General features: G+C 70.8%; 51 protein-coding genes and 1 pseudogene (2 of these 52 cut by a window edge). 14 read left to right on the forward strand and 38 right to left on the reverse strand.

Going from position 1 to position 56685, the window contains the following annotated elements; translation table 11 throughout:
• On the reverse strand, positions 1-275 hold the start of the coding sequence (locus tag ACO07H_RS13235) for a DNA topoisomerase IB (RefSeq protein WP_422014835.1). Its footprint begins 802 nt before the window's first position; only the first 275 of its 1077 coding nucleotides appear in the window; its start codon is at positions 273-275; its stop codon lies beyond the left edge, outside the window.
• A gap of 139 nt (positions 276-414) precedes the next feature.
• On the opposite strand from ACO07H_RS13235, the gene ACO07H_RS13240 reads away from it, so the two are divergent.
• From ACO07H_RS13240 to ACO07H_RS13255, 4 genes and pseudogenes are all read left to right on the forward strand, one after another.
• Positions 415-1362, forward strand: a complete 948-nt coding sequence (locus ACO07H_RS13240; protein ID WP_422014837.1) for a Ku protein — start codon at positions 415-417, stop codon at positions 1360-1362.
• Between the two features lie 9 nt (positions 1363-1371).
• Positions 1372-1824, forward strand: a pseudogene (locus tag ACO07H_RS13245) (DNA polymerase ligase N-terminal domain-containing protein); the annotation flags it as partial.
• A gap of 191 nt (positions 1825-2015) precedes the next feature.
• Complete coding sequence (gene ligD / locus ACO07H_RS13250) at positions 2016-4514, forward strand: DNA ligase D (protein ID WP_422014839.1); 2499 nt, start codon at positions 2016-2018, stop codon at positions 4512-4514.
• A 113-nt stretch (positions 4515-4627) separates the two neighbouring features.
• Positions 4628-6322 carry a T6SS phospholipase effector Tle1-like catalytic domain-containing protein gene (locus ACO07H_RS13255; RefSeq protein ID WP_422014841.1) on the forward strand — a complete coding sequence of 565 codons (1695 nt, stop codon included), beginning with the start codon at positions 4628-4630 and terminating at the stop codon, positions 6320-6322.
• On the opposite strand, the gene xth is transcribed toward ACO07H_RS13255, so the two are convergent.
• Entirely contained in the window at positions 6319-7089 is a 771-nt protein-coding gene (gene xth / locus ACO07H_RS13260; RefSeq protein WP_422014843.1) for an exodeoxyribonuclease III, read from the reverse strand. The genes ACO07H_RS13255 and xth overlap by 4 nt on opposite strands.
• Positions 7090-7326: 237 nt before the next feature.
• Between xth and ACO07H_RS13265 the strand changes: the two genes are divergently transcribed.
• A complete protein-coding gene (locus tag ACO07H_RS13265) occupies positions 7327-7734 on the forward strand; it encodes a response regulator (protein ID WP_422014845.1) in 408 nt (135 codons plus the stop codon).
• A 392-nt stretch (positions 7735-8126) separates the two neighbouring features.
• On the opposite strand, the gene groL is transcribed toward ACO07H_RS13265, so the two are convergent.
• From groL to ACO07H_RS13305, 8 genes are all read right to left on the reverse strand, one after another.
• Positions 8127-9743 carry a chaperonin GroEL gene (gene groL / locus ACO07H_RS13270; protein ID WP_422014847.1) on the reverse strand — a complete coding sequence of 539 codons (1617 nt, stop codon included), beginning with the start codon at positions 9741-9743 and terminating at the stop codon, positions 8127-8129.
• 48 nt (positions 9744-9791) lie between these two features.
• Complete coding sequence (locus tag ACO07H_RS13275; protein WP_422014849.1) at positions 9792-10112, reverse strand: co-chaperone GroES; 321 nt, start codon at positions 10110-10112, stop codon at positions 9792-9794.
• 148 nt (positions 10113-10260) lie between these two features.
• The gene (locus ACO07H_RS13280) at positions 10261-10896 is read right to left on the reverse strand and encodes a diguanylate cyclase (RefSeq protein WP_422014851.1); all 636 of its coding nucleotides are present in this window, start codon (positions 10894-10896) and stop codon (positions 10261-10263) included.
• A gap of 198 nt (positions 10897-11094) precedes the next feature.
• A complete protein-coding gene (locus ACO07H_RS13285; protein WP_422014853.1) occupies positions 11095-11631 on the reverse strand; it encodes an Hsp20/alpha crystallin family protein in 537 nt (178 codons plus the stop codon).
• A 16-nt stretch (positions 11632-11647) separates the two neighbouring features.
• Positions 11648-12049 carry an Hsp20/alpha crystallin family protein gene (locus ACO07H_RS13290; RefSeq protein WP_422014855.1) on the reverse strand — a complete coding sequence of 134 codons (402 nt, stop codon included), beginning with the start codon at positions 12047-12049 and terminating at the stop codon, positions 11648-11650.
• 23 nt (positions 12050-12072) lie between these two features.
• Positions 12073-12525, reverse strand: coding sequence for an Hsp20/alpha crystallin family protein (locus ACO07H_RS13295; RefSeq protein ID WP_422014857.1), 453 nt, complete (start codon positions 12523-12525; stop codon positions 12073-12075).
• Between the two features lie 169 nt (positions 12526-12694).
• Entirely contained in the window at positions 12695-14119 is a 1425-nt protein-coding gene (locus tag ACO07H_RS13300; RefSeq protein ID WP_422018638.1) for a dihydrolipoyl dehydrogenase, read from the reverse strand.
• Positions 14113-15012 (reverse strand): helix-turn-helix domain-containing protein, encoded by a 900-nt coding sequence (locus tag ACO07H_RS13305; RefSeq protein WP_422014859.1) that lies wholly within the window; start codon positions 15010-15012, stop codon positions 14113-14115. Before ACO07H_RS13305 ends, ACO07H_RS13300 begins: the two co-directional genes overlap by 7 nt.
• 199 nt (positions 15013-15211) lie before the next feature.
• Here ACO07H_RS13305 and ACO07H_RS13310 point away from each other — a divergent pair, with 199 nt between their 5' ends.
• Together ACO07H_RS13310 and ACO07H_RS13315 are read left to right on the forward strand one after the other, a co-directional pair.
• The gene (locus ACO07H_RS13310; RefSeq protein ID WP_422014861.1) at positions 15212-15784 is read left to right on the forward strand and encodes a hypothetical protein; all 573 of its coding nucleotides are present in this window, start codon (positions 15212-15214) and stop codon (positions 15782-15784) included.
• 94 nt (positions 15785-15878) lie between these two features.
• Positions 15879-17138, forward strand: a complete 1260-nt coding sequence (locus ACO07H_RS13315) for an acetate/propionate family kinase (protein WP_422014862.1) — start codon at positions 15879-15881, stop codon at positions 17136-17138.
• Here the strand turns inward: ACO07H_RS13315 and ACO07H_RS13320 are convergent.
• The 22 genes from ACO07H_RS13320 to ACO07H_RS13425 form a co-directional block, all read right to left on the reverse strand.
• Positions 17106-18638: a mercuric reductase gene (locus tag ACO07H_RS13320; RefSeq protein ID WP_422014864.1), complete on the reverse strand. Its 1533-nt coding sequence runs from the start codon at positions 18636-18638 to the stop codon at positions 17106-17108. The two genes, ACO07H_RS13315 and ACO07H_RS13320, sit on opposite strands and share 33 nt — an antisense overlap.
• A 16-nt stretch (positions 18639-18654) precedes the next feature.
• The gene (locus ACO07H_RS13325; RefSeq protein ID WP_422014866.1) at positions 18655-19983 is read right to left on the reverse strand and encodes a glucoamylase family protein; all 1329 of its coding nucleotides are present in this window, start codon (positions 19981-19983) and stop codon (positions 18655-18657) included.
• Entirely contained in the window at positions 19970-21403 is a 1434-nt protein-coding gene (gene zwf / locus ACO07H_RS13330) for a glucose-6-phosphate dehydrogenase (protein WP_422014868.1), read from the reverse strand. Before zwf ends, ACO07H_RS13325 begins: the two co-directional genes overlap by 14 nt.
• Before the next feature lie 93 nt (positions 21404-21496).
• Positions 21497-22330: a ChbG/HpnK family deacetylase gene (locus ACO07H_RS13335; RefSeq protein WP_422014870.1), complete on the reverse strand. Its 834-nt coding sequence runs from the start codon at positions 22328-22330 to the stop codon at positions 21497-21499.
• Positions 22330-23829, reverse strand: a complete 1500-nt coding sequence (locus tag ACO07H_RS13340) for an ArnT family glycosyltransferase (RefSeq protein WP_422014872.1) — start codon at positions 23827-23829, stop codon at positions 22330-22332. The genes ACO07H_RS13335 and ACO07H_RS13340 overlap by 1 nt, the downstream gene beginning before the upstream one ends.
• Positions 23829-24830 (reverse strand): glycosyltransferase family 2 protein, encoded by a 1002-nt coding sequence (locus ACO07H_RS13345; RefSeq protein WP_422014874.1) that lies wholly within the window; start codon positions 24828-24830, stop codon positions 23829-23831. Before ACO07H_RS13345 ends, ACO07H_RS13340 begins: the two co-directional genes overlap by 1 nt.
• On the reverse strand, positions 24827-25192 hold the full coding sequence (locus ACO07H_RS13350; RefSeq protein WP_422014876.1) for a GtrA family protein: 366 nt from the start codon (positions 25190-25192) through the stop codon (positions 24827-24829). Before ACO07H_RS13350 ends, ACO07H_RS13345 begins: the two co-directional genes overlap by 4 nt.
• Positions 25193-25274: 82 nt before the next feature.
• Positions 25275-26513 (reverse strand): sensor histidine kinase, encoded by a 1239-nt coding sequence (locus tag ACO07H_RS13355; protein WP_422014878.1) that lies wholly within the window; start codon positions 26511-26513, stop codon positions 25275-25277.
• A complete protein-coding gene (locus ACO07H_RS13360; RefSeq protein WP_422014880.1) occupies positions 26503-27204 on the reverse strand; it encodes a response regulator transcription factor in 702 nt (233 codons plus the stop codon). The genes ACO07H_RS13355 and ACO07H_RS13360 overlap by 11 nt, the downstream gene beginning before the upstream one ends.
• 85 nt (positions 27205-27289) lie before the next feature.
• Complete coding sequence (locus tag ACO07H_RS13365) at positions 27290-27976, reverse strand: PRC-barrel domain-containing protein (RefSeq protein ID WP_422014882.1); 687 nt, start codon at positions 27974-27976, stop codon at positions 27290-27292.
• Positions 27977-28132: 156 nt separating this feature from the next.
• Complete coding sequence (locus tag ACO07H_RS13370) at positions 28133-29011, reverse strand: DUF6920 family protein (protein ID WP_422014884.1); 879 nt, start codon at positions 29009-29011, stop codon at positions 28133-28135.
• Positions 29012-29040: 29 nt separating this feature from the next.
• The gene (locus ACO07H_RS13375; RefSeq protein WP_422014886.1) at positions 29041-30138 is read right to left on the reverse strand and encodes an Acg family FMN-binding oxidoreductase; all 1098 of its coding nucleotides are present in this window, start codon (positions 30136-30138) and stop codon (positions 29041-29043) included.
• Positions 30139-30304: 166 nt separating this feature from the next.
• Positions 30305-30475, reverse strand: coding sequence for a cation transporting ATPase C-terminal domain-containing protein (locus ACO07H_RS13380; protein WP_422014888.1), 171 nt, complete (start codon positions 30473-30475; stop codon positions 30305-30307).
• 37 nt (positions 30476-30512) lie between these two features.
• The gene (locus ACO07H_RS13385) at positions 30513-30971 is read right to left on the reverse strand and encodes a hypothetical protein (protein ID WP_422014890.1); all 459 of its coding nucleotides are present in this window, start codon (positions 30969-30971) and stop codon (positions 30513-30515) included.
• Positions 30968-31075 carry a cation-transporting P-type ATPase gene (locus ACO07H_RS13390; protein ID WP_422014892.1) on the reverse strand — a complete coding sequence of 36 codons (108 nt, stop codon included), beginning with the start codon at positions 31073-31075 and terminating at the stop codon, positions 30968-30970. The genes ACO07H_RS13385 and ACO07H_RS13390 overlap by 4 nt, the downstream gene beginning before the upstream one ends.
• On the reverse strand, positions 31072-31380 hold the full coding sequence (locus tag ACO07H_RS13395; protein WP_422014894.1) for a chaperone modulator CbpM: 309 nt from the start codon (positions 31378-31380) through the stop codon (positions 31072-31074). The genes ACO07H_RS13390 and ACO07H_RS13395 overlap by 4 nt, the downstream gene beginning before the upstream one ends.
• Positions 31373-32359, reverse strand: a complete 987-nt coding sequence (locus ACO07H_RS13400) for a DnaJ C-terminal domain-containing protein (protein WP_422014896.1) — start codon at positions 32357-32359, stop codon at positions 31373-31375. Before ACO07H_RS13400 ends, ACO07H_RS13395 begins: the two co-directional genes overlap by 8 nt.
• Before the next feature lie 44 nt (positions 32360-32403).
• Positions 32404-35184: a magnesium-translocating P-type ATPase gene (gene mgtA, locus ACO07H_RS13405; RefSeq protein ID WP_422014898.1), complete on the reverse strand. Its 2781-nt coding sequence runs from the start codon at positions 35182-35184 to the stop codon at positions 32404-32406.
• Between the two features lie 6 nt (positions 35185-35190).
• Positions 35191-35853 carry an ABC transporter ATP-binding protein gene (locus ACO07H_RS13410; RefSeq protein WP_422018639.1) on the reverse strand — a complete coding sequence of 221 codons (663 nt, stop codon included), beginning with the start codon at positions 35851-35853 and terminating at the stop codon, positions 35191-35193.
• Positions 35854-35869: 16 nt separating this feature from the next.
• A complete protein-coding gene (locus tag ACO07H_RS13415) occupies positions 35870-37126 on the reverse strand; it encodes an ABC transporter permease (RefSeq protein WP_422014900.1) in 1257 nt (418 codons plus the stop codon).
• A gap of 4 nt (positions 37127-37130) precedes the next feature.
• A complete protein-coding gene (locus tag ACO07H_RS13420) occupies positions 37131-38336 on the reverse strand; it encodes an efflux RND transporter periplasmic adaptor subunit (RefSeq protein WP_422014902.1) in 1206 nt (401 codons plus the stop codon).
• A 125-nt stretch (positions 38337-38461) separates the two neighbouring features.
• Positions 38462-38881, reverse strand: a complete 420-nt coding sequence (locus tag ACO07H_RS13425) for a hypothetical protein (protein WP_422014904.1) — start codon at positions 38879-38881, stop codon at positions 38462-38464.
• A gap of 328 nt (positions 38882-39209) precedes the next feature.
• On the opposite strand from ACO07H_RS13425, the gene ACO07H_RS13430 reads away from it, so the two are divergent.
• Together ACO07H_RS13430 and ACO07H_RS13435 are read left to right on the forward strand one after the other, a co-directional pair.
• Positions 39210-39863 (forward strand): BON domain-containing protein, encoded by a 654-nt coding sequence (locus ACO07H_RS13430; RefSeq protein WP_422014906.1) that lies wholly within the window; start codon positions 39210-39212, stop codon positions 39861-39863.
• Between the two features lie 127 nt (positions 39864-39990).
• Positions 39991-40644, forward strand: coding sequence for a BON domain-containing protein (locus tag ACO07H_RS13435; RefSeq protein ID WP_422014908.1), 654 nt, complete (start codon positions 39991-39993; stop codon positions 40642-40644).
• A 107-nt stretch (positions 40645-40751) separates the two neighbouring features.
• On the opposite strand, the gene ACO07H_RS13440 is transcribed toward ACO07H_RS13435, so the two are convergent.
• On the reverse strand, positions 40752-41741 hold the full coding sequence (locus ACO07H_RS13440; RefSeq protein WP_422014910.1) for a sensor histidine kinase: 990 nt from the start codon (positions 41739-41741) through the stop codon (positions 40752-40754).
• Positions 41742-41974: 233 nt separating this feature from the next.
• On the opposite strand from ACO07H_RS13440, the gene ACO07H_RS13445 reads away from it, so the two are divergent.
• On the forward strand, positions 41975-44170 hold the full coding sequence (locus tag ACO07H_RS13445) for a putative bifunctional diguanylate cyclase/phosphodiesterase (protein ID WP_422014912.1): 2196 nt from the start codon (positions 41975-41977) through the stop codon (positions 44168-44170).
• Between the two features lie 33 nt (positions 44171-44203).
• Here ACO07H_RS13445 and ACO07H_RS13450 read toward each other — a convergent pair whose 3' ends face one another.
• From ACO07H_RS13450 to ACO07H_RS13460, 3 genes are read right to left on the reverse strand one after another with little or no spacing between them, the layout of a single operon-like run.
• A complete protein-coding gene (locus tag ACO07H_RS13450) occupies positions 44204-48766 on the reverse strand; it encodes a PAS domain S-box protein (RefSeq protein WP_422014914.1) in 4563 nt (1520 codons plus the stop codon).
• The gene (locus ACO07H_RS13455) at positions 48763-49773 is read right to left on the reverse strand and encodes a diguanylate cyclase (protein ID WP_422014915.1); all 1011 of its coding nucleotides are present in this window, start codon (positions 49771-49773) and stop codon (positions 48763-48765) included. The genes ACO07H_RS13450 and ACO07H_RS13455 overlap by 4 nt, the downstream gene beginning before the upstream one ends.
• Positions 49770-51710: a response regulator gene (locus tag ACO07H_RS13460; RefSeq protein WP_422014917.1), complete on the reverse strand. Its 1941-nt coding sequence runs from the start codon at positions 51708-51710 to the stop codon at positions 49770-49772. Before ACO07H_RS13460 ends, ACO07H_RS13455 begins: the two co-directional genes overlap by 4 nt.
• Positions 51711-52079: 369 nt before the next feature.
• Between ACO07H_RS13460 and ACO07H_RS13465 the strand changes: the two genes are divergently transcribed.
• The 3 genes from ACO07H_RS13465 to ACO07H_RS13475 all read left to right on the forward strand — a co-directional run bounded on the left by ACO07H_RS13465 (position 52080) and on the right by ACO07H_RS13475 (position 54648).
• On the forward strand, positions 52080-53351 hold the full coding sequence (locus ACO07H_RS13465) for an NRAMP family divalent metal transporter (protein WP_422014919.1): 1272 nt from the start codon (positions 52080-52082) through the stop codon (positions 53349-53351).
• 2 nt (positions 53352-53353) lie between these two features.
• Complete coding sequence (locus ACO07H_RS13470; protein WP_422014921.1) at positions 53354-54064, forward strand: GGDEF domain-containing protein; 711 nt, start codon at positions 53354-53356, stop codon at positions 54062-54064.
• Positions 54065-54171: 107 nt separating this feature from the next.
• Positions 54172-54648 carry a hypothetical protein gene (locus tag ACO07H_RS13475; protein ID WP_422014923.1) on the forward strand — a complete coding sequence of 159 codons (477 nt, stop codon included), beginning with the start codon at positions 54172-54174 and terminating at the stop codon, positions 54646-54648.
• 28 nt (positions 54649-54676) lie between these two features.
• Here the strand turns inward: ACO07H_RS13475 and ACO07H_RS13480 are convergent, their stop codons facing one another.
• Positions 54677-55408 carry a response regulator gene (locus ACO07H_RS13480; protein WP_422014925.1) on the reverse strand — a complete coding sequence of 244 codons (732 nt, stop codon included), beginning with the start codon at positions 55406-55408 and terminating at the stop codon, positions 54677-54679.
• A gap of 62 nt (positions 55409-55470) precedes the next feature.
• On the reverse strand, positions 55471-55794 hold the full coding sequence (bamE, locus tag ACO07H_RS13485; protein ID WP_422014927.1) for an outer membrane protein assembly factor BamE domain-containing protein: 324 nt from the start codon (positions 55792-55794) through the stop codon (positions 55471-55473).
• A 163-nt stretch (positions 55795-55957) separates the two neighbouring features.
• Between bamE and ACO07H_RS13490 the strand changes: the two genes are divergently transcribed.
• Positions 55958-56685, forward strand: the 5' end (the start) of a protein-coding gene (locus ACO07H_RS13490) for an ATP-binding protein (RefSeq protein ID WP_422014929.1). 1387 nt of this gene lie beyond the right edge of the window; only the first 728 of its 2115 coding nucleotides appear in the window; its start codon is at positions 55958-55960; its stop codon lies beyond the right edge, outside the window.

Here is a 56685-nt window from a genome sequence, read left to right on the forward strand (position 1 = left end):
TAGCGGTACTGCTTGCGGCCGCGTGCATCGCGGCCGGTTGCCTGGATGTGGCCGTGCGCATCGGGGCAGATCCACACGTCGGTCCAGGCCGGCGGGATGGCCAGTGCGCTCACGCGCTGCAGCTGGCCGGCATCGCGCACGCGCTTGCCCGCAGCATCCTGCACGGCGCGCCCGGCGGTGTAATGCCAGCCCGGCGCGCTGTCGTTCACCCAGCGCAGCCCGGCATCCGCCGCCTGCGCGGCGGCGTCGTTTTGTTCGATGCGTTCCTTGCCCATGGGGTGAATTGAACGACAGGGCGAAGGCCCGCGGCAGGCCTGAACGCGCGCTTGTGGCCGCGTCCTACAGGCCGATGCGGCGTCCTTCCGCGACCCGACCAGAGCACTGGCGTAGCTTTGCCACACACCAGGAGTTCCCATGGCCGCTTCCGCCCGTTCCATCGCATCGCTGACCCTGAGCTTCGGCCTCGTCAACGTGCCCGTGCGCCTGTATTCGGCTACCGAACCGGGCGCCGACATCCACTTCAACCTGCTGGCCAAGGACGGTTCGCGCCTGAAGCAGCAGTACGTCAGCGAGAGGACCAGGAAGGTCGTCGAGCGCAAAGACATGGTCAAGGGCTTCGAGGTGGAGGACAACCACTTCGTGCTGTTCGGCGCCGAGGAACTGAAGGCGCTGGAGGAGGGCAGCAGCCACACGATAGAGATCGTTAGCTTCGTGCCGCTGGCGTCCATCGACCCGCTGTACTACGACAAGAGCTACCTGCTGGCGCCCGACAAGCGCGGCGAGAAGCCGTACGCGCTGCTGGCCGAGGCGCTGCGCAAGTCCGGCCGCTGCGCGCTGGCCAAGTGGGCGTGGAAGGCCAAGCAGTACGTGGTGCAGATCCGCGCCAACGACGACGGCCTGGTGCTGCAGCAGCTGCGCTACGCGGCGGAGGTGCGCTCGCTGTCGGAGCTGGGCATCCCCAAGGCCCCGGTGTCCAAGCCGGAGCTGCAGCTTGCGCTGCAACTGGTGGACCAGATCGCGGCCGACAGCTTCGAGCCCGACCAGTTCCACGACGAGGAGAAGGCACGCGTGCTCGCAGCCATCGAGCAGAAGGTCAAGGGCAAGAAGGTCGTCGCGTCCTCGCGCGGCGACGAGCCAGGCCCTGTGGGCGGTGGACAGGTCATCGACCTGATGGACGCGCTGAAGGCGAGCCTGGGGAACAAGCAGCCGGCCAAGCCGTCGTCCAGGGCGGCCTCCAAGGCCACCTCGGCGAAGGTGACGCCCATCCGCCCGGGTCCAGCATCGTCGCGCAAGCCAGCTGCCAAGCGCGCCAGCGCCGCGCAGGCGGCCACGCCCAAGCCGCGCGCGCGGGCACAGCGCTGAACGCAAGGCATGGGCAAGTCCGCCAAGACGAAGCCGGCCGCGACGCGCGAGGCGCCGCTGGCGCGCTACAACGCCAAGCGCGACTTCAGCGCCACCACCGAGCCCGCGGGCGAAGTGGTCCGCGGCCGGGGCAAGGCGCTGGCCTTCGTCATCCAGAAGCACTGGGCCTCGCGGCTGCACTACGACTTCCGTCTGGAACTGGACGGCGTCATGCTGAGCTGGGCCGTGCCCAAGGGGCCCAGCCTGGACCCGGCCGTCAAGCGCATGGCCGTGCGCGTGGAAGACCACCCGGTCAGCTACAACCGGTTCGAGGGTGACATCCCCAAGGGCCACTACGGCGCCGGCCAGGTCATCGTCTGGGACCGCGGCAGCTGGACGCCCGTGGGCGACCCGCGCGACGGTCTGGCCCAGGGCAAGCTCATCTTCCAGCTGCACGGCGAGAAGCTGGCCGGCCTGTGGGAACTGGTGTGCATCGCCAAGCCCGGCGAGGCCAAGGCGCACTGGCTGTTGCTGAAGAAGCGCGGTGACGCCTGGGCGCGGTCCAGCCGCGACTACGACGTGCTGACCGCGCTGCCCGACAGCGCCGTCGACCAGCCACTGGGGCTGGCCGAGGACCGCGAACCGCAGGCCGCGACGACCGGCCCGGATCTGTCGTGGCGCCGCTGGCGCGCTACAACGCCAAGCGCGACTTCAGCGCCACCACCGAGCCCGCGGGCGAAGTGGTCCGCGGCCGGGGCAAGGCGCTGGCCTTCGTCATCCAGAAGCACTGGGCCTCGCGGCTGCACTACGACTTCCGTCTGGAACTGGACGGCGTCATGCTGAGCTGGGCCGTGCCCAAGGGGCCCAGCCTGGACCCGGCCGTCAAGCGCATGGCCGTGCGCGTGGAAGACCACCCGGTCAGCTACAACCGGTTCGAGGGTGACATCCCCAAGGGCCACTACGGCGCCGGCCAGGTCATCGTCTGGGACCGCGGCAGCTGGACGCCCGTGGGCGACCCGCGCGACGGTCTGGCCCAGGGCAAGCTCATCTTCCAGCTGCACGGCGAGAAGCTGGCCGGCCTGTGGGAACTGGTGTGCATCGCCAAGCCCGGCGAGGCCAAGGCGCACTGGCTGTTGCTGAAGAAGCGCGGTGACGCCTGGGCGCGGTCCAGCCGCGACTACGACGTGCTGACCGCGCTGCCCGACAGCGCCGTCGACCAGCCACTGGGGCTGGCCGAGGACCGCGAACCGCAGGCCGCGACGACCGGCCCGGATCTGTCGAAGGCTGTGCGGGCCGCGCTGCCCAAGACGCTGGCACCGCAGCTCGCCACGCTGGCCGCCGAGCCGCCAGCCGATGGCGACTGGGTCGTGGAGACCAAGTTCGACGGCTACCGCCTGCTGGTGCGCCTGGCCCGCGGCAAGGCGCAGCTGTTCACGCGCAACGGCCATGACTGGACCGCCAGGCTGCAGCCGCTGGCCGACGAGCTCGCGCAACTGGGCATCGCCCGCGCCTGGCTGGACGGCGAGATCGTCGTCATGAACGAGCGCGGCGTGCCGGACTTCAGCCGGCTGCAGGACGCCATCGACGGCGCGCGCAACCCCGACATCGTGCTCTACCTGTTCGACCTGCCGTTCCTGGGCGACCGCGACCTGCGCGCCGTGCCGCTGCGCAGCCGCCGCGCGGTGCTGCAGACGCTGCTGGCGGGCCACGCGCAGCCGCATGTGCGCTTCAGCGAGGCGCTGCCCGCGCCGCCATCCGAGGTGCTGGAGGCCGCCTGCCGCATCGGCCTGGAGGGCGTCATCCTCAAGCGCGCCGACGCGCCCTACGTCAGCCGTCGCAGCGACACCTGGCTGAAGCTCAAGTGCCAGCGCCGCCAGGAGTTCGTCGTCGTCGGCTTCACGGACCGAGCGAACGCGGACGACGAGGTCGGCGCGCTGCTGCTGGGCTACCACGGCGACGACGGCAAGCTGCGGCATGCCGGCTCGGTCGGCACCGGCTGGTCCAGGCGCCAGGGCCGCGAGCTGCATGCAAGGCTGGTGGCGCTGCAGACGAAGAAGCCAGCTGTCGACCCCATCGCTGCCACCTCGGGCCGCAGCGCCATCCGCTCGCGCGGCCGCGAGCGCTGGGTGAAGCCGCAACTCGTCGTCGAGGTCGCGTTCGCCGAATGGACGCCGGACGGGCGTGTGCGGCACGCGAGCTTCCAGGGCGTGCGCACCGACAAGGCCGCCAGGTCCATCGGCCGCGAGAAGGTCCGGGCTCCCGCGCCTGCGGCGAAGAAGGCAACGAGGACCAAAGCCGCGCCCGACATGCCGATCTCCAACCCGGACCGCGTCATCGACGCCGCCAGCGGCGTGAAGAAGATCGAGCTGGTGCGCTACTACGAGAGCGTGGCCGAGTGGATGCTGCCGCACCTGCGCCAACGGCCCGTGTCGCTGGTGCGCGCGCCGCAGGGTGTCGAGGGGCCACTGTTCTTCCAGCGCCATGCCGAGACCGCCATCCGCGGTGTGAAGGAACTGGACCCGGCGTTGTCGCCCGGCCACGCGGCGCTGCTGGTCGTCGACAGTGCGGAGGCCCTGCTGGCCGCCGCGCAGATGAACGTCGTCGAGTTCCACACCTGGAACGCCACCGCCAGGCACATCGGCAAGCCCGACCGCGTCATTTTCGACCTGGACCCGGGCGAGGGCGTCGGCTGGCGCGACATGCAGCAGGCTGCGCTGCTGGTGCGCACGGCGCTGGAAGAACTGGGCCTGCGCAGCTGGCTCAAGACCAGCGGCGGCAAGGGGCTGCACGTCGTCGTGCCGCTGGCCGCGCGACGCGACGATGCCGACGTGAAAGACTTCGCGCATGCGGTCAGCGCGCACATGGCCCGCGTGCTGCCGCAGTTGTTCGTGGCCAAGAGCGGCCCGGCCAACCGCGTCGGCAGGATCTTCATCGACTACCTGCGCAACGGCCACGGCCAGACCACGGTGGCGGCGTTCTCGGCCCGTGCGCGGCCCGGTCTGGGCGTGTCGATGCCGGTGTCGTGGGATCAGCTGAGCGAGCTGAAGAGCGGCGCGCAGTGGACGGTGCGGACGGCGCGGGAAGCCCTGTCGTTCCAGTCCGACGACCCGTGGGCCGGCTACTGGACATCGCGCCAGACGATCAGACACTGGCCACCGCCCGCGCACGCCTGACGCTGAGCGGGCGGATCGGGCCGGTCAGGTGACGGCCGTTGTCCCTCGTTCTACGGATGGCCGGGGTGCAGGCTTGGTGCAAGACTGCCGCCTCTTGTCACGAGGCTCACGGCATGTCCACACCGCGTCAACTGGTGCTCCTGTGCGATGGCACCAACAACAACCTGAGCGGGCGCCATTCCGACACCCATGTGGTGCTGCTGGCCGAGCTGATGCGGCTCTTCCCCGACCCGGACCGGCTCATCTACTACGACCCGGGCGTGGGCAATCCGGGCCAGCTGCCAGGGACGACGATCGTCGACAAGGTCCGCCGGGCGATGGACCGCATCGATGGCCTGGCCTTCGGCCGCGGCCTGTACGACAACGTTGCCGAGGGCTATCGCTTCCTGATGGCGAACTGGCGGCCGGGCGACCAGATCTTCCTGTTCGGCTTCTCGCGCGGCGCGTTCACGGCACGCTCCATCGGCGGCCTGGTCAATGCCTTCGGCATCATCGACGGCCACCAGGAAACGCTGGTCTCCAGCCTGGTGTCGACCTACTTCTCCAAGGCCTCCGCCGAGCGTGACGACATCACCGCGCAGGCCTCACGCCTCTTCGGCCAGGGTGGCACGCCCGCGGACTGGCCGCAGGTGCATTTCGTCGGTGTCTGGGACACGGTGGCCAGCGTGGGCCTGCCGCCGTTCGGCCTGAAGATCACCGCCAGGCCGACGCTGGCCGGCAAGCACTTCAGGCATGTGCGGCAAGCCCTGGCCCTGGACGAGCAGCGCGCCCAGTTCCTGCCGCGCGCCTATGCGCAGGACGACGGCGCCTTCCCCATGGCCAATGAGCGCGTTGGCGACATCCGGCAGTGCTGGTTCCGCGGGTCGCACTGCGACGTGGGCGGCGGCAACGTCTACCCGTACAGCGAGTTGTCGCGTGCGCCGTTCGCCTGGCTGGTGTCCGAGGCCATCCAGTGCGGCTTGCGGCTGCCCGCGCCCGCGGGGCAGGCGCCGCTCGTCAACGAGGCGGACGTGTTCCACGTCATGCCGCAGCTCGATCCGCCGACGCTGCAACGCATGGCGGCGCGCATCAACAGCGAAACCCATGTCACGCCGCTGTGGGCGCTGACGGGGCTGAAGGTGCGTGACACGGCGCATGCGCTGATCGACGGCGAGCCGCCTGTGCCCGTGACGATGCACGCGCATCCGACGGTGGCGCTGTGGACGCACGCCTTCCCCGCGGCGACGGCCTGGTCCGAGCGTCGCGGCTCGGGCGCCTGGGCCAAGCTGCTGCTGGCGCTGCTGCTGATGGCGGCGCTGGCGTTGTTGGCGGGATGGGCGCTGCTGGTGCACCAGGGACTGGTGCCGTCGCTGGAGCGCACGCGCGAGATTCTCGCTGCCGACCTGGCCTTCCAACGCTGGCAGTTGAGCCTGGCGTCCATGGGCGACTGGGCGGCGCAGGCCGGCGGCTTCGCCCGCCCGGGCCACGCGCTGCTGCTGGACACCGCGCTGATCGCGGCCTACGCCTGGGTGCTGTCTTTCTGGGTCTGCCGCGCGTTCGCCCGGCATGCCCGGCTGATCCGCGTCGGCACGACGCCGTCGCGCTGGCTGAACCGCGCGGGCTGGGTGCTGCCGGTGGCGGTGGGGGCCGACCTGGTCGAGAACGCGGCCTCGTGGCTGTCGCTGACCGCCGTGGACGGGGTCGCCATCGACTGGTGGGCCTGGCCGGCGCGTGGGGTGCTGCTCGCCGCCAGCGCCGTCAAGTGGGCCGCGCTCGCCGGCGTGGTGGTGCTGATCGCGACGTCGTTCCTGCGCCGCGGCCGGCGTTAGCCGTCGATGGTCACGATCACCGGCGCGTGGTCGCTGGGGCGCTCGTTCTTGCGCGGCAGCTTGTCGATCTCGCAGGCCGTCACGCGGCCCTTCAGCGCCTCGCTGACGAGGATGTGGTCGATGCGCAGGCCCTGGTTCTTGCGGAACGCGAGGTTGCGGTAGTCCCACCAGCTCCAGCTCTTGGCCGGCTGCTCGAAGAGGCGGAAGGCGTCGGTCAGGCCCAGTTGCAGGAGCTGCCGGAAGTGCTCGCGCTCCTCGGGCGTGCAGTGGATCTGGCCGGCCCAGGCGACGGGGTCGTACACGTCGCGGTCCTCGGGGGCGATGTTGAAGTCGCCCATCAGCACCAGTTGCGGATGCTGCTTCATCTCTTCCGCGAGCCAGTTGCGCAAGCCGGTCAGCCAGCTCATCTTGTAGGTGAACTTGTCGCTGTCCGGTGCCTGGCCGTTGGGAAAGTAGCCGCCGATGACGCGCACGCCGTCCACGGTGCCGGCGATGACGCGCGCCTGCTCGTCGGCAAAGCCGGTGATGTTCTTGACCACGTCGGTGGCCGGCGTGCGGCTGATGAGGGCCACGCCGTTGTAGGTCTTCTGGCCGAACCACTGCACCTGCCAGCCGGCGGCGCCCAGGTCGGCGGTGGGGAACTTGTCATCGGTCAGCTTGGTTTCCTGCAGCACCAGCGCGTCCACCGGGTGCTCGGCCAGCCAGGCCAGCACCTGCGGCAGCCGCACGGCCAGCGAATTGACGTTCCAGGTGGCGAACTTCTTCATGGGGGTGTCTCGGTAGGGCAGCGTTCGCTGCATTGTGACCGCCGCCCCGGGCGCGGCAGGCACCCTGCTTGCCCTGCTGCCGGGCACGGCGATTGCCAGTGGATTCAGCGCCGGGTTCAAAAACAGAGCCGACCCGGCGAGCCATGGTGCCCCCTGGGGGTGCATCATCGCGTCTGCGCGAGCGCAAGGGTGTGCTGGCAACCGGATGGAACCGGAGGCGCTGGAACAGGAGTGGCTATGGGAATGGACGAGGTGCGCGTCATCGTGGTGGACGACGCGCGCGACTTCGCGGAGGTGCTGGCCGAGACGCTGGAGATGGACGGCTACCAGGTCAAGGTCGCCCTCGACGGCAACGAGGCGCTGCGGCTGGCCGAGGAATTCGAGCCCATCTGCGCGCTGGTGGACATCCGCATGCCGCACCTGGACGGGCATGAGCTGTCGCGCCGGCTGCGTGCCAAGTACGGCGACGAAGTCGTGCTGATCGCGATGACGGGGGAGGGCACGCCCAACGACCGCGTCAGCGAGGCCTTCTCGCTGTTCGACTACTACCTGAGCAAGCCCGTCGACACCAAGGCGCTGCACAAGGTGCTGCCCCCCATCAACCCGCGGCGCGTCAGCGCGGACGTTCCGCCGCTGCAGAACTGACGGCTTGCGCTGCGTGGCGCCGGGCAGCGGGTGCCGCAGCAGAGGCACCCGAGGCTGCCGGGTCGAGGGTCAGCCGCAAGCCCATCTCCACCCAGTTGGCTTCCCCGGCCAGCGCGGTCTTCACGGCCCGCCAATGCAAAGCGGGCTGGTGCACCCACTGTCGATGTCGCACCACGCGTTCCAGCAGGTGCCTGGCTGCCTGCGGACGCAGCGTGGCTCTGCCATGAAGCCAGCGTCGCAGCGCCTGCAGTTCCCGTTCGTCCAAAGGGCCGCCAAGCCCGTGGGCCGGAGCCCGCCCCGCAGCAGCCCGGTGGGGCTCAGGGCGGGACGGGCTCCAGCGGCCCCTCTGCAGATGCGGGCTGGCTGCCCGCGCATGAGAGGGGGTGCCCATGTCAGAACTCCGCGGCGGCTGCGCTGGGCTCCCGCGTCTCCTTGGGCAGCTCAGCGACGGTGGCGTCGGTGGTCAGGATCAGGCCTGCGACGGACACGGCGTTCTGCAGCGCGGTTCGCGTGACCTTGGTGGGGTCGATCACACCCATGGCCAGCAGATCGCCGTACTCGCCGGTCGCGGCGTTGTAGCCATAGCTGCCCTGGCCCTGCGCCACCTTGTCGATGACGACCGAAGGTTCGTCGCCAGCATTGCTGCTGATCGCGCGCAGCGGCGCCTCCAGCGCGCGGCGCACGATGCCGATGCCCGCGTCCTGGTCCGTGTTGGCGCCACTCAGACCGTCCAGCGCACGGCGGGCGCGCAGCAGCGCGACGCCGCCGCCTGGCACGACGCCTTCCTCCACAGCGGCACGCGTTGCGTGCAGGGCATCGTCCACGCGGTCCTTCTTCTCCTTCATCTCGACCTCGGTCGCCGCGCCGACGCGGATCACGGCCACGCCGCCGGACAGCTTGGCCAGGCGCTCCTGGAGCTTCTCGCGGTCGTAGTCCGACGTGGCGTTGTCGATTTCGGCGCTGATGGTCTTGCGGCGCGCTTCGATGACGTCGGCCTGCCCTGCGCCATCGATGAGGGTGGTGACGTCCTTGTGGATGTCGACACGGCGGGCGCGGCCCAGGTCCGCCAGGGTGGCCTTCTCCAACTGCTTGCCGGTCTCTTCCGCGATCACGGTGCCACCGGTCAGCACGGCGATGTCCTGCAGCATGGCCTTGCGGCGGTCACCGAAGCCCGGCGCCTTGACCGCGGCCACCTTGAGCACGCCGCGCATGCTGTTGACGACCAGCGTGGCCAGCGCCTCGCCCTCGACGTCCTCCGCGATGATCAGCAGCGGCCGGCCCGCCTTGGCGACGTCCTCCAGCACCGGCAGCAGCTCGCGGATGTTGGAGATCTTCTTGTCGCACAGCAGGATGGCCGGGTCCTCCAGCACCGCGGTCTGCTTCTCGGGGTTGTTGATGAAGTAGGGCGACAGGTAGCCGCGGTCGAACTGCATGCCCTCGACCACGTCCAGCTCGCTGTCCAGCGACTTGCCGTCCTCGACCGTGATGACGCCGTGCTCGCCGACCTTGGCCATGGCCTCGGCGATGAGATCCCCGACCGCCTGATCGGCGTTGGCCGACAGCGCGCCCACCTGCGCGATCTCCTTGCTGGTGGCGCAAGGCCTGGACAGCGTCTTCAGCTCGGCGACGACGGCTTCGCAGGCCTTGTCGATGCCGCGCTTGAGGTCCATCGGATTCAAGCCGGCAGCCACCAGCTTCATGCCGTCCTGGACGATGGCCTGTGCGAGCACGGTGGCCGTGGTGGTGCCGTCGCCGGCCACGTCACCGGTCTTGGCGGCAACCTGCTTGATCATCTGCGCGCCCATGTTCTCGAGCTTGTCGCGCAGCTCGATCTCCTTGGCGACGGAGACGCCGTCCTTGGTGATCACGGGCGCACCGAAGCTGCGCTCCAGCACCACGTTGCGGCCTTTCGGGCCGAGGGTGACCTTGACGGCCTCGGCCAGGATGTTGACGCCCTTGACGATACGGGCACGGGCTTCGTCACGGAAATGAACTTCTTTCGCAGCCATGGCTGAACTCCTTCTCATTGCTCCTTGTGGATGTGGGGATGAATGCCGTCAGGCAACCTTGAGGGTCGCGGCGGTGGCGGTCTCTTCGATGACGCCCAGCACGTCCTCTTCGCGAAGCACGAGCAGTTCCTGCCCGTCGAGCTTCACGGTCTGCCCGGCGTACTTGCCGAACAGCACGCGTTGGCCGGGCTGCAGTTGCAGCGGCCGCACCGAGCCGTCCTGAAGCAGGCGGCCGTTGCCGACCGCCAGCACCTCGCCCTGCTCAGGCTTCTCTGCGGCGGTGTCGGGAATGACGATGCCGGATGCCGTTTGGCGCAGCGGATCGATCCGCTTGGCAATGATCCGGTCGTACAGGGGACGGATTTGCATCGTGGGTCTCCTAGTGATGACTGAAAGATTGACAAAAGATGGCCAGTCCCAGGTGCCCCATGAAGACGGGCACCGTCCTGGCCGACAGCGAAATAGGAGCAAGCGCCGCGCTTTCAAGAGGCCCGTGATCCCATCTCATTCCGGGCCGCTACAGCAGCAGGATGCGGTCAACGCGACCGAGCTGGTACCGGTGGCGCGAGTCCGAGCCGATGCTGCGCGGGTGGGGCTCGATCGGACAAGGCAGCTCGCGGCTCCCATCCGGCAAGAGACTGTCGTCTTCACCTGCGCTGCGCCACAACCCTTCGGCCACCGGGCGGAAGAGCCAGCGGATGTATCCCAGTCTCGCCGCGAGGTCGCGCATCTCGATGCGGTCTGGCGCTTCTGCGACGAGGTGGGTTTCATCGTCGGGCGCGAGTGGGTTGTCGCCGAACGCCTGCCGGCACTCCACCGCTTCGCGCATCGGGGCTCCGACCGTGTTGCAGCCACGCCGGTGCTCCCGTGTCATGTCCCAGGCACCCAGTTGCCAGGCGGCCTCCAGCATCTGGGCGTCCAACTGACCGATGCCGTCCCAGAGCTGGGTCAACTGCAGGGCGGAACTCGGCAGCGCAGCGCGCCGATGGACAGGAGGCCCCGACGGGTCTCGCGCGGGTGGCTGGGGCAGGAAGCCGTGCCAATGCAGCAGCAGCAGGAGAGGCGACGACTTGCGCGGAAGCGTTGCCAGGGACACGGCCGCCAGCGGCCTGCGCAAGGTCTCAACCTGCTCTCGAATGATGTCCAAGATCATGGCGGGCAAGGTGCGATGGCGAACGGCCAAATTTTTGCGAAGACCGCGCCTGATTTCAAGCGGTCAGGCGCCGTCGACCGCAGGCACCGCGACGAGGCCGCGGTCAGGCCACGCGACGGCCAGGCAGCGCAGAAAGCCGGCCCCGCGCGAACCGGGGCCGGCCCTCAGAGCGAACGCAGCGGGCCAACTGGCGTCACGTCAGGCAGCACGCACCTCGATGCGCCGATGGGCCTGCAACTCGCGGCGTGGCAACTCGATGCGCAGCACGCCTGCGTCATAGCTGGCCTTTGCACGCTCCACGTCAACCGGCACGGGCAACTGGATGTCGCGCCGGAACGTGCCGTAGGCGCATTGCACGAGCGCATAGAGGCTGCTGGCATGCGCCTTGTCGTGACGCTTGCGCCCCAGCACGCTCAGCGACTCCGGCGACCCCATCTCGATCTGGAAGTCCTCCCGTGCCATGCCAGGGGCTTCGATGCGCACCAGGATCTTGTCGTTCGAGGCATACACGTCCACCGCCATGAAAGCCCAGCGCGCTGGAGGCAGCCAGCGGTCTTCACGCGCTTCGCCCGCCGGCTTGTCCACGCTGGCCTGCGCCGATGACGCGTCATCGCCGCCAGGCCAGAAGCGAGTCAGGGCGCCGCTCGCGCGGGCCCCCAACTCGCGCCAGCCTTCTGCCAGCGACTCCCAGGCTTGGCCGGCGCCATGCTTCAACTGCTCAGCAAGATTCGCCATGGTTTCGGCCCCCCGTTCATCCGGCGTTCACGGTGATGCGCCTGGGTTGTGCGTGCACCTGCTTCGGAATGCGCAGGGTCAGCACGCCGTCCTTCAAGTTCGCATCGATCTTGGCGGTGTCCAGCTCGCGGCTGAGCGTGAAGCTGCGCCGGTAGCGCGGCACGCGAAGCTCCGCGTAGATCGCCTCCAGGCCAGCCGGCGTTTGCGGCTGGACACGCCCCTCGATGTGGAGCGAGTCGCCTTCGACCTGCAGGTCCAGGTGATCCCGCGACACGCCAGGCATGTCGGCGAGCAGCGTGATGCCGGTCTCGTCTTCCAGCACGTCGACGGCGGGCGTGGCGGCGCGTTCGTTGGCACGGTCGTTGCCGGCGTCCACAGCCGTCGCTTGCTTGTCGCTGGGTGTGATCTCCTTGCTCATGATGTCGACTCCTTTCGCGGCTCTTACTGGATGCTGATGCGCTTGGGTTGCGGCGTTTCGCGGCGAGCGATGCTCACCTGCAGCACGCCGTCGCGATAGGTCGCCGTGACCTGTTCGGGATCGATGTCGTCGGGCAGCGAAACGGATCGGTCGAACCGACCCGTGGCACGCTCCCGCGCGTAAACGCGCTGGCGCTCGTTGCCCGGGTTCGACGGCAAGCGCTCGCCGGCCAGGCGCAGCACGCCCCGGTCGAGCGTCACCTCGATCTTGCTGGCATCAAGGCCGGGTGCAAACGCGTACACCTCGACGCTGCGGGGTGTGCGACCCACGTTGATCTGCGGCAGCGTGCCCGTCGCAACCGATCGGATGCTGCTGGGCAGCGACGACAGGCCGAAGAACACGTCGTCGAGTTCGCGCTGGAGGCGGTCGAATTGTCCGAACAGGCTGTTCGGATGGTTCAGCAATGAATTGAACATGGCTTGGTCTCCGTTCAGTGGTGTCCACTGGCCGGGGCATCCGGCCAGTCAGGGCCGAATTAGGAACTGGCAAAAAATTTTCAAGGGGTCCGCCGTGGCCCAATGGCTGCACCGTCACAGGCCGGCCTTTTGGGGAGCGGCGGCCTCGCCATCTCCCCAGCCGTGCACGTCAGGCGCCGGCTTCGGCCGTGGTGTCGCAGTCCATGCAGCGCTCGATGGGCGGGGCCGGCAGGTGCAGGTCGCTGTGCAACTGGCGCAGTGCGGTGCGCAGGCCTTCTTCCACGACCGGGTGGTAGAACGGAAAGTCCAGCATCTGCCGCACCGTGTCGCCGCGTTGCACGCTCCAGGCCAGCAGGTGGCCGATGTGCTCGGCGGCCGGGCCGATCATCTCGGCGCCCAGCAGCCGGCCGGTGCCGCGCTCGGCATAGACATGCAGGCCGCCGCGGTTGACCCGCATGACGCGGCTGCGGCCCTGGTCCGCGAAGCTGACGCGGCCGGTGTCGAACGCGGTGCCCGCCGCCGTCAGCTCGGCATGGCTGGCGCCGGCCACGGCCATCTGCGGATCGCTGAAGACGATGCCCAGCGGCGTGCGGCGCGGGCGGTGGTGCACGTCGGGCCAGCGCGCGGCGTTGTCGCCGGCGATGCGGCCGCTGTCGGAGGCCTCGTGCAGCAGCGGCCGGTCGTCGGTGGCGTCGCCGGCCATGAAGACGGCACTGCGGCCCCATTGGCCGGTGTGGCGGTCCACCTGGGGCTGGCCCGCCGCGTCGCGCGGCAGGCCCAGCGTGTCCAGGCCGAGGCCGTCGAGCGCCGGTTCACGGCCCGCAGCGCACAGCAGCAGGTCGAAATGCTCGCCGCCCACCAGCACCTGGTCGTTGACCCGCACGGGGTCCAGTTCGCCGGCATTCAGCGTCAGCGGCAGTTCCTCGGCAAACAGCTCGGCCGCCAGTGCCTGAAGCGCCGGGTCGCTCAGCGGGCCGACGCGCGGGCCGCGCGCGAACAGCCGCACGCGCACGCCCAGCCGGTGCAGCGCCAGCGCCAGCTCCAGGCCGATGACGCCGGCACCGTACACCGCCACGGACGCTGGCAGGTCGGTCCAGTCGAACACGTCGTCGTTGACGATCAGCCGGTTGCCCAGCCGCTCGCGCCAGCCGGCCGGGAGGCGCGGGCGCGACCCGGTCGCGATGACGACGGCACGCGCCTCGACGCGCTGCCCGCCCACGTCCAGCGTGCCGGTGCCGGTGAAGCGCGCACGCCCGGACAGGCGCGTGGCGTCGGGCCAGCCGTGCACGGTGTCGACGACGAAACCGACGAAACGGTCCCGCTCGCTGCGCACGCGCTGCATGACGGCCACGCCGTCGATGCGCGGCGCTTCGGCCCGCACGCCGAAGCGATGCGCCTCGCGCACGCCATGCGCCGCGTCCGCCGCCGCGATCAGCAGCTTGCTGGGCATGCAGCCGACGCGCGCGCAGGTGGTGCCGTAGTGCGCCGCCTCGATGAGCAGCAGCCGGTCGGTGTGCACCTGGGCGGCGCGGTAGGCCGCCATGCCGGCCGTGCCGGCGCCGATGATGGCGACGTCGCAGGAGAGGGTCATGATGAAGGGGTCCTTCTGGGGGTCTGTGACGGCAGTTCGCCGAAGAGCTGGCGGTAGCGCGTGCCGAAATGGCCCAGGTGCTCGAAACCGGCATCCGCTGCGGCCTGGGACACGCGGGGATCACCCGCCGGCGTCGCGAGCAAGCGCTGGCGCACCGCGTTCAGCCGCAGGCTGCGCAGGTAGTGCACCGGCGTCATGTCCGCCACCTGGCGGAAGCCGTTCTGCAGGCTGCGCCGGCTCGTGCGCAGGCGCCGGCACAAGGTGTCGATGTCGGGCGGCTCCTGCCCGCTGGCGGCGACGAGCCGGTGGCTTTGCGCCACCAGGGCTGCCGCAGAGGCGCTGCCCACCCGCTGAACCGGGCCTGCGGCGGCTTCGAAGACCTCGGTCAGCGCCATGAAGAGAGCAGGCGCCGATGGCGGGCCGAGCAGCGCGCTGCGCAGGGCCCGCAGCGCCGCAGACGGTGCGCGCACGGCACCTCGCGCGAGCAGGGCATTCGCGCCGGCCCGCCAGGGCCGCGCGTCCAGCAGGCGGCGGAACAACTCGGCATCGAAGCTGCACGCCAGCAGCGCCATGCCGGGTGGCCGCTGCAGCATGAACTCCTGGCCGCCGCGCAGCACGGCCACCAGGCCGTCGTCGAGTTCCCGGCCCTGCATCCAGGGCTGGCCGGCGCCCGCGCCGTGCAGCAGCGCGAAGCACAGCTGCCCCGCGGGCAGGCAGCCCTGCTGGGCCACGCGCTCGCTCATCCATTTGCGGAACAGGTGCAGGCCGGGCGTGGCCGTCTCGACCAGCGCGCTGCGCATGCGGCCCGGCGACAGCTGCGTGTAGCGCTGCTGCCACTCGGGCGCCGAGGCGCCGTGCAGGTGGAAGTCGTCGAAAACGTGCTGGCGTATCGCCATGGGTTGCTGTGGGCTGTGCGGGCCGGGCAAGGATAGCCCGCGCGGATGCCCGGCGCTGCGCTCGCGTTTTGCCGATTCGGGCTAACGCCCATCGCCGGGCGCCGCCCATACTGCGCCGCGAAGGAGGGCCCCTGCGATGTGGACCCGACGCGCTGCGCTGGCCCTGGGTCTCGCAGCGCCAGACCTGAAAGTGCAAGCCATGACCCTGGACGACCTCAAGACCCAGCTGCTGGGCGACTGGCACAGCCTCGCGCCGGAACTGCGCCCCAGCAGCCTGAAGAACCCCGACGGCAGCCTCAAGCCGTTCCATCTGCGGCGCGAGTTCCGCTGCCTCGCCGGAGATTGCTTCGAGCTGGCCATCACCAACTTCGCCGACCCGCTGGGCCGCGTGCCGCTGGCGCGCATGCTGATCCGCGGCCACATGGCCTGGCGCGGCGACCATCCCATCGCCCCCGGCGCGCAGAAGGTGGACTTCGTCGCCGACCAGGCCTACGAGGTGACGCCCTTGCTGCAGGGCTTCGCCGATGTGCTGAACCAGGTCGCCGCCGCGGGCTATGCGCGCTGGGCGGTCGGCGGCACGCAGAGCGTCTTTGGCAAGACCTTCGCGCCGTTCGGCCTCGTCGAGGGCCGGCACTTCATGGAGCACGACCTCGTGCACCTGCGCCACGGCCTGCTGTTCTGGGGCGCCCGTCACATCGATGGGCGCGGCTTCGACAGCGAGGAGAACCGGCCGACGAACCTGCAGATCCCGTTGGCGCCGGCGCGACATTGAAGTCCGGCGGCCGCCGGGCGCCGGTGCGGCAGCGCACGGAAGCAGCGGCCGGGCGGCCCTAGAGTGGGCGACTTCTCAGCGAGGATCGCAGCCCATGACAGCCGTCGCCCCGCCCCCAGGGGATGCGGGCCGGCGGCTCGCGCCCGAGCCCTGCCTGCTGGCACTGAACAGTGGCTCGTCATCGCTCAAGTTCGGCCTGTACCGCATGCGGGCGGCCGGCGTCGAGTGCCTGCTGGCCGGCGAGACCGAGCGCATCGGCGACACGGATGCCCGCACGCAGGCCAGGGATGGCGCCGGCCGCACGCTGCTGGATGAAGCCGCCCCCGTGCCCGATCAACGGGCCGCGGTGGCGCGGCTGGCAGGATGGCTGGACGACGGGTGTTTCCCGCAGCCCCAGGCCATCGGCCACCGGATCGTGCATGGCGGGCCGCGGCTGAGCGAGCACTGCGTGATCGATGCCGCGGTGCTGGACGCACTGCACGCGGCGTCCGCGTTTGCGCCGCTGCACACAGGCCCGGCGCTGGCCGTGATCGCCTACTGCAGCGCGCACTTCCCGGCCGTGCCGCAGGCGGCCTGCCTGGACACGTGCTTTCACGCCCGCATGCCGGGCGTGGCCCGCACGCTGCCGCTGCCGCACGAACTGCGCGAGGCCGGCCTGCGGCGCTACGGCTTTCATGGCCTCTCGTGCGAATCGGTCGTGCGGCAACTCCCCGCTGCGCTGCCGCAGCGCCTCATCATCGCCCACCTCGGCAACGGCGCCAGCATCACCGCCGTGCGGGACGGCATCTCCATCGACACCAGCATGGGCCTGACACCGGCGGGCGGCGTGGTCATGGGCACGCGCAGCGGCGACCTAGACCCTGGCGTGCTCGTCTACCTGATGCGCGAAATGGCGTTTGATGGCGCAGCGGTCGAGGGGCTGGTCAACCATCGCAGCGGGCTGCTGGGCCTGTCGGGCCTCAGCGGGGACATGCGGGCCTTGCACGCGGCGGCCGCTGCCAGCGCCGATGCGCGGCTGGCCGTCGAGATGTTCTGCTACTCGGTGGCCAAAGCGGTGGGCGCGATGCGAACCGCGCTGGGCGGTGCCGACATGCTCGTCTTCACGGGCGGCATCGGCGAGCACGATGCGGCGGTGCGCGCCGGCATCTGCGCCCACCTGGGCTGCCACGGCGTGCGGCTCGACGAGGCTCGCAATCGCCGAGGGCAGGGCCTGGTCAGCGGCGACGCCGAAGGTTGCCAGGTGCTGGTGCTGGCGGCGCAGGAGGAGGCGCAGATTGCCCGCCACACCTGGGCGCTGTGCGGGCCGCGGCCGCCGGTCGTCTCATCGCCGCAGCCAACGGCGCGCCAGGGCTGACCACGGCGTCGCCAGGCGGCTGCGCAGGTAGGCGTCCGCGGCCTGGCGAATGCCTTCTCCCTGCGTGGGGTAGGCGTGCATGGCATTCGCCAGCGTGCCCAGGCCGATGCCGGCGGCCATCGCCAGCGAGATGCTGTTGATCATTTCACCGGCATGCCGGGCCACGATGGTGGCGCCGAGGATCTTGTCGGTGCCCTCGCGGACGTGGATCTTCACGAAGCCATCATCCTCGCCGTCGGCGATGGCGCGGTTCACGTCGTGCATCGGCACCGTGAAGGTCTTGACGGGAATGCGCCGCTGCCGGGCCTCCTTCACGTACAGGCCCACGTGCGCGACTTCGGGGTCGGTGTACGTGCACCACGGGATCGTCAGCGTGCTCATGCGCTGACGCCCGAAGAAGAGCGCATTGCGCACGACGATGCGCGCCGAGGCCTGCGCCGTGTTGGTGTACTGGTGCGCCAGGCACACATCACCCGCCGCATAGATGCGCGGGTTGCTGGTGCGCAGGAAGTCGTCGACATGGATGCCCGCCACGGCGTCGTACGCCACACCGGCCGCTTCGAGGTTCAAACCCAGCACGGCCGGCATGCGGCCGATGCCGGTCAGGATGTCGTCGACGCGGGTGGTCGCCGTGTTGCCGTCGCTCACCAGCTCGACGACCTTGTGGCCGCCCTCCATCCACACCTTGGTCACCGTGCTGTTGAGGTGGATCTCCACGCCATCTCGGGCCAGCGCGTCGGACACCATCTGCGCCGCATCGCGCTCCTCACGCGGCAGGAACAGCGGCTCGCTGTGCGAGATCAGCGTGCGCGAACCGAAGCGGGCGAACGCCTGGGCCAGCTCGCACCCCAACGGCCCGCCGCCGATGACGAGCAGGCTGTGGGGCAGCACCTGCAGGTCGAAGACCGTCTCGTTGGTCAGGAAGCCGGCCTCGGCCAGGCCCGGGATGTCGGGCAGCGCGGACCGCGAGCCCGTCGCGATGAGGGCCTTCCTGAAGCGAAGGGGCAAGCCGTCGACGTCCACGGTGTCGGCCCCGCTGAAGCGCGCCGTGCCGAAGAACAGGTGGATGCCCTCGCGTGCCAGGTTCATCGCCGAATCGGTGCGGCTGATGCGGGCCGTGATGCGGCGCATGCGCCGCATGGCCGCCGGGAAGTCGAAGCCGAACTCGGCCGGCGCCAGCGCGCCGAAGTTGACGGCGTTGCGCATGTCGGCCAGCAGCCGCCCGGTGCGGATCAACGACTTGGACGGGATGCAGCCGTCGTTCAGGCTGACGCCGCCCAGTTGATGGCGTTCGACCAAGGCCACGTGCACGCCCAGCGCCGCGGCGGCGCGTGCCGCCATCAGCCCCGCCGGCCCGGCGCCGATGACCAGCAGCTCATAGACCGGCCGCGGCGGCGGGCTGCGCCAGCCGGCAGGGCTGACGTTGTCCAGCCGCTCGGCATCGTCTGCTCCCCGCGGCGGCACCCTGGCGGGGAGGGCGGCCAACGAGGTCAGCGGCATGGGCGCCTGGACCGGCCTAGAGCCAGCCACCGCGAAAGCCTGCACGCTTGAGGCCGTCGCGCACGCAGGACATGCCGCGCGTCAGCCGCCACAGCAGGCCCGAGCGGAAGTTCTCGATCATCAGGACGATCATGCCCTGGTCCAGTCCGAACTCGCCCTCGGACATCCAGCCCGCGCCGCCGCCAGCAGCCACGCCGCCGCCGGCGGTGGCGTTGAAGCCGCTGGCATGCACCGCGCGGCCGCGGCCTCCCGCCGTCTGGCCGTACATCAGGCGCAATGCCGGCAGCGCGATGTCGGGCGCGAACACCAGCGACGCGACGACGGACGAGCCGGTGATCGTGCCGTCGTCGGGCCCCCAGGGAACGCCACGCGCGGCGTAGCCATAAAAGGTCTGCTGGCGGCCCGTCACGGCTTGCGGCTCGACGCTGGGGCCGTCGCCGGCAGACAGGCCCCAGCAGTCCTGGCCGTAGCCCTCAAAGCCGCGCGGGTTGCGGATCGCGTACTGCCGCTGCACCTGCGTGGCGCGCCGGCTGTTCTCGAAATAGTCGCTGCCTTTCTCGCGCATGAAACGGTCGCGTATGCCGCGCAAGTCCAGCCACGCGTGCGAGAACTCGTGCATGAACAGCGGGCCGGCCACCAGCAGGTCGATGTCGTAGAGGTTCTCCCACTGGTAGGTCAGGGTCCACGCCTGGAAGCTGGCGGCCGTCAGCGGGTGGGTGCGTGAACCCAGCCCCAGCACGTACAGCACCAGCGCCTCGTTGTAGCCCTGCCAGCCGTAGTTCAGGAAACCGCATTCGGGCTTCCAGCCCAGCGCCACGGCACCGGCATGCTCGGCCCAGTGCCAGTCCACGCGGTCGTACAAGGCCGTTGCCAGCCGCCGCAACTCGGCCTCGGCCGGCGTGGCACCGCTGAAGTAGGCCGCGGCCGTCAGCATGCCGATGACCAGCAGCGCGGTGTCGATGGACGACAGCTCCGACTGCCAGGTCCGCAACCCCGTCTGGACATCGAGGAAGTGGAAGTAGAAGCCGCGGTAGCCGGTGGACGCTGCGGTGCCGCTCTGGTCGCTGGCGGCGAAGAAGCGCAAGGTGGTCAGGCTGCGCTGAACGGCGTCGTCGCGCGCCAGCCAGCCGCGCTCCACCGCCACCGGGTACGCCGACAGCCCGAACCCCACGGCGGCGATGCTGACCGGTGAACCGCGCCGCGAGGTGTCCGCGACCAAGCCGTTGTGCGCCCGGGTCAGCTTCATGAAGTAGTCGAACGCGGTGCGCTGCAGGTCCTCCAGCATCCGGGCGTCGGCCGCAGTGACTCGCGCCAGGGCGCCGCGCCGGCCCTCAGCCGCCTGCATCGGCTGCCATCGGCCGCGGCTGCGCGATGTCGGGGTTCTGCCAGCCGCCGTCGGTGGCGATGAAGTGATTGGCAGCCGCCGGCCCCCAGCTGCCGGGCTCGTAGATGAGGGCCGGCGGGTGTTCGCGCAGCACCGGCTCCACGACCGCCCAGGCCGCCTCGATGGCGCTTTCGCGGCTGAAGAGGGCCCCGTCGCCGTTCATTGCGTCGGTCAGCAGACGTTCGTAAGGCGCGGGGTCGGCGGTGTTTTCTTCGAGCAGCGTGAACTCGCGCGGCTCGCCGACGAAGGCCTTGCCCGCCCGCTTGACCCGCACCTGCAGGGAAATGGCCGAATGCGGCGACAGGTGAAAGCGCAGGCAGTTCGCCTCGTCCCCGGGCGCGGCGTCTGCGAACAAGTCCTGCGGCGGCGGCTTGAAGCGCACCACCACTTCGCAGGCGCTGACAGGCAGGCACTTGCCGGACCGCAGATACCAGGGCACGCCGCCCCAGCGCCATGAATCGATGTGCAGGCGCAGCGCGCAATAGGTCTCGACGTCGGAGTGGTTGGCCACCTGCGGTTCGTCCCGGTAGCCCAGGTACTGGCCGCGCACGATGTCGTCGGGCGTCAGCGGGCGCATCGCCTCGAAGACGTCTTCCTTGTGGCGATGGACCGCCTCGAAATCGCGGCTGGCCGGCGGCTCCATCGCCAGCAGCGCGACGATCTGGAGCAGGTGGTTCTGCATCACGTCGCGCAGGCAGCCGGCGCTCTCGTAGAACGCCCCCCGGCCGGCGACGCCGAAGTCCTCGGCCAACGTGACCTGCACGCTGGCCACGTGCTCGCGGTTCCAGATCGGTTCGAGGAACGAGTTGGCGAAGCGGAAGTAGAGGATGTTCATGATCGCCTCCTTGCCCAGGAAGTGATCGATGCGAAAGATCGCGTCCTCGTCGAACGCCAGCCGCGCCACGCGATGCAGTTCGCGCGCGGAGGCCAGGTCGCGGCCGAAGGGCTTCTCGACGATGACGCGGGCCTGGGCGGCCAGACCGGCCCGGCCCAGGCCCTGCATGACGGCCGGGAACAGGTCCGGCGGGATGGCCAGGTAGTGCGCCGGGCGCTGTGCGGCGCCCAGCGCCAGCCTGAGCGCATCGAAGGTGGCGGCCGCCCGGTAGTCGCCGCTGACGTAGTGCAGGGAATCCAAGAGGCGCGTCAGCGCGGCCTGGTCACGGGCGGGCCGGCCGTGCTCGATGCTGTCGCGGGCGCGCGCCCGCAGGGCATCGAGGGTCAGCGGCGAGGATGCCATGCCGATCACCGGCACGTTCAGCGTGCCGCGCCGGCACATCGCATACAGCGCCGGGAAGATCTGCCGGCGCGCCAGATCGCCGGTGATGCCGAACACCACCAGCGCGTCAGACGGCAGTCGGGCATCGGTCGGGTTGCGTCGCATGGGGCAGGGGCACTCCGGGGCACTGTGCGTGCCGGGCGCCCCGGGCGTCTGTGCGCTGCCGCACGACGGCGGGGGCGGCCTCGCGCCAAGGCGCTAGGGCGCTGCGCTTCGCAGGTGTTCCGACAGCCGGCCCACGCTGAGTCGCTGCGCCTGCAGCAACTGGCCGAAGCCCGCCCCGGACAGCACCTGGAACTCGCGCACCCGGGCGGCGCTGAGCCCGTCTGCGGGCTGGGCCTCGCGGGCGGCGTGGCAGATGAGCAGCCCGCCATCGGGCAGGTCCTCGCACCAGCCCGGCAGCCGCTCGGCATAGGCTTGCGCCGTGCCCTGGAAGTCGTAGACGCCCAGCATGCCGCGGTTCTGCACGAACCCCATGTCGCCCGCGAGGCCGGCCAGGCGGGACGCCCCCAGCGCGGCGATCAGCCGATGCTTGAACGGCACGGCATGGCGCCTCTGCCCGGGCGGTGCCGTGTGGCGCAGCCAGGGCCGATATCCCGGGTAGCGCCGCAGCAGCTCGTCCAGCAACGCATCGCGCACCTGGGGCAGCTGGTGCACATGCTGGTGGCCGTCGACAAAGTCGGGCGCGCAGCCCAGTTCCTGCTCGAACGCATCCAACTGCGCCACGATCTCCGCGCGCAACTGGCGGGCCGGCAGGCCCACGCTGTACGCCGACAGGATCAGCCGGCCCAGCGGGCGCCGCCACTGACCCGGCGCAAACGCCTCGCTGAGGTTCAGGTGCAGGCCGACGTCGGCCCTGCCGCCGCCCTCGGACCTCAGGCGCCGCGCACCCGCCGGCCAGGCCCCGGCCGTGCTCAGGCAGGCCAGGGCGGACACGCGCCCCATTTCCAGCAACTGCATGGCGCCTTCGTTGACGGCCGGGTCCAGCCCGAAGTCGTCCACGCAGATGGCCACGCGGCGCCAGCGCTGCATCAACGGGGTGCCGCCCGCTCGGTGGCGGCGACTTGGCGGTCGGGCAGGGTCACGCGCAGCAGTTCGTCGTTGCCGTAGCGGCCGACCCGGGCCTGCATCTGCAGGCCGGCCGCCGCGAGGGCCGACGGGTCCTGGCCCTGCTCGACGACGAGATAGCCGCCCGTCGGGCCGAGGTGCGGCACGGCATCCTTGAGCTGCTTGAGCTGCAGCGCGCGGCCGCGGCTGTAGAACGCGGCCGAGAACGGCCGGCGCTCGACATACATGAGCGGCTGGTCGCCACTCGACTCGGCGGCATAGGCGTTGACCAGGCCCTTGGCGCTGCGTTCCTCCTGCCGCTTCTCCTGCGCCAGCCGCCCGAAGCCGATGCCCGCACCGGCCAGCGACACCAGCAGGCCCGCCGCCACCCAGGCCTCGGCGCGCACCGAGCGGCGCGCCAGCCAGTGCGCCATCAGCAGCGCCGCCGCTGGCAGCGAAGGCAGGGCGTAGGTCCAGATGATGTTGCGCGCGGCGGTGAAGAAGACCAGCGGCGTCAACAGCGACAGCAGCAGATACAGGCGCAGCGAGGGCTGCGTCTCGGGCGCCGCCGGTGTGCGCCGCCAGTGCCAGGCCGCCAGCGGCAGCAGCACGGACCAGGGCAGCAGCGCGCCCCAGGCAAAGCCCCAGATCGTGCCGCGAGCGAACTCGTGGGCGTGGCCGTAGAGATCGCCGGTCCAGCCCGGCGTGACGAAGCGGTGCCAATGCTCGCCGACCAGGAAATAGTTCAGGAACCCCGGCGTGCGCAGCTCGGCCAGCACATACCAGGGCGCGGCGATGGCCAGCGCCAGCAGGCTGCCGCGCAGCCAGGGCAGACCGCGCCAGGCCTGCTGCCAGCGCTTCTCGACGACGATCCACAGCAGGATGGGCAGGCCGCTGAGCACCACCGCCACCGGCCCCTTGGCCAGCAGGCCCAGGCCCTGCGCGACGAAGAACAGCCAGCCCATCCAGCGCCGCTCGGCGGCGTCCCGCGCGTCCAGCGAGAACCAGAAGGCGAACATGGCCAGCGTGGTGCACAGCACCAGGGCCGCGTCCGTCATCACGGCGCCGGCCGAGACGAAGAACAGCGTCGAGCCCAGCAGCACGCTGGTCGCCAGCAAGGCCTCGCGCTCGCCGGCACGGCGCCGTGCGAACTGCCACACCAGCGCGGCGATCAGCAGGCCGCACAGCAGGTGCGGCAGGCGCGCCGCGAACTCGTTGACGCCCAGCAGCCGCATGCTGGCCGCCGTGAGCCAGAACGACAGCGGCGGCTTGCCCCAGAAGGGCACGCCGGCGTCGTGCCAGGGCGTGACCCAGTCGCCCAGCTCGGCCATCTTGCGGCCGATCTCACCGTAGCGGGCCTCGGTCGTGTCCATCAGCGGCAGCCCGGCCATGGCGGCCAGCCGCGCCAGCAGCAGCAGGGCCAGCAGCACCAGGATCCAGCGGCGAGCGAGGTGGCCCGGGGTGGCAAGAGATTCAGTCGGCATCAGCGCTCCGAGACTTGGTGAAAGCGCGGCACGTAGGCGGTCGCCGGCTCGTAGGACTCGATCAGGAACAGCGGCCGGCGCTTGCTCTCCAGGCTCAGCCGCCCGATGTACTCGCCCAGCACGCCGATGGCCAGCATCTGCAGGCCGCCCAGCATCAGCACGACGACGATGAGCGTCGGGAAGCCAGGCACCGGGTCGCCGTAGGCCAGCGCGCGCACGAAGAAGTACAGCCCCAGGCCGAAGGACAGCAGCGCGCTGGCCAGGCCCACCTTGGTCGCCACCTTCAGCGGCGCGACCGAGAAGGCGGTGATGCCCTCGATGGCGAAGTGCCAGAGCTGGCGGAAGCGCCATTTGCTGTGGCCCGCGGCGCGTTCACCGCAGTCGAAGTCCAGCGTCACCTGGCGGTAGCCTATCCAGGCGAACAGGCCCTTCATGAAGCGGTTGCGCTCCTGCAGCTGGTTCAACGCATCGACGGCGCGCCGGCTGAACAGGCGGAAGTCGCCGACGTCCTCCGGGATGGGCATGTCGCTGAGCCGGTTGATCGCGCGGTAGAAGCCGCGCGCCGCCTGGCGCTTCAGCCAGGATTCATCGGCGCGGCTGCGCCGGCGCATGTTCACCACGTCGGCGCCGTCGCGCCAGGCCTGCAGCATCTCCGGGATCATCTCGGGCGGATGCTGCAGGTCGGCATCCATGACGATGACGGCCGCGCCGCTGGCGAACTGCAGGCCCGCCGTGACGGCCTGCTCCTTGCCGAAGTTGCGGCTGAAGCGCAGCACCGACACCATCGGGCAACTGGCATGCAGCTGCTTGAGCAGCTCGGGCGAGCCATCGCTGCTGCCATCGTCCACATAGACGATCTCGACGCCGCCGTCGACATCCGCCACCGCGGCCAGCAGGCGCCGGTGCAGCAGCGGCAGCACCGCCTCCTCGTTGAACAGCGGCAGCACGATGCTGAGCAGGCAGGTCTGTTCGGGCGTGGGCCGCCAGGTGCGCATGTTCATGAAAAGCTCCAGGTCCTGTTGAGCCGGAAACCGATCACCAGCACGGTGAGCGTCGCGATCACCTGGGCCAGCAGGTAGTGCAGGCCCAGCGCCACCGAGCCCAGCCAGACGATGGCGCCGTTCAGCGCCGCACCCAGCAGGGCGACCGTCGCAAAACGGGGCAGTGCCCGGCGGTGGCTCGCCGGGGAGCCGCCGAATGTGAAATGCCGGTTGCCGGCATAGGCCACGAGCGCGCCGCACAGCGCGCCGGCCATCGCGGCGGCCGGTGCCGCGGCGTGCAGGCCCTCCACCAGCGCGAACAGCACAAGGTAGTGCGCCGCGGTGGCCAGGCCGCCTGTCAATGCATAGCGCAGAAACTGCACGCTGTGACTCCAGAACTTCGCATGCCGCAACCGTAGCGCCGCAGCCGTTAAGGCCGCGTGAAGGCGGCCTGACGGCAGGCCGTCAGCCGGCCAGCCGGATGCTGAAGCGGCTGCCGCCTCCCGGCGGCGTTTCGTAGCGGATGTCCCAGCCCAGGTGCTCGACGATGCGCTTGACGATGGCCAGCCCCAGGCCCGAACCGCCATCGCCCAGGTGTTCGACGCCACGCACATAACGCTCGAACAACTGCGCACGCACGCTGGGCGGCAGGCCCGGGCCGCTGTCCTGCACTTCCACCAGCCCCGGCCGCAGCCGCAGCACCACCTCGCCCTGCTCGGTGTACAGGCAGGCGTTGCGCAGCAGGTTGCCCAGGATCATCTCGGCCAGTTCCGGCCGCACGAAGGCCCAGCAGGGCTCGCTGGCGTCCAGGCGCAACTGCACCGGCTTGCCTGACAGCAGCGGCTCGCAGCGCTCCACCTCGCGCTGCGCCAGCGGCAGCAGGTCGGTGCGCGGCGCGTCCAGCACCTCGGGTGCGCGCGACAACAGCAGCAGCGCCGACACGCGGTGCGCCGTGTTGCGCGCCGTGCGCTCGATGCGCTCGACGGCCGCCTGCAGTTCCGGATGCGCGCCGATGCGGGACTGCAGCACCTCGGCGGCGCCCAGGATCACCGCCAGCGGCGTGCGCAGTTCGTGGCTCACGTCGCCGGTGAACAGCCGCTCGCGGGTCAGCACCCGCTGCAACTCGTCGGTGCGCTCGGCAAAGGTGCGTGCCAGCTGGCCGATCTCGTCCTCGCGCGTGAGCAGCAGCTGCCCGGGGGCCAGCGAGCCTTGCCGCACCGCCTGCGCCAGGCCGGTCACCGGCGAGATCACCCGGCCCGCCGTGGCCCGCGCCAGCACGGCCGCGAGCACGGCGGCGGCGGCGATGCACAGGCCCAGGCCCACCATCAACTGCTTCTCGATGCGCTCGAAATCGCTGACCAGGTCGACCGCCACGTAGCGCTCGCCACCGGGCGTGCGGCCCACCAGCACGTCCAGCGTCTGCTCGTGGTCCTCGATCTCATGGAAGCCCGGCTGCAGTGACGCCAGCGAAGCCGGCATGGTGGGGCCGCGATAGAAGGCGATCTCGGGCGTCATCTCGGCGGCCATCGGCGTGTCGGCGCGGGCCAGCCGCCATTGCGCCACGGTCTCCAGACGGCGATGGACGACGTACTTCTCGATCTGCTGGCGCGCGAAGAACACCATCACCGCGAAGAACACGCACACCGCCACCGCCAGCAGCGCATAGGCCGCCACGATGCGGTTGCGCAGCGAGCTACCGAACATCGTCGCCATCGGGTGCGCCTTCGGCATCCAGCCGGTAACCCTGGCCCGCCTGCGTCTGCAGCAGCGAGGTGGCGAACGGCTTGTCGATGGCCTGGCGCAGCGCGTGGATGTGGGTGCGCAAGGCGTCGCTCTCGGGCGGCGAGTCGCCCCACAGCTCGTAGGTGAGCACCTCGCGGCTGACGAGATTGGGCGCCGCGAGCATCAACCGGGCCAGCAGCCGGTAGCCGCTGGGTGTCAGCTCGACGGTCCTGCCCGCACGCGAGACCTTCATCGCCCCGCGGTCGAAGCTGAGGTCACCCACCTGCAGCAGCACGCCGTCGTGCCCGTCGCGGCTGCGGCGCACCAGCGCCTTCAGCCGCACGTCGAGTTCGGCCATCGAGAACGGCTTGACGAGGTAGTCGTCGGCCCCGCTCTCGAAGCCGCTGACCTTGTCGGCAATCGTGTCGCGCGCCGTCAGCATCAGCACGGGCGTGCGGCAATGCCAGTCGCGGCGCAACCGCCGGCACAGCTCCAGCCCGCCCAGCCCGGGCAGCATCAGGTCCAGCACGATGGCGTCATGCACGCCGCGCGCGGCCGCGGCCAGCCCGGCATTGCCGTTGGCCTCGTAGTCCAGTCGATAGCCCAGCGGCTCCAGGTAGGCGTGGAGGTTGGCGACGATGTCGGGGTTGTCTTCGATGATCAGCAGACGCATGCGGGCAGCCGGTGCCTGAACACGCGGCACGATAGCTCAGGCTGGGCGTCTGCGTCGAACTCCCGCTGGGGCCTCTTCAAGCGCGTCAGCCCATGGCCTTGTCGGTCGCCTTGCGCAGGCGGGCCGTCGCGGCGCTGACATCCGCCTCGAACTCGCGCCAGCGCGCCGCGTCGGCCTGCTTCATCTCGGCCAGCCTGGTCTCGGCCGACTTCAGGTCCGACTGAAGGGCCGTGATCTCGACGTCGATGCGGGCCTTGGCATCGGCACCCGCCGCGCCCGCCTTCTTCTCGAGATTGGCGACCGCATTCCTGCCGTTGGCGATGTCCTTGTCCGCCGCAGCGACGAAGGCGTCGCGGTTGCCGGTGCTGACCGCGTACGTGAACTCGGGCATGCCCTTGATCATGGCCTTGGTGGCGCCAGGCATCACGAGCTTGCCGGCCTGATCCTTGATCTGCATGACCGGAATGGCCACGTCGTGCCGGCCGATGCCGACGAAGCCGCCCGCGCCGACGATGACGTAGGACACGCGCTTGTCGGGCGAGATGATGAGGTCTTCGACCTTGCCCACCTTGTCACCCGCGTCGTTGTAGAGGGTCTTGCCCATCAGCGTCTTCTTGACGCTCCAGCCCATCGCCAGTTGCGTCGATTCGGTGACGCTGACGTCGGCGGTGGTGGTCGCACCCGCGACCTGCGCCGCCGCGGGTTTGTTGCTGCAGAGTGCGCCGACGGCGATGAGCGCCGCGAAGGCTAGGCCGGAGAGTTGCTTCGTCATGGTCTGAACCTTTGGGAGTGGGCCATCAAGGCATTGATGGCGGATGTGGGGTCGGGCTCGTTGTAGGGCATGGCGCGCGGCCCGTCTGTGGGCCGGCGCACGCGGCGGCCCACAGACAGGCGCATGTCGGCGGCCTGGCTCAGCGCGTGACGCGGTTCATGGCGAACACTCGAACTTCAGCGCCGTGACCGCGCCGACGAAGTAGGGCCTGCGGGCACCGTCCCGCATCCAGGCCACTTCGCCGGTGCACGGCACCATCACACCGTCGTGCGCCTGGTAGTTCGACCAACTCCCCTCCCACGGGGCCATGACCATCTGCCGGCCCACCATGGCGCCGCGCGCCTCGGCCCGGAACGCGCTGATCAGCCCGGCGTCGTTGAAGCTGAACAGCAACGTCAAGCGGATCGGCCCGTCCGCCGCCGTGGCCCGCGCCGAGCGGTCATCGACGGCCTGCCATTGCGTGCCCTGGCTCGGCAGCAGGGCGGTCGGGTACCAGGCGGCTTCGGCGAACCAGCGCATGAATTCGCCGCGCGCCACCTCGCCGTCACCCTGCAGCGCCGCCATGCTGAACAGGCCCTGGACGGCAGCACGCAGCAAGCCGCGGCCGGCGATGTAGCTGTCGACCACGCGCACGGTCACGCCGGGCAACATCGAGATGCGCGCGTCCCACAGGAAGCCTGGCCGACGCGTGATGACCCGCTGCCGTGCCGCGAACGGCTTCCACTGCGCAGCGGTCGGCGACAGGCTGAACCTGCCCTCGGTGTCGATCCAGGCCGCGGTGATGATGGGTTGCCCGTCCTTGAGCACGGTGCGGAAGTAGCGCTGCACCGGCGCCGGCAGGCCATCGAGTTCGCGGGCGTCATAGCGTGTCGGCAGCGCCGTGGCGGCGGGCCCCGCGTCGACACGACCGGCTTCGAGCGTGCGCTGAAGGGCCAGCACCCTCGCGGCCCAGCGGCGTTGCCCGAAGGCCGTGATGCCCACCAGCGCCAGCACCAGCGCGCATGCGGTCGACACGAACCAGGGCAGCCAGGGCATGTGCAATCGCCGCGTGCGGGCCCGGTGCTTCAGGCCATGACCGACGCGACCGGCCGGCGCAGCGACGGTGGCAGCGTCGCCCCGTGGCCGAAGCGCACCACCAGGTCGGGCCGCTGGCCGGGGAGGTCGAGCGCCGCTGCGAACGCCGGGCGCATGGCGGCCACTTCCACCGGCTGGTTCAGGAAGGCGTTGCGCACGCCCAGCACCGTGGCCTGCAGCGCGAAGCGCTCGTAGGCGCGGCCCACTTCAATCCAGTGCGCCTTGTCTGCCGCCGCGCCGACGAACACGGCGATGCCCGCCGAACTGCGCACCTGGCGCGCGATCTTGTCGTTCTCGCCGCTGGCGGTGAACAGCCATTCGAACGCCAGCGCACCCAGCCAGGCGGGGAGGGCCGGGCTGCCTGAGCAGACGCTGAACAGCCCGTCACGGGTGCGCACGGCATCGGCGCCGTTGAAGCGGAGCCAGGACCTCAGCTCGGCGACGAAGGCCGCGTCCGACAACTGCGCGGCGTTGCCTTGCACCACGCACGCGAGCACGCGCTCCAGGGCCTGCCGGCCGGTCAACACATGCATCCGCACGCTGTCGGACGTGCCCGCACGTTCGAGCAGCTGCAGCGCCTGGCTGGACGGCGGCTGGCCGTCGTAGTCGCCGCGCGTGCATTGCCGCGCGGGGATCGCCTGGCACAACGGCGAGGTCTGGGCCGGCGTGGGCGTCAGCGTCACGCGCAGCATGTCGCGCCGGGCATCGAAGCGGGCTTCGGCATGCAGGCCTTGCGCCAGCGCTGCATGGGCCAGGTTCTCGGTGGCGCAGCCGAGGGAGACGAAGACATGGTGGTCGTCCGGGTCCACGGCGGGGCAGCGCCGCAGCAGGTCAGGCAGGATGGTGAGGACCTCGCCTGCCAGCGCGAAGCGCCAGCATTGCGTGTTGTGGCTGGACGGGGCCAGCGTGGCGAACCTGACCAGCTCCCGCAGCCGTTCGACGCCCAAAGTCGGCTCGGGAGGTGCGCCTTCGGGCACGAGCGGCAACGCCGGGCGCCGTATCCGTGCGGCGACGGTCTCGTAGGGCTCGGCATCGGGCGCCGCGGAGCAGGCCGACAGCGCGGCTGCGCCGCCCAGGGCCGCCGGCACGCCCAGCAGGAACGGCCTTCGCCCGAGAGCCCCGGGCACGGGTCGCGGCGCAGGCCCGCCGGGTCGGCCATGGCATGACCCTGGAAATCGTGGCGTCTCGTCCTTTGGCGTCATGGCGCAGTCTCCTGCCTGGGTCGGGCGGCATCTGTTCGTTGCCGCACCGCCGTCATGCCGTGGCGCGCAGCACCCACTTTCGAAGCTCGCTGAACCAGAACACACCGCTGGCCATCGCCACGCAACGCAGCCACTGCGGCGCCGACAGCGGCGCCGTGCCGAACGCCCGGTTCAGGAACGGGACGTGGACCACCGCCACCTGCAGCAACGAGGACGACACCACCCAGCCCCACAGTCGTGGTCAGCCTCGATGGTGGACATCATCTTGCGGTCCGACGTGAACGGGATCTCGCCCAGGCGCGTGAAGCGGTGACCACACGGACGATGGTCATCTCGGCGCGGGTCAGCGTGCCGGTCCTGTCGGTGGCAATGACGGTGGCCGAGCCCAGCGTCTCCACCGAGGCCAGCTTCTTCACGATGGCATGGCGCCGGGCCATGCGCTGAACGCCCAGCGCCAGTGCCAGCACCAGCGACAGGATGGCCGGCAGGCCCTCGGGCACGATCGCCACCGCAAGCGCCACGCCCAGCAGCACGCGCACGACATCGGCCGGGGCGCGCACGTCGCTGAGGGCCAGGATGGTCGCCGCGACGACCGCGGCGATGACCATCGCCGCGGTCCCGAGCACCCGCCCGACGTGGGCCACCTCCGTCTGCATCGGCGTGGGCTGGTCTTCGGTGGCATCGAGCAGCGTCGCGATCGCGCCCATCTCGGAGGTCATGCCAGCGGGTGGCGGAACTGGAACAGGACTCGCCGCCACGCGGAAACCCGGGCGGCACCGCGGAGTTCGTTCGCACCGTCGCGCAGCAGGCGCCGCGCCGTCATCGGCGTCGCAGCCTCGACTGCAGGCGCTCGATGTCGGCGAGCAGGTCCAGCACCAGCGCGACGCCGGACAGGCTCAGTTCGAGATCGCGCGCCAGCCGCAGCGCGCGGCGCGTGCGCCGCAGCGCGTCGCCGCCGAAGCGCCACTCGGACGGGCCGGGGCCCGCCGGCCGCAGCAGGTTCTCGCCCACCAGCGCATGAACCTGCTCAGCGCTGGCGCCACTGGCCCGGCAGAGCGTTGCCAGGGTGAACGACAACTGCTCTTCGACGACGACCGCCGCCAGCGTCACGACATGAAGATCAGCCATGGCCTTGGGCCTCCAGAGCGGCGCGCGGGTGGTAGTCGGCAAAGGCGCTGGCCAGGGCGGCGTAGGCCGCCTTGTCGGCGTCGCTGGCCGGTGTGGGCCATGCAATCGTCAGCACGGCGTAGAGGTCGCCCGGCACCTTGCCCGGCAGGCCCTTGCCTTTCAGGCGCAGCTTGCGGCCTTGCGACGAGCCCGGTGGCACGCCGAGCTGCACGCTGCCGTCGGGCGTGGGCGCGGTGACCGTGGCGCCGAGTGCGGCCTCCCAGGGCGCCACGGGCAGGTCGAAGAAGAGGTCGCCCCCGTCCAGCCGGAACACCGGGTGCGGCAGGATCTGGATCTCCAGGTAAAGGTCGCCCGCCGAAGCGCCCCCGTGGCCCGCGGCCCCCTGGCCCGCCAGCCGCAGATGCTGGCCTTCGCGGACCCCCTTGGGAATGCCGACCTGCAGCTGCCGCTCCTGCAGCACGGTGCGGCCCGTTGCATCCACCACAGGCATGCGCAGCGAGATCATCCGTTGCGCACCGCGGTAGGCGTCCTGCAGCTCGATGGCCACCTTGGCATGGTGGTCGCGCCCCGGCGCCGGCCCGCGCCCGGCGCCGGGGCGCGGCATGCCGTCGTCACCAGAGAAGCCACCGCGGCCGAACAGCGACTCGAAGAAGTCGCTGAAGTCCCGCGAGCCGCCCGCATCGGGTGGCATGCCGCCGCCACGGCCGCTGTACTCGAAGCCGCTGTCCCAGCCCGGGGGCGGCTCGAAGCCCTGGCCGCTGGCATGGCGCTGCGCGATGTCGTCGTAGGCGGCGCGGCGTTCGGCGTCGATCAAGGCCTCGTGCGCCTCGGCGATCTCCTTGAAGCGGGCCTCGGCGTCGGGCTCCTTGCTGACGTCGGGGTGGTACTTGCGCGCCAGCTTGCGGTAGGCGCGCTTGATCTCGTCGTGGGTCGCGGTGCGCTCGACGCCCAGCGTGGCGTAGTAGTCCTTGAAGTCCATTCGTCGCTTTCGCAAGTCTTGTCACCGGCCGCCGTCGCCCGCGGCTATTGCCAGCCGTAGCGCCGCACGTAGACCCGCTTCATCAGCGTGACCAGCGTGCAGTAGCCCAGCAGGATGGCCCCCAGCCAGGGGTAGTACGCCCACGGCAGGGCCTGCAGCTTGAAATAGCCTGCCAGCGGCCCGTTGGGCAGCCACAGGCCCACCGTGACGATGAGCAGCGTCATCGCCATCAGCGGTGCCGATGCGCGGCTTTGGATGAAAGGCAGCCGGGGGCTGCGCACCATGTGCACCACCAGCGTCTGGGTGAGCAGGCCCACCACGAACCAGCCGGACTGGAACAGCGTCTGCTCGGCGACGCTGTTGGCGCTGAACACCCACCACATCACGCCGAAGGTGACGAGGTCGAACAGCGAGCTGATGGGCCCGAAGAACAGCATGAAGCGGCCGATGTCGGACGGGTTCCAGGTCAGCGGCCTGGCCACCAGCTCGGGGTCGACGTTGTCGAAGGGAATGCCGGTCTGGCCGATGTCGTACAGCAGGTTCTGCACGAGCAGCTGCAGCGGCAGCATCGGCAGGAAGGGCAGGAAGGCGCTGGCGACCAGCACGCTCAGCACGTTGCCGAAGTTGCCGCTGGCCGTCATGCGGATGTACTTGAGCATGTTGCAGAAGGTCTTGCGGCCTTCGACGACACCCTCGTCCAGCACCAGCAGGCTTTTTTCGAGCAGGATGATGTCGGCCGCCTCCTTGGCGATGTCGACCGCGCTGTCCACCGAGATGCCGATGTCGGCCGCGCGCAGCGCCGGGGCGTCGTTGATGCCGTCCCCCATGAAGCCCACCACGTGGCCGCTGGCGCGCAGCGCGCGCACGATGCGCTCCTTGTGCAGCGGCGTGAGCTTGGCGAAGACGTTGTGAGCCTCGGCGGCGGCCTTCAACGCGTCGTCGCCCAAGGCCTCGACCTGCGCGCCCAGCAGGATGTCATCCGCCGGCAGGCCGACCTGGCGGCAGACCTGGGCCGTCACCAGGTCGTTGTCGCCGGTCAGCACCTTGACGGTGATGCCGTGCGCCGCCAGCGCCTGCAACGCCGGCGCGGCGGATTCCTTGGGCGGGTCCAGGAAGGCGACGTAGCCGATCAGCGTCAGGCCGGCTTCGTCGGCCACCGAGTAGGCCGCCTGGCCCGGCGGCAGCGTCTTGACGGCCACCGCCACCACACGCAGGCCCTCGGCGTTCAGGCCGGCCGTGACGGCCTGCGTGCGCGCCAGCAGCGCGGCGTCCAGCGGCTGCGTGGGCATCGCGCGTGCGCCGTCCAGGCTGGCATCGACCGGGTCCTGGGCGCGCACCTGCGTGCAGGCGGCCAGCACTTCTTCGACCGCGCCCTTGCAGATCAGCTCGTGGTGCTGATCCTGGCCACCCACCAGCGCGGCGACGACCACCGACATGCGCCGGCGCTCGAAGTCGAAGGGGATCTCGTCCACCTTGCGGTAGGCGTCCTTCAGCTGCAGCTCCACGGCCACGTCCACGCGCGCCAGCACCGCGCGGTCCAGCAGGTTCTTCAGCCCGGTCTGGTAGAAGCTGTTGAGGTAGGCGAAGTTCAACACCTCGGCGCTGTCCTGGCCCCAGGCATCGGCGTGGCGCGCCAGCGCGATCTGGTCCTGCGTCAGCGTGCCGGTCTTGTCGGTGCACAGGATGTCCATGGCGCCGAAGTTCTGGATCGCGTCCAGCCGCTTGACTACCACCTTCCTGCGCGACAGCAGCACCGCGCCCTTGGCCAGCGTGCTGGTGACGATCATCGGCAGCATCTCGGGCGTCAGGCCCACCGCCACCGAGAGCGCGAACAGGAAGGCCTGCAGCCAGTCGCCCTTGGTGGCGCCGTTGACCAGGAAGACGATGGGCACCATCACGGCCGCGAAGCGGATCAGCAGCCAGCTCACGCTGTTGACGCCGGCCTGGAACGCGTTGGGGGCGGTCTCGGTGGCGGTGGCATGGGCAGCGAGCGTGCCGAAATAGCTGCGTCCGCCCGTGGCCACCACCAGTGCGGTCGCCGTGCCAGAGACGACGCTGGTGCCCATGAAGGCCAGGTTGCGCTGGTCCAGGGCCGTCGCGGGGGCGCCTACCGCGCCCTGGGGGAACTTCTCCACCGGCAGCGACTCGCCGGTCATCGCCGCCTGGGCGACGAACAGGTCGCGGGCGCTCAGCACGCGGCAGTCGGCCGGGACCATGTCGCCCGCGGACAGCGTCACCACGTCTCCCGCCACCAGCTCGCGCACCGGCATCTCGCGCGGCTGCGGTGGTGCGACCCCAGCGGCCGAGGCCGGCGAAGCCGAGGCGCGGCGGATGACCGTGGCGGTGTTGGTCACCATCGCCCGCAGGCCCTCCGCCGCGCGGTGGGCGCGGCCTTCCTGCACGAAGCGGATGCCGGTGCTCAGCGCCACCATGACGCCGATCACGACCGTGGCCTTGCTGTCGGCGCTCATGAACGACAGCAGGGCCAGCGCCGTGAGCAGCAGGTTGAACGGGTTCAGGTAGCAGCGCCACAGCCGCAGCCAGCCCGGCAGCGGTGCCTCGTGCTGGATCTCGTTCGGCCCGTCACGGGCCAGGCGCCGGGCGGCCTCGGCGGCGTCCAGGCCGTCGGGCCGGGCGTCCAGCCGCGCCAGCGCCTGCGCGGGTTGGCCCGCGGCGGCGGCCAGCAGGCCCGCGTCCAGACTGGCCGCAGGCCGGCCGGGCTGCGCCGCCGTCAGCGCCTGCAACAGCGGCCGGCGCTCGAAATGCCGCTTCGCGCGCCGGCGGCGCAGGAAGGTGCTGAAGCTCTGGGTGAGTGCCTGGCGCATGCGCGTTCAACCGGTCAGGCGGCCATCGATCACCTCGATGGTCTTGTCGCAGCGCTCCGCCAGCGCGACGTTGTGGGTCACGAACAGCACCGTGGTGCCCCGCTCGGTGTTGAATTGCCGCAGCAGCGTGAACACCTCGTCGGCGCTTCGGGTGTCCAGGTTGCCGGTCGGCTCGTCGGCCAGCAGCAGCGCCGGCCCCATCGCGAGCGCGCGTGCGATGGCCACGCGCTGCTGCTGCCCGCCGCTGAGGTTGCCGGCCAGGTTGTCCTGCCAGGCCGTCAGGCCGACGCTGGCGATCAGCGCCAAGGCGCGCACGCGCATGGCCTCGTTGGCGAACTCGGCGGCGCCGAGCATGGGCATCATCACGTTCTCCAGCGCCGTGAACGCCGTGATCAGGTGGTGGTACTGGAAGACGAAGCCGATGCTGTGGCCGCGCAGCCGGGTCAGCGCGCGGTCGTCCAGCCGGGTGGTCTGTTCGCCGCACACCTCGAGCGTGCCCGCCGTGGGCCGGTCGAGCAGCCCGACGATGTTCAGCAGCGTGCTCTTGCCCGAACCCGAGGGGCCCACGACGGCGCAGAACTCGCCCTGCACCACGGTCAGGTCGATGCCGTGCAGCACCTCGGTCTCGATGGGCGTGCCGGGGTTGTAGGCCTTGCGCACGCCGCGCATCTGCACGACCACGGTGTCAGCCACGGATGGCCACCACGGGGTCCAGCCGCGCCGCGCTGCGTGCCGGCGCGAAGGCCGCCACCAGACCCGTCAGGGTGGCCAGCAGCAAGGCCGCGCCGAACAGCGCCGGGTCCATGACCAGCGGGAACAGCGGCGTGCCGTCGGCGTTCTTGGCCAGGCGCTGCCACAGCACCAGGCCCAGCGCGCCGATGCCACTGCCCAGCACTGCGCCACTCAGCGCCAGCAGGCCGCCCTGCAGCAGGAACAGGCGCAGGATCTGGGCACGCGAGATGCCCATGGCGCGCAGGATGCCGATCTCGCGCGACTTCTGCACCACCACCACCGCCAGCACGCTGGCGATGCCGAACGCGACCGACAGGCCGACGAAGAAGCGGATCGCGGTGTTGGCCGTGGTCTGCGCGCTGACGGCGGTGAAGAACTGCGCGTTGGTGGTGATCCAGCTGTCGGACTCCACGCCCGTGGCGGCGGTGATCTGCTGGGCCACGGTCTCGGCCGCATAGACGTCGCGCACCGTCACCTCCAGGCTGCTGGCGCCGCCGGGCAGGCCCAGCAGGCTTTGCGCGGTGCGCAGCGCGACGAAGGTGCTGCGCAGGTTGGCGCCCTTGTTGCCCAGGTCGAACACGCCGCAGATCGTCAGCGTGCTGGACACGGCGCTGTCGCCGGCGCCGGTGTTGACGCGGAGCTTGTCGCCCACGCCCACGCCGAGGTCGGTGGCCAGCTCGGTGCCGATCAGGATGTCGGTGCCCAGCAGCCGGGGCGTGCCGCGCACGACCTTGTCGGCCAGGTCGACGATGCGGAAATACAACCCGGGCTCGATGCCTGTCAGCGTGATGGCGCGCGTGGCGCTGCCCCGCACCGCCAGCGCCGAGCCTGCGGCGATGGGCGCCACCACCAGCACCTCGGGCATGGCCTGGATCAGCGTGGCAACGGCCTGCCACTGGTCGATGGATTTCAGGCGCTGCAAGGGCGCCTGCACGATGGCGCCCTCGGCCTCGCCGGGCAGGCCCTGCGCGCCGTTGCGCAGCGGTCGCGAGACCTGCTTGGGCGGCAGCAGCTCGATGTGAGCCGAGGCCGACAGCACCCGCCGGATGAAGTTGGACTGCAGGCCCGCCATCAGCGCCGACATGAAGACGATCACCGCCACGCCGATGGACACGCCGGCAATGATGAACGCCGTCTGCAGGCGACCCTCGCGCAGGAAGCGCAGCGCGACGATCCATTCGAAGGGCAGGCGGTTGCCGAACATCGCCATGCGCTCACTGCAGCGCCGACGCGGGCAGCGCTGGCGTCATTGCAACCGCGCGGATGCGCGCACCTGGCGCCAGCGTGGCCGGTGCCACCACGACGGCATCGCCCTCGGCGAGCCCGCTCGTCACTTCGGCCAGGCCGCCGCTGCGCAGCCCCAGTTGCACCGCCGTGCGCACGGCATGCCGGCGGTCGACGCGCAGCACCCAGGGCGCTGCGCTGTCGGCGTCGCGCACGGCGGCGACAGCGACGATCAAGGCCTGGGGCCGGCGCGCCACCTCGATGTCCACCGAGACCGTCATGTCTTGCTTCAGCACGGCCGGCGGGGTGGCGACGTCCAGCTTCACCTCGACCGCGCCGGTGGTCGCGTTGACGCCGGGATTGATGTAGGCCAGCCGTGCGGCGAAGCGCTGCGCGGGGTAGGCGTCGGCCGAGGCGAGCGCGCCCTGGCCCAGGGCCAGCAGCGCCAGGTTCTTCTCGTCGATCTGCACCACCAGCTGGGTGACGCCGCGTGGCGACAGCGTCATCAGCACCCGGCCCGGCTGGACCACATCGCCCACTTCCACATTGCGCGCGATCAGCGTGCCGGCCACGGGCGCCCGGATCGAGGCGTAGCCTGCCCGCGCCCTGGCCGCCTGCGCGCTGGCCTGTGCCCCGTTCAGGTCGGCCGCCGCCAGCGCGCGATCGCTGCCCGTGGCGCCGGTGGTCTCCAGCTGCTTCTGGGTCGAGCGCATCTGGGCGTCCGCCAGCTCGACGAGCTTGCTCGCGTCGTCCAGCGCGGCCTGGCCAATGAAGCCCTGGTCGAACAGTTCCTGGCTGCGCGTCAGCGCGGTGCGCGCACTGGCCAGGCTCGCCCGGGCCTGCCGCAAGGTCTGCGCGGCGACCGGCGCCTGCACTTCCTGCAACTGCCGCAGCTTCGCCTGGGCCTGCCCGACCGCCGCGTCGGCCTGGCGGGCGGCGGCGTTCAACTCTGACGCGTCGAGCGCCACCAGCGGGTCGCCGGCGCTGACGGCCTGGCCCTCGGCCACGGGCACCAGCAGGACCGTGCCCGTGATCAGCGCCCCGACGTCCAGGCGGTGCGGTGCCTCGACGTGGCCGCTGGCGACGACGGTCTGCACGAAGTCGCGCCGCAGCACGCCTTGTGTCGCCGCCTGCGGCCCTGCCCACCAGCGCGCCGCCAGGGCGGCCAGCACGACCAGGCCGGTCAAGGCGGCCATCGCCGCGCTGCGGTGCTGGCGCAGCCACGAGGGCTGGGCCGTCGCCGCCGGCACTGCCGCGGCCGCTGGAGCCGCCGGCGCGGCGGGCGCTCCGCCGGGCGGCACCGGAGCGGCGGGGTCGGGCGTCACACGCTCGCCGCGAGTTCGCGCATCGGCCGGGCGGCTGTGCGCGGCGCCTCACCGGCGGGGGGCTGGCCCTGCGCGGCCCGGATGACGGCGGCCAGGTCCAGGTCGATGACGTCCACCGCACGGCGGCCGTCCAGCCTGTCGTTCGCTGCGGCGAACCAGGACGCCAAGGCCCATCCCGTCCATTGCGGCGGCAGTTCGGCGCGCACGCGCTGGGCGCCCGCACGCGGCGACAGGTCAGCGGCATCGAACTGGAACATCGGCACCCACAGACCGGCACGCCAGGGGAAGGCGAACAACTGGCCGGTGCCGAGCAGCCTGGCCAGGTCGACCGCATGCCCCGGCCGATGCGCCTGCAGCAATGGGCCCAGGGCCTCGCCGGGCGCGGTGCCGCCTGTTGACCTGAATGCCTCCAGCAACGCGATGAAGCCTCGCCCGTCCGGCGCAGCGAAGGCCCCGGCCCCATGGCGGCCGGCTGGCCCCGTGACCCCGCAAGGTCCGGCGGGTGGGATCGGCCCCGCCAGCAGGGCCGGGGATGGGAGGTGTCGGGGCATGGAGCGCTCCAGTGAGTGAAGGCAGCCGGCGGGCCGGATCGGCCGCATCGGCACGACGAGCGTAGGCACAAGCCGCGCTCCAGACCGTGCGCCAGCGAACACGAAGGGCGTCTTCCGCCGCTGTCTGCTGTCGCACAGACTGCAGCGCCCGGACGTCTCACGCTGCCTCTTCCTCAACAACCAGGACCAGACCATGAAGACTGACGCGCAACTGCAGCAAGACGTGATGGCGGAGCTGACGTGGGAACCCTCGGTGCATGCCGCACAGATCGGCGTGCAGGTGAAGCACGGCGTCGTGACGCTGGCCGGCGAGGTCGGCAGCTACGTGGAGAAGTGGAATGCCGAACGGGCCGCCGAGCGCGTGCATGGCGTCAAGGCGCTGGCCATCGAGATGACGGTCGCGTTGCCAGAGTTCGGCAAGCGCAGCGATGCCGACATTGCGCAATCCGCCCAGAACATCCTGGGCTGGACGAGCTCCCTGCCCGCCGACGCCGTCAAGGTCATGGTGGAGGGCGGCTGGCTGACGCTGTCGGGCGACGTGGAGTGGCAGTTCCAGCGCCAGGACGCCGCCAACAGCCTGCGATACCTGTCGGGCGTCACGGGCATCAGCAACCAGATCGCCATCCGGCCGGCGCTGTCCGCGACCGTCGTCAAGTCGGACATCGAGGCCGCACTCAAGCGCCGCGCCGTCGCGGATGCGAAGGGCATCGTCGTGACCGTCAACGGCGCCGACATCACCTTGACGGGCGATGTGCACAGCTGGGCCGAACGCGACCTGGCCAAGCGCTCGGCGTGGGGCAGCGCGGGCGTGCGCAATGTCGTGGACCAGATGAGCCTGGTCTGCTGAATCGGCCCCGCCGCCGCGGCATCAGGCACGCCGGCCGCGCCGCGGTGGCCTGATGTTGGCGGGCGCACAGACCCGCCGGCCGCGCGCGCGCAGGCTGGTCGTCCCGCCACCCACAGGAGTCACTTTCATGAAAACCGACACCCAGTTGCAGCAGGACGTGAGCGATGAACTGATGTGGGAGCCCTCGGTGCACGGCGCACGGATAGGGGTCGAGGTGAAGGACGGCATCGTGACGCTTGCGGGCCAGGTGGACTCGTACGCGGAGAAGTGGAATGCCGAGCGGGCGGCGCAGCGCGTGTCGGGCGTCAAGGCCATGGCCACCGAGCTCGTCGTCCACCTCTCCGGCCTGAGCCAACGGTCCGACGCCGACATCGCCGCTGCGGTGCAGAACGCGCTGGAGTGGGCGTTCCCGCTGACGGTGGGCCGCCGCATCAAGGTGATGGTGGAGAACGGCAGCGTGACGCTCTCGGGCGACGTGGACTGGCAGTTCCAGAAGGAAGCGGCGGCTGACAACGTGCGGCCCATGATGGGGGTCACCGGCGTCAGCAACCAGATCAGCATCCAGCCGTCGCCGTCGGTGCTGCTGATTCAGTCCGACATCGAGTCCGCGCTGAAGCGGGCCGCGATCGATGCCAGCGGCATCGCCGTCGCCATCCATGGCAGCGACGTCACGCTCTCGGGAACGGTGAAGAACTGGGCCGAGCGCGAAACCGCGACCAACTCGGCCTGGAACACGCCGGGCGTGACCAACGTGGTCGACATGATGACTCTCGCGCATTGACGGCCCCGCAGCTCGAAAGCGTTGCGGGCCGGCGCCGTCCTGTCGCGAGGTAGCGGTTTCTGGCCGCGCATGCGTGCGCGGCGGCGCCCGGGATGCGACGCACAGGGTCAGGAGTGCTGCATCGGCCCCGCGGCGGCCCCGGCCGGCGGTGACGCCAGCCTCGGCTCGCGGCGTTGCACGCCAGCCAGCGCCCACAGGCCGGTCGCCGAAGCCCGCCGGCCGCCCAGCGCCGCAATGGTCATGTCCTGGAGCACCTCGGAACACTGCCGGGGCAGCCTGATGCGCGTGGTCCGTCCACCGGCTTCATCACAGGCGACTTCAACCGTCCCGCCCAGCAGGCTGCAGAGCCGCCCGACGATGGACAGGCCGATGCCTTCGCCTGCGACCAGGCCTGCCATCGCAGGCGCGACCGGGGGTGCAGGCGGCAGCGCGCGCGCGCCGCGGGGATGAGCGGTCGTTGCGTTGCCGACCTCGAAATACCAGGGCTCGGCCTCGTGGGCGCCGCTGGTGCCGCAGGTCAGCACCACGGTACCGGCAGGCGCGTACTGGATGGCGTTCAGCACGAGGTTCTGCGCGATGCGCGCCACCATCAGCGGGTCGCTTTCGGCGATGAGGCTGGCCGGGCCGCGGAAGTCGAGCTGAACACCCCGCGAGGCTGCGAGCACCCGCAGGTTCCTGCACGTGTCATCCAGTGCCGCCGCGACGTCGATCACGCGCAGCGCCGGGCGCTCGCGTCTGGCGTCGAGCCGGGCGAGCTCCGCCATGCCGTTCAGCAGGTCCCGCAAGCCGCACACGTTGCGCTCCAGCACGCCCAGCAACTCGGTCTGGCGCGGGTCGCGGCAGGTCGTCTGCAGCAGGGCCGTGACGTTGGTGACCACGCCGAGCTTGCCGCGCAGGTCGTGCACGGCTTGCCGCCACAGCGCACTCGCCTGTGCGGCGGCGTCCAGCGTCGAATCGTCGGGCGTTCCCGTCCGGCTGGCCGTGGGACTGCCGAACGACGTCGGCGCGCCGGGCCGCATCGCGGGCACGCAGAGGGGCACGCAGAGGGGCAGAGGGAGGGGCGCTGTCGTGCCGAAGGGCAGGTGTTGGGAGTTCATGGAGAGACCCGGAAGCATGGACAGCCCGAGCATCATCGAGCGTGGCGCGGGAGTCCGTCTGCTAGCGCACCTCAGGACCGACGCATGGACCTGTGCAGCGCGCCAAGGATCGGATGCTCGTCCTTCCAGGTCTTTGACGTGCGACCTCCTTCGCCATCAGAATGCCCCGTTAGATCGAAACCAGCAGCACCAACCCGGAGCACCGGATGCGACTCAGCCCATTGCGATGGAGATTGTCGCGCCGACCCTCGGCCCAGACGGCGACGGACGAAGCGCTGCGCGTGGCCGCGTCAGGCTCGAACCCGGATCGCGGCCACGCGTTCACGCATTGGGGGCTGCGAGGTGCGAGCGTACGGGCCAAGCTGCTGGGCATCGTCTTCGCCACTTGCGTCGTCGTGCTGGTGCTGACCGGTGCCTCCATCGCCGCGCTGCTGGACTCCATCGAGGGCGCCGCGCAGCTGGAAGCCCGCAATCTCGCCGCGTCGGTGGCGCTGGAGGCCGGCCATCGGCAAGGCGACCTGCAGGGCTACGTGGCCAGCCTGGACGAGCTTTACAAGCGCGACCTGTTCATCGTCGACGCCCAGCGCATCACCATCGGCGACATCGTCCCGACCGAACTGGGGACGCCCTACAGCGGCGACCGCCACAACGAGGTCGGTCTCACCTTGCAGGACGGGCAGCCACGGGCGTTCGTCGAGGTCAGCGACCAGCACCCCAACGGCGCCGAGCAGATGGTGGTGCCGATCTGGGCGGGTGCGGCCAGATCGGCGATCACGGGGGCCGTGGTGCTGGAATACACCAACATCTCGGCCCAGCTGTACCACGCCAACGCCTGGGCGCTCTACGCCATCGGCCTGGCCGGGATGACCGCCGCGGCCGTCATCGGGTGGGTTGGGCTGAAGGCGTCGCGCAGGCATGTCCGCAACATCCGGCAGATCCACGGCGGCGTGCACGCCTTCGCCACCGGCAATTCGTCGTTCCGCATCGAGCGGCTCGACGCCGACGAAGTGGGTGACCTGGCCATCGCCTTCAACCAGTTGGCCGACGAGTTGCAACGCCACCAGCAGGAGCTGGCTATGGAGATGGCGCTGGCCAGGGAGGCCGTGCAGCAGGCCGAGATCCTGGCCTACACGGACCGGCTCACCGGGCTGGCCAACCGGACGGACATGGCGCGGCTGATGGCACGGCTGCTGCCGCAGGCACAGGTCGATGCCAAGGTGCTGGGCGTGCTGTTCATCGATCTGGACCGCTTCAAGAACGTCAATGACACGCTGGGCCACGGCAGCGGCGACCAGTTGCTGAAGACGGTGGCCCAGCGGCTGGCACAGACCTGCGGCGACGACGCCCACGTGTGCCGGCTGGGCGGCGACGAGTTCGTGGTGCTCGCACCGGGACTGGATGCGCCGGCCTGGCTGGCGGGCCTGGCGCGCCGGATGCTCGTCGCCATCGCCCAGCCGATTCACCTCGAAGGCCAGGAGCTGCGCATCACGGCGAGCATCGGCATCAGCGTGTTCCCCCAGGACGGCCAGGACGAGCGCGTGCTCATGAAGCATGCCGACATCGCGCTCTACCAGGCCAAGGACAGCGGGCGCAACGACTTCGTGTTCTACACGCCCGCGCTCAATCGGCACTCGATCGAGCGGCTGGCCTTCGAGTCCGAGGTGCGTCGGGCGGTCGAGACGCGGCAGTTCAGCGTCCACTACCAGCCCAAGGTGGGGCTGTCGTCCGGCGAGGTGGAGGGCGTCGAGGCGCTGTTGAGATGGCAGCACCCGACCATGGGGTCCATCCCGCCGCTGCAGTTCATCCCGGTGGCGGAAGAGACCGGCTTGATCGTGGCGCTCGGCCTCTGGGTGCTGGAGCAGGCCTGCCGGCAGCAGGTGGCGTGGCTGGCCCAGGGTCTGCCTTCGATGAAGATGGCGGTGAACCTGTCCGCCCGGCAGTTTGCCGACGAGCACCTGATGCGCGACCTGCGGCGCGTGATCGCCGAGACCGGCATCGCGCCCGCCGCGCTTGAGCTGGAGATCACGGAAAGCATGCTGGCCCAGGACGAAAGACACTGCATCGCGCTGCTGGACGAGATGAAGTCCATGGGGCTGCGTGTCGCGCTGGACGATTTCGGCACCGGCTATTCATCGCTGGCCAGGCTCAAACAGTACCCGATCGACACCCTCAAGGTGGACCGTGCGTTTGTGCGTGACCTGGAGACCAACGTCGAAGACCAGTCCATCGCGCAAGCCATCATCACGCTCGGCAAGTCCATGGGCATGACCGTCGTGGCCGAGGGTGTCGAAACCGAGGCGCAGCTGGCCTTCCTGCGCGAGCGGGACTGCGACCTGATCCAGGGCTTCCTCTACAGCCGGGCGCTGCCTTCCGACCAGCTCGCCGAGTTCGCCAGGACGCGAAGCGCCCTTGTCCAGCACGGCCGCTAGCGTTTCGTCGCCGCCGGTCCGAGCCCGGTGCAGTCACGCCGGCAGCGCCTGGCCTTGCGACAGCACATCGGCGGCGGCATCGAACTGCAGGTTGTCGATCTGCTGCTGCAACTGCTCGAAGCGCGCGGCGCCCATCTGGCGCCGCAGCTGCGGCGCGACGCTGCGAAAGCGCTGCACCGCCGACAGGCTCTGGCTGCGCAGCAGCGCGACCAGCTCGTGCAGCGCGTCCGCCTCGAGCGGGCCGCCGCCGGATTGCCGGGACTGGGCCAGCGCCTCGGCCGCTGCGGTGGCCAGCGTGCCGGCGGCCTGTTCGCCCAGGCGCTGCAGTTGCACATCCAGGCGGGCGGCCAGCTGCAGCGCGCGCTCGCCATCGCGGGCGGCGCAGGCCTCCTCGGCCGAACCTGCGTCGCGCTGGATCGCCTTCGCGCCCAGCATGCCCGCAATGCCGCGCAGCTTGTGCATGCGCGCGCCGCGCACGGCCAGCGCGAGGGCCGACAAGTCCTGCGGCGCCGCCATCGTCACATCCGCAAACTCGCTGAGCAGGCGCTTGAGCATCGAGCGGAACAGCACGAAGTCGCTGCCGAAGCGCTGTCGCGCATCGTCCCCGTCGATGCCCTCGATCTCCTCCCATTGCGCCGAGGGTGTCGCTTCGGCCTGTCGCAAGGCGGCACCGGGCTCGCCCGGCCGCAGATGCCGCAGGATGCTGCGCACCAGCGACGGCGCGTCGAAGGGCTTGACGATGTAGTCGTCCATGCCGGCGTCGCTGGCCTTCAGGCGCTCGCTGCTCAGCGCGCCGGCGGTCAGCGCGATGACGGGCAGGTCTGCCAGCCCCAGTTCGCCACGGATGCGCCGGGTCGCATCGTGCCCGTCCAGCCCCGGCATCTGCACATCCATCAGCACGATGTCGAAGCCGGCCGGATGCCGGCGCAGCAGGTCGAGGGCGTCTTCACCACCGGCGGCCAGGCCGACGCTCGCCCCTTCGAGCTGCAGGATGCGCTGGGTCACTTCCAGGTTGATGTCGCTGTCGTCCACCACCAGCACGCGCACGCCGGCCAGCGATCCGTGGCCGACAGCCGGCGGCTCGACCTGCAAGCGGGTCAGGGCCTCTGCGGCGGCGCAGCCGAAGTCCAGCGTGACGGTGAATGTGCTGCCGGCACCCGGCTGGCTGTGCAGCCCGACCTCGCCGTTCATCAGCGTCACCAGGTGCTTGACGATGGACAGGCCCAGGCCGGTGCCGCCGAACCGCCGCGTGATCGAGGCGTCGGCCTGCACGAACGGGGCGAACAGCCGCGCCTGGACCTCGGCGGCGATGCCGATGCCGGTGTCCTCGACCTCGAAGCCCAGGCGCACCCGCGGCGGGGCGGCGTCCAGGCGGCGCACGCGCAAGCCGACATGGCCGCGGTCGGTGAACTTGATGGCGTTGGACAGCAGGTTGGTCAGCACCTGGCCCAGCCGCGTGACATCGCCCTCCAGCGCATCCGGTAGGCCGTCCTGCGCGTCGATGGCGAAGGCGATGCCCTTGGCCTGTGCGTGCATGGCCATGATGTCGCCCAGGTCCCGCAGCAGGTGCGCCAGGCTGAACGGCGCGTGGTCGACGATCAGCTCATGGGCTTCGATCTTGGACAGGTCGAGCACATTGTTCAGCACGCCCAGCAGCGACTTGCTGGCCAGGTCCACCTTGGCCAGCAGCTGGCGTTGCGGCTCGTCCAGCGCCGTCTGCCCGAGCAGGTAGGACAGGCCGATGACGGCGTTCATCGGCGTGCGGATCTCATGGCTGGTGTTGGCCAGGAAGTCGCTCTTGGCGCGGCTGGCCTCCTCGGCCCTGTGGATGGCTTCGCGCAGCGAGGCCTCGACCTGCTTGCGCTCGGTGATGTCGATGACGAAACACACGCCTTCGTCCGGGCTGTCCTCGAAGCTGGCCGCGCCCACCATCACCGGCACCAGGCTGCCGTCCTTGCGGATGTAGGCCTTCTCCATGGGCATGCACACGCCATGCCGGGCGATTTCTTCCAGGCCGCGGCGGTCGACCTCGGCGAACTCGGGCGGCGTCAGGCTCGCCCAGCCGATCTGGCCCGCCTCGAACTCCTCACGGCTGTAGCCGACGATGCGCAGGAAGGCATCGTTGGCCTGGGCGATCCGGCCCTCGCGGCTCCAGAACATCACGCCCTGGGCGTTGGAGTCCACCAGGCGGCGCAGCCGGGCGTCACCGCGCTTGCGCTCGGTGATGTCCTGCAGCACGCCGAAGATGCGGACGGTTCTGCCATCGAGCACCTCGACGGATCCGACCGTGCGCACCCACCGGGCGCGGCCGGCGGCGGTGACGAGCGGGAGTTCGAGGTCCCACAGCTTGCCCTCGGCCAGTGCCGCAGCGAGTGCCGCCCGCTTCATCTCGCGGGCCCCGGCCGGGAAGAACGACAAGTCCTCCTCCAGCGTCGGCGCCCGGGTCGGCGCCAGGTCGTGGAGGCGGTAGTTCTGCGCGGTCCAGGTCATCGTCTGCGTCTGCACCTCGTACTCCCAGCCGCCGACACCGGCGATCCGGCCGACGCGCTCCAGCAGCGCCTCGCTCGCCGCCATGCTGGCGGCATCCAGGCGCGCCGCGGTGACGTCGGTGCGGATCGAGACGTACTTCGTCGCCCGCCCGTCGGCGCCGACGAAGGGCACGATGATGCTGTCCACCCAGTACAGCGAACCCGCCTTGGTGCGGTTGCAGATCTCGCCGCGCCAGGGTCGACCCGCCGAGATGCTGCGCCACATGTCGGTCCAGAAGGCACGGTCCTGCACGCCGGAGTTCACGACGCGGTGGGTCTGGCCCAGCAGTTCGTCGCGGCGGTAGCCCGAGATCTCGCAGAAGCTGTCGTTCACCTCGACGATGCGGCCCGCGCGGTCGGTCACCGAGACGATGGAGTGCAGGTGGATGGTGCGCAGCAGCGCGTCCGTCTCGCGCTGGGCCTCGTCGGCCTGCCAGCGTGCGCTGTTGTCCGTGCCGATCAGCAGGTAGCCGATGATCGCCTGGGCTGCGTCGCGCAGCGGCGTGACCGACACCACGGCCGGGAAGCGCGTGCCGTCCTGGCGCACATAGGTCAGCTCGTAGATGTCGACGATGCCGCGGGAGGCCTTGAAGACCAGCGCTTCGAAGCCCGGGGCGATGGGGGTGTCGAATTCGAGGCTGAGCGCAACCGCGCGGGCGATCAGCTCCTGCGGGTCGGACATCTCGGCCGGCGTGATGCGGTTCATCACGTCGGCGGCGCCGTAGCCCAGCATGCGCTCGGCGCCGACGTTGAAGATCTGGATGACGCCCCGCGCGTCGGTGGCGATGCTGGAGAAGTTGGCGCTGTTGAAGATGGCGTTCTGCAGTGCGCTGGCCTGCCGCAGGGCCTCGTCGGCCCGCACGCGCGCGTCGATGACGTTGCCCGAGGGCACGAGATAGGTCACGCGGCCGCTGGCATCGCACACGGGGTTGAGCGAGAAATCGACCCACACGAGCGCCCCGCCGGCCACCTGCACCTGCACCTCGTAGCGGCAGGCCTCGCCGTTGGCGGCCCGGGTGATGGCCGCGCGCAGGCGTTCGCGCTCGGTGGCCGAGTAGGCCCACCAGTAGGTTTGGTCGAAGGGCTTGCCCAGCACGTCCTCGGGCTGGATGCCGGCGGCGGTGAGGGCGGGGCGGTTGGCCTCGATCACCGCGCCCTCGGTCGTCATCAGCCCCAGGAAGGTGTTCGGGCCCAGGCCGTCGATCACCTTGCGCAGCTTCTGCTCGCTGTCGCGCACGGCGGCCTCGCCGCGCTGGCGCTCGACTTCCAGTTGCCGCCGCGCCGTGTTGTCGGTGGCGATCAGCAGGTAGCCGGTGACCTCGCCCTGCGGGTCGCGCAGCGCCGCCACCGAAACCAGCGCCTGCACGCGGCTGCCGTCCTTGCGGATCAGCGTCGGCTCGTAGACATAGGCCATGCCGAGACCGGCCTTGTAGGTCAGGGTCTGCAGGCCGGGCGTGATGGGGATGCCGAACTCCTCGCTCATCGCCAGCGCCCTGGCGGCCATCTCCTGCGGGTCGGCCAGATCGGCAGGCGTCAGCTTGTGCTCGACATCCGCGGCGCTGTAGCCCAGCAGGTGTTCTGCGCCGACGTTGAAGATCTGGATGACGCCCTTCGCATCGGTGGCGATGCTGCAGAAATTGGCGCTGTCGAAGATGGCACTCTGCAGCGCCGCCGCGGTGCGCAGCGCATGGGCGGCCTGGCGGTGCTCCTGCATCGCCAGCACGGCGCGCTGGCGGGCGCGGTGCAGCGCCTCGTTCAGCACGCTGATCACGATGCCGGCCAGCGCCACGAAGAACAGCTGCCAACGGTCCACGACCGAGGCGATTGCGAGGCTGTGCAGGGGCGGCAGCAACCAGTAGGCGCTCATCAGGTAGGACGCCGCCGTGGCCGCCAGGCCGGCACGCAGGCCACCCAGGTAGGCGCTGACCATGATGGGCAGGGTGAAGATCACCAGCGTCGAATGGCTGTCCAGCGCGTCGTCCAGGGCCAGCCGCACGATCAGCGTGGCGGCCGTCACCACCACCGCAAACAGCAGCCCCGGCCAGGGTTTGAGCGCGGCGCGGTTCATGGGGTCGGCAACAGCCCGAGCGGGGTGCCGCCCGGCGTCCGGTCCGCGGCGCCGATGGCGTGGGCCAGATGGGGGAGGCCGGCGCGGGCGATGTCCAGCAGCCGCACCTGTGCGCGGCCGTCTCGCTTGGCGGCATACAGCGCCGCGTCCGCCGCCCGCAGCAGTTCGTCCGCGCCGCTGTGGCCTTCTGCCAGTTCGGCAAAACGCGAGTCCGCGGGTGCCGGTGTCCAGCAGGGGCTGAGCTCGTCGTAGCAGCTGATGCCGATGCTGACGCTGACCCGCCGCGCGGTGGCCGAGCCTTCATGCGCGATGCCCAGCGACGTGACCGCCTCCAGCAGCGTGTGGGCCATGTGCGTGGCGCCGTCGCGTGCGGTTTGGGGCAGCAGCACGACGAACTCCTCGCCACCGTAGCGCGCCAGCGCCTGCGCCACCGCGTGCAGGCAGACGTCGCCGGCGGGGTGGCCGTAGCGGTCGTTGAAGGCCTTGAAGTGATCGACGTCGATCATCAACAGCCCGATGGGTTCGGCGCTGCGCCAGGCGCGGCGCCACTCCCGCTGCAGCGACTCGTCGAACAGGCGCCGATTGGCCAGCCCCGTGAGGGCGTCGGTGGTGGCCATGCGGCGCAGCGCGTCGGCGCCATGCTTGAGCCGCAACTGGGTCTGCACGCGGGCCAGCACCAGCAGCGCGTTGACCGGCTTGAGGATGTAGTCGGCGGCGCCGAGATCGAAGCCCGACAGCTCGAAGGCGGGCTCGCTGTGGCCGGTGATGAAGATCACCGGCACGTCGGCCAGCACCGGGTCGGCCTTCAGCGCCTCGATGACTTCGAAGCCGCTCATGCCCGGCATCTCGGCATCGAGCAGGATCAGGTCGGGCGGCTCAGCCCGCGCCAGCCGCAGCGCGTCGGCGCCATTGGTGGCGAAGTGCAGTTGGCCGGCGCTGGCGAGGATGCTCGCCAGCAGCTGGATCGTGGCGGGGTCGTCGTCGACGAGCAGGATGTGGTCGCTCATGGTGCGCCGCCCGCCCGTGCCGGGGGCGACGCGGCGCGGGGCAGCACGATCGTGAAACAGCTGCCCTGGTGCGGTGTGCTTTGCAGCTGAAGGCGGCCGTGCATCGCCTCCACCAGCTGGCGGGTGATCACCAGGCCGAGGCCGACGCCGGCGGTCGACGTCGTTTGGCGGCCCAGCCGGTTGAAGGGCTCGAACAGATGGGCCTGCTGCGCCGGGTGGATGCCGATGCCGTTGTCGCTGACGCTGATCTCGACCTCGGGCCCGGCCGCGACCCGCACGCGCACCCAACCGCCGGGCCGGCCGTACTTGATGGCATTGCTCAGCAGGTTGACCAGGCATTGCTGCAGCCGGCCGCCGTCGGCCATGGCCCGGGCCGACGGCGCCAGGCCGTCGCTGGACAACAGGATGCCGGCCTGCGCGGCCTGAGGAGCGACGTCGGCCAGGGCGGCTTCCACGCAAGCCGCCACGTCGAGCGGCTGCAGGGCCACGGCCAGCGCGCCGCTGCCGGAGCGCCCGAGTTCGATCACGTCGCGCATCAGCTGCTGCAGGCTGTGCCCACTGGTCACGATGTGCTGCAGCCGCTGCGACTGCGCCGGCGGCAGCGGGTGGCTGAGGTCGGCGGCCATCAGCCCGGCCATGCCGAGCACGCCGTTCAGCGGGTTGCCCATCTCGTGGGCGATGCAGGCCATCATGGTCGACTTGGCCTGGTTGGCCGCCTCGGCCTGCAGGCGCGAGCGCGACTCGGCCTCGAAGCGCTCGCGATCGCTGATGTCGCTCAGCATCGCCGTCGTCAGCCGCTGCGCGCCTTCGCCGACACGGCTCACCGACATCTCGATGGGAAAGCGCGACCCGTCCGCTCGCGCCAGCGTCGTGCGCTCCACGCCCGGAAGCGCAGGCACTTCATGCGCCAGCGCCGCGCCGAGCAAGGCCTGCGCCGGTGTGCCCAGGACGCCTTGCTTCTCGACGCCGAACAGGCGGCATGCGGCGGCGTTGATCAGGACGATGCGCTCCCACGCGTCGTAGGTGACGATGGCGTCCGACGCGGCGGCCACGATGTCGGCAATGCGCGCGTCGCCGAGCTGCCGCCCTTGTTCCAGCACGGCGTGCAGTTCCTCATCGGTGCGCCGCTTCAGCTCCAGCAGGTTGCGCACGCGCGCCTGCAGCACGGCCGCCGAATAGGGCTTGGCGACGAAGTCGGCGGCGCCGAGGTCCAGCGCACGTGTTTCGTAGCGCGGGTCGGTGAAGCGGGTGACGAAGACGATGGGCACGTGCCTGAACGCCGGCTCGGCCTTCAGCGAGCGGCAGACGTCGAAGCCGTCCAGCCCCGGCATGTGCGCATCCAGCAGGATGAGGTCCGGCAGCAGCTCGCGGGCCAGTTGCTGGGCCTGCGCGCCGGTCTTGGCAAAGTACAGGCTGCCGATGTCGGCCAGCGTGTGGTGCAGCATGTGGATCGAGACCGTGTCGTCGTCGACGATGAGCAGCCGCGCCGGCCGCGCCGCCGGCCCGGGCTGGGTGACGGCGCCGGTCGCGAGCGGCGGCTGGTGCAGGCGCTCGATGTCGCGCGTGTTGCGCAGTTGCGCCCGCACACGCGCCGTGATCTGCGACGCCACCAGCGGCTTGGTCACGAAGTCGGCCGCGCCCTCCTGCAGCGCCGCCACCTGCAGTGCCGGCGTGTCATGGGCGGTGACGAAGATCACCGGCACGCGGGCCAGCGCGGGGTCCGCCTTCAGCGCCTTGCAGACCGCCAGGCCGCCGGTGCCCGGCATCTCGGCATCCAGCAGGATCAGGTCAGGCCGGGACTCCCGGGCGAGCCTGAGTGCGGCTTCGCCCGTCGTTGCGAAGCGTTGGTCGGGGTATTGCGCCAACATCCGACCCATGATCTGGATCGCCGCCGCGTCATCGTCAACGAGCAGCAGTCTGGCTTGGCTCGTGGGCATCGGGGCGCTTTCAAGGGGCAGGTCGCCGGACCAGTATGCGCTTTCGGTAAACCATGGCTGGCGGCGCGGTGACCCTGCGGCCGGCTCGCGAGCGCGGTTTGAAGACATTTGTCATGTGCAGCGCGCTCGCACGACACGAGAGCGGCATGCGCGGCCGCGAGTCTTCGGCTGCGGCGTCGACCGCAACCCGATGCCTGACAACCCCTCTTCATGACCATGCAGCGTCCTCTCGCCCTGGCGGGTCACGTTGGCGCACACGGCGTGGAGCGTACGCTTGCCGGATGGGCTGATGTGCTGCGCCCCGCGAGGCGGCGGCACAGCGCCTGGCAGCCGCGCACCCGCTCCCGCCCCGCACCCAGGGAACACCCCATGACCGACAGCAGCGCCGCCACCCCCATCGCTCGTTTGAAGCGCGGGTTGCGGCAACTCGGCCCCGGCCTGATCACCGGCGCCGCCGACGACGACCCGAGCGGCATCGCCACCTACTCGCAGGCCGGTGCCCAGTTCGGGCTGTCCATGCTCTGGGCCATGGTGTTCACGCTGCCGCTGATGGCGGCCATCCAGATCGTCAGCGCGCGCATCGGCTATGTCACGCGCCAGGGCCTGGCGGCCAACATCCGCACGGCCTTTCCACGCTGGGTGCTGCTGTCGGTGGTGGGCCTGCTGCTGGTGGCCAACACCTTCAACGTCGCGGCCGACATCGCCGCCATGGCCGAGGCGCTGCGCCTGCTGGTGGGCGGCTCTGCCCATGTCTATGCGGTGACCTTCGGCCTGCTGTGCCTGGTGCTGCAGGTCTTCCTGCCCTACCAGACCTATGTGCGCTGGCTGAAATGGCTGACGCTGGCGCTGCTGTCCTATGTGGCGGTGGCCTTCACGGTCAAGCTGGACTGGTGGCAGGTGGCGGTGTCCCTCGTGCGGCCGCAACTGGCGCTCAGTCACGACGCCATCCTGATGGTGGTGGCGGTGTTCGGCACCACCATCAGCCCCTATCTGTTCTTCTGGCAGGCGGCGCTGGAGATGGAGGACACCCGGGATTCGCCCCCTCACTCGGTGCGCGACGTGCACCGCCACCTGCGGCGCATCAAGGCCGACACGCTGGTCGGCATGGGCTTCTCCAACCTGATCGCCTTCTTCATCATCCTCAGCACGGCCGCCACGCTGCACGCGGCCGGCGTCACCGACATCCAGACGTCGGCCCAGGCCGCGCAGGCGCTGCGCCCCATCGCGGGGGAGTTCACCTACCTGCTGTTCAGCCTGGGCATCATCGGCACGGGCCTGCTGGCCGTGCCGGTGCTGGCGGGCTCGGCGGCCTACGCGGTGGCCGAGGCCGCGGGCTGGCCGGGCAGCATGAGCGCCCGGCTGGACCGGGGTGAGGGGCGCGGCTTCTACGGCGTGATCGCGGCCGCCACGGTGGGCGGCGTCATGCTGTGCTTCACGCCGGTCGACCCGGTCAGGGAGCTGTTCTGGTCGGCCGTGCTCAACGGCGTCATCGCCGTGCCCATCATGGCGGTCATGATGCTGCTGGCCTCGCGCCAGGCGACGATGGGCGAGCATGTGATCGGGCACCGGCTGCGCGCACTCGGCTGGATCGCCACGGCAGCGATGGCCGCCACGGTGCTGGGCATGCTGGCGACGTTCTAGCCATGCCGGCGCGCCGTCATCTGGATGTCCGCTGGCTCTATGGCCTCGCGGTCATTCCCTTGCTGACGGACCTGGCCGAGGCGGGGCGGCTGCCCGATTCGCCGCGCGCCTGGCTGACCGAACTGATCGGCGGCGTCGTCATTGCCGCGCTGGTGCGGCGCGTGCAGCGGGAGCGGCAGGCGGTGCTGACGCTGGCACGCACGGATGGGCTCACGGGCCTGTGGAACCGGCGCACCTTCACCGAGGTCGTGTCCGATGAGTGCGCGCGGGCGCGCCGCTCGAAGCAGCCCCTGTGCCTCATCTATGTCGACATCGACCACTTCAAGGCCGTGAACGACCGCCATGGCCACGGCCGGGGCGACGAGATCCTGCAGCAGGTCGGCGCCGCCATCGGCCAGGCGTGCAGGGCCAGGCTGGACCACGGCTTCAGGCTGGGCGGTGACGAGTTCGCGGTGCTGCTGCCCGGCAGCACCGGCGTGCAGGCCGAGGTCGTGGTGGCGCGGATCCGGGCCCTGTGCGAGCAGCTGGACGCGGCCTGGGTCGCCACGGACCTGGGGCTGAGCACGGGCATCGTCGCTTTCGACGGCGCCGAGACGCCGCAGGACTGGGTGAGGCGCGCGGACGCGGCCATGTACCAGCAGAAGGCGGCCAGGCGCACGGCACCTCCTCAAGCCCCCGACATTGCATTCGCCACGCGCACGGCACGGCGCTGACACACGAACGGCCACGCCAAGCCCGAGGCTGGCGCTACCGGCGCTCCCGTGACCCGCGAGCCCGCCAGCATGGCGGCAGGCGAGGGCGGTCGCCGCAGGAGCCCGTGATGCCTGACCGCCCTTCGTCGCCTGCCGACCTTCCCCGCTTCGATGCGCTGCACGCCGAATCGCGCGTGCGCGGCGCCGAGATGATCACCGCCTTCATCGAAGCCCCGTTGCCGCTGGTCTGCGCCACGGTGGAAATCCATGCCGAGGCATGCGGCTGCGTCATCGTGCGCCGCATGCGGCTGGAACCCGGCGCGCCGGATGCAGGCCACGCCCTGTGGGTCTACGACATCAGCAACACCCGGCTGCAGCGGGAGCTGCTGCTCGCCGACCCCGCCATGGCGCACGCGCTGCCTTGCCGGCTGGTACTGCACGACTTGTTCGGCGTGGTCACGGCCGTCACGCCCGCGCCCATGCAGGTGTGGGCACGCTGGTCGTTGATGCCGGAGGTCGGGCGCATCGCCGGTGAGATGCAAGCCCTGCTGCGCCAGCTGCTGCGGCACCTGCATCCCGCTCGCCACATGGGCGGCGCGCCGTGACCCGCACCGCCGCCCCGGGCCGCGCAGGTCAGTACAGCGTCTCCACGTCGCAGGCCAGCCGGTAGCCTTCGCCGCGCTCGGTCACGACCAGCGCGGGCTGGCCGGGGTCGGCCTCGATCTTCAGGCGCAGCCGCCGCACCTGCACGTCCATCGTGCGGTCGTAGACCTCGGCCTCGTGCAGCCGCGACATGGACAGCAGCTGGTCCCGCGACAGCACCCGCTGCGGCGCGCGGCACAGGGCGTTGAGCAGGCTGAACTCGCCGTTGGACAGCTCCACGGCTTGCCCCGCGGGCGACAGCAGCCGGCGTGTGCGCAGGTTCAGCTCCCAGCCCGCAAAGCGGAAGGCGCGCCGCGTGCCGTCGCGCTGCGGCAGCGTGGCCTGCACCTGGTAGCGGCGCAGCACGGCGCGCAGGCGCGCCAGCATCTCGCGCGGGCTGAAGGGCTTGGTGATGTAGTCGTCCGCGCCCAGTTCCAGCCCCATCACGCGGTCGGCCTCCTCCGCGCGCCCCGTCAGCAGCACGATGGGCACGGCCGCGCGCTCGCGCAGGGTTCGCGCCAGCTGCATGCCGTCCTCGCCCAGCAGCTTCAAGTCGAGCAGCACCAAGTCGATGGACTCGCGCTCGAAGGCGTCGAACATCTCGGCACCCGTGGCGCCGGCGCTGACGCGCATGTCGTTGTTGCGCAGGTACTCGACGACCATGTCGCGGATCAGCGGATCGTCGTCGATGACGAGGATGTGGGGCGCGGTGGCGACGGTCATCGGTGGTGGCGGGCCGGAGGTGTCGGCCACTGTAGCGCCCGGCAGCCGGTGCCCACCGGGTCTCAGCGGCGGGCGCGGTGGCCGATGACCTCGACGGCCTCGGTGGCGTTCACCACGTGACCGGTGGCATCCACGTCGACGTCGAACACCTCGCCGCGGTCGGCCGCGTCCGGCATCTCATAGGTGAGGGTGGTCACGCCCTCTTTGACGAAGTGGAACTGATGGAAGGGCTGGCCGATCAGCGCCTCGACCTGCGCCCGGCTCATGCCGGGCTGGATCAGCGAGACCTGGGACGGGTTGATCGCCTGTGCGCCGGCCGGAGCCAGCGCCAGGGCGATGGTGTTGAGCAGGGCAGGAACGAGGAGGCGGGTGAGGCGGGTGTGCATGTCAGGCTCCTGGGTGGGCAGGCCCTGGACCCCGATGATCCCGACCTGTGCCCTGACTGTGGCGGGCTGGCGCAAACGCTTGATGGCGAATCGTCAACGCCGTGTTGCAGATGTCATCGGCACCGGCTTGCCACGCGCCACGCGCAGCAGCCAGACTGCGCGCATGCACAGTCCCAGCAAGCCCGCTGCACCGGCCGCGGTGGCGGCGGTCGACCGGCCGGCGCCGCCCTCATCGTCCTGGCGTGTCTGGCTTGCGGTGGGGGCGGGCTGGCTGGTGCTGGCGCTCGCCGCGGCGGCAGTGCTCTGGCACCTGCGCAGCCAGGCGCTGACGGCCCAGCAGCGCGAACTCAGCCTGCTGTCCCAGGCGCTGACGGACGAGCTGGACCGCGGCATGCGCGGCGCCGAAGAAGGTCTGCAGGCCTTGCAGGGCGAGCTGCGCGAGGGGCGCCTGGCACGCGCCGGCTCCCTGGCGACGCGCGAACTGCGCACCCGCGCCGACCTGATGCCCATGGTGAAGGACTTGTGGCTGCTGGACGATCAGGGCCGCGCGACGGCCCAGTCCGGCGATCAGCGCCCCCCCGCGCTGGCGGGCTTCCTGCCCCGGCTGGAGCATCTGGAAGGCCGCGTCATCGCGGTGGGTCGGCCGTTTGTGCCGGCCGGCAGCAACCAGGCGATGGTCACGCTGGCCATGCATGGCCTGGATGAGCAGGGGCGCCTGTCGGGCTGGGTCGTCGGGACGGTGCCGGCCCCGGGCCTGCTCGGCGCGTTTCCGGCGGCAGTGCCGGCGCCGGACGCGCGCATGTATGTGTTTCGCCAGGATGGGGCGCTGCTGGCCAGCGCCAACGCGCCGCCGCTGCGCAGCGACGAAGCTGGCATCGCCGAAAGCCTCGC

The sequence above is a fragment of the Roseateles sp. genome (assembly GCF_965229315.1).
Lineage (GTDB): Bacteria > Pseudomonadota > Gammaproteobacteria > Burkholderiales > Burkholderiaceae_C > Pelomonas.

Coding starts and splice junctions, on each gene's coding strand:
- ACO07H_RS13240 (WP_422014837.1), top strand. CDS start 415: ATGGCCGCTTCCGCCCGTTCCATCGCATCGCTGACCCTGAGCTTCGGC.
- ACO07H_RS13255 (WP_422014841.1), top strand. CDS start 4,628: ATGTCCACACCGCGTCAACTGGTGCTCCTGTGCGATGGCACCAACAAC.
- xth (WP_422014843.1), bottom strand. CDS start 7,089: ATGAAGAAGTTCGCCACCTGGAACGTCAATTCGCTGGCCGTGCGGCTG.
- ACO07H_RS13265 (WP_422014845.1), top strand. CDS start 7,327: ATGGGAATGGACGAGGTGCGCGTCATCGTGGTGGACGACGCGCGCGAC.
- groL (WP_422014847.1), bottom strand. CDS start 9,743: ATGGCTGCGAAAGAAGTTCATTTCCGTGACGAAGCCCGTGCCCGTATC.
- ACO07H_RS13275 (WP_422014849.1), bottom strand. CDS start 10,112: ATGCAAATCCGTCCCCTGTACGACCGGATCATTGCCAAGCGGATCGAT.
- ACO07H_RS13280 (WP_422014851.1), bottom strand. CDS start 10,896: ATGATCTTGGACATCATTCGAGAGCAGGTTGAGACCTTGCGCAGGCCG.
- ACO07H_RS13285 (WP_422014853.1), bottom strand. CDS start 11,631: ATGGCGAATCTTGCTGAGCAGTTGAAGCATGGCGCCGGCCAAGCCTGG.
- ACO07H_RS13290 (WP_422014855.1), bottom strand. CDS start 12,049: ATGAGCAAGGAGATCACACCCAGCGACAAGCAAGCGACGGCTGTGGAC.
- ACO07H_RS13295 (WP_422014857.1), bottom strand. CDS start 12,525: ATGTTCAATTCATTGCTGAACCATCCGAACAGCCTGTTCGGACAATTC.
- ACO07H_RS13305 (WP_422014859.1), bottom strand. CDS start 15,012: ATGGCGATACGCCAGCACGTTTTCGACGACTTCCACCTGCACGGCGCC.
- ACO07H_RS13310 (WP_422014861.1), top strand. CDS start 15,212: ATGACCCTGGACGACCTCAAGACCCAGCTGCTGGGCGACTGGCACAGC.
- ACO07H_RS13315 (WP_422014862.1), top strand. CDS start 15,879: ATGACAGCCGTCGCCCCGCCCCCAGGGGATGCGGGCCGGCGGCTCGCG.
- ACO07H_RS13320 (WP_422014864.1), bottom strand. CDS start 18,638: ATGCCGCTGACCTCGTTGGCCGCCCTCCCCGCCAGGGTGCCGCCGCGG.
- ACO07H_RS13325 (WP_422014866.1), bottom strand. CDS start 19,983: ATGCAGGCGGCTGAGGGCCGGCGCGGCGCCCTGGCGCGAGTCACTGCG.
- zwf (WP_422014868.1), bottom strand. CDS start 21,403: ATGCGACGCAACCCGACCGATGCCCGACTGCCGTCTGACGCGCTGGTG.
- ACO07H_RS13335 (WP_422014870.1), bottom strand. CDS start 22,330: ATGCAGCGCTGGCGCCGCGTGGCCATCTGCGTGGACGACTTCGGGCTG.
- ACO07H_RS13340 (WP_422014872.1), bottom strand. CDS start 23,829: ATGCCGACTGAATCTCTTGCCACCCCGGGCCACCTCGCTCGCCGCTGG.
- ACO07H_RS13345 (WP_422014874.1), bottom strand. CDS start 24,830: ATGAACATGCGCACCTGGCGGCCCACGCCCGAACAGACCTGCCTGCTC.
- ACO07H_RS13355 (WP_422014878.1), bottom strand. CDS start 26,513: ATGTTCGGTAGCTCGCTGCGCAACCGCATCGTGGCGGCCTATGCGCTG.
- ACO07H_RS13360 (WP_422014880.1), bottom strand. CDS start 27,204: ATGCGTCTGCTGATCATCGAAGACAACCCCGACATCGTCGCCAACCTC.
- ACO07H_RS13365 (WP_422014882.1), bottom strand. CDS start 27,976: ATGACGAAGCAACTCTCCGGCCTAGCCTTCGCGGCGCTCATCGCCGTC.
- ACO07H_RS13370 (WP_422014884.1), bottom strand. CDS start 29,011: ATGCCCTGGCTGCCCTGGTTCGTGTCGACCGCATGCGCGCTGGTGCTG.
- ACO07H_RS13385 (WP_422014890.1), bottom strand. CDS start 30,971: ATGACCTCCGAGATGGGCGCGATCGCGACGCTGCTCGATGCCACCGAA.
- ACO07H_RS13390 (WP_422014892.1), bottom strand. CDS start 31,075: ATGACGGCGCGGCGCCTGCTGCGCGACGGTGCGAACGAACTCCGCGGT.
- ACO07H_RS13395 (WP_422014894.1), bottom strand. CDS start 31,380: ATGGCTGATCTTCATGTCGTGACGCTGGCGGCGGTCGTCGTCGAAGAG.
- ACO07H_RS13400 (WP_422014896.1), bottom strand. CDS start 32,359: ATGGACTTCAAGGACTACTACGCCACGCTGGGCGTCGAGCGCACCGCG.
- mgtA (WP_422014898.1), bottom strand. CDS start 35,184: ATGCGCCAGGCACTCACCCAGAGCTTCAGCACCTTCCTGCGCCGCCGG.
- ACO07H_RS13410 (WP_422018639.1), bottom strand. CDS start 35,853: ATGCGCGGCGTGCGCAAGGCCTACAACCCCGGCACGCCCATCGAGACC.
- ACO07H_RS13415 (WP_422014900.1), bottom strand. CDS start 37,126: ATGGCGATGTTCGGCAACCGCCTGCCCTTCGAATGGATCGTCGCGCTG.
- ACO07H_RS13420 (WP_422014902.1), bottom strand. CDS start 38,336: ATGGCCGCCTTGACCGGCCTGGTCGTGCTGGCCGCCCTGGCGGCGCGC.
- ACO07H_RS13430 (WP_422014906.1), top strand. CDS start 39,210: ATGAAGACTGACGCGCAACTGCAGCAAGACGTGATGGCGGAGCTGACG.
- ACO07H_RS13435 (WP_422014908.1), top strand. CDS start 39,991: ATGAAAACCGACACCCAGTTGCAGCAGGACGTGAGCGATGAACTGATG.
- ACO07H_RS13440 (WP_422014910.1), bottom strand. CDS start 41,741: ATGAACTCCCAACACCTGCCCTTCGGCACGACAGCGCCCCTCCCTCTG.
- ACO07H_RS13450 (WP_422014914.1), bottom strand. CDS start 48,766: ATGAACCGCGCCGCGCTCAAACCCTGGCCGGGGCTGCTGTTTGCGGTG.
- ACO07H_RS13455 (WP_422014915.1), bottom strand. CDS start 49,773: ATGAGCGACCACATCCTGCTCGTCGACGACGACCCCGCCACGATCCAG.
- ACO07H_RS13460 (WP_422014917.1), bottom strand. CDS start 51,710: ATGCCCACGAGCCAAGCCAGACTGCTGCTCGTTGACGATGACGCGGCG.
- ACO07H_RS13465 (WP_422014919.1), top strand. CDS start 52,080: ATGACCGACAGCAGCGCCGCCACCCCCATCGCTCGTTTGAAGCGCGGG.
- ACO07H_RS13470 (WP_422014921.1), top strand. CDS start 53,354: ATGCCGGCGCGCCGTCATCTGGATGTCCGCTGGCTCTATGGCCTCGCG.
- ACO07H_RS13475 (WP_422014923.1), top strand. CDS start 54,172: ATGCCTGACCGCCCTTCGTCGCCTGCCGACCTTCCCCGCTTCGATGCG.
- ACO07H_RS13480 (WP_422014925.1), bottom strand. CDS start 55,408: ATGACCGTCGCCACCGCGCCCCACATCCTCGTCATCGACGACGATCCG.
- bamE (WP_422014927.1), bottom strand. CDS start 55,794: ATGCACACCCGCCTCACCCGCCTCCTCGTTCCTGCCCTGCTCAACACC.